At 71.2% G+C, this 57,671-nt stretch carries 45 protein-coding genes and 1 riboswitch (1 of these 46 running past the window's edge); of the genes, 14 read left to right on the plus strand and 31 right to left on the minus strand.

Annotated elements, in window-relative coordinates:
* Positions 1 to 322: 322 nt before the first annotated feature.
* The gene (locus Vau01_RS38820) at positions 323 to 994 is read right to left on the minus strand and encodes a hypothetical protein (protein WP_373320367.1); all 672 of its coding nucleotides are present in this window, start codon (positions 992 to 994) and stop codon (positions 323 to 325) included.
* Between the two features lie 535 nt (positions 995 to 1,529).
* Between Vau01_RS38820 and Vau01_RS38825 the strand changes: the two genes are divergently transcribed.
* The 3 genes from Vau01_RS38825 to Vau01_RS38835 are packed head-to-tail and all read left to right on the plus strand — an operon-like array spanning position 1,530 to position 3,570.
* Entirely contained in the window at positions 1,530 to 2,432 is a 903-nt protein-coding gene (locus Vau01_RS38825; protein WP_204004320.1) for a magnesium transporter CorA family protein, read from the plus strand.
* A complete protein-coding gene (locus tag Vau01_RS65780; protein WP_506019668.1) occupies positions 2,392 to 2,526 on the plus strand; it encodes a hypothetical protein in 135 nt (44 codons plus the stop codon). Before Vau01_RS38825 ends, Vau01_RS65780 begins: the two co-directional genes overlap by 41 nt.
* Before the next feature lie 18 nt (positions 2,527 to 2,544).
* Positions 2,545 to 3,570, plus strand: a complete 1,026-nt coding sequence (locus Vau01_RS38835) for an Acg family FMN-binding oxidoreductase (protein ID WP_239152200.1) — start codon at positions 2,545 to 2,547, stop codon at positions 3,568 to 3,570.
* An 81-nt stretch (positions 3,571 to 3,651) separates the two neighbouring features.
* On the opposite strand, the gene Vau01_RS63860 is transcribed toward Vau01_RS38835, so the two are convergent.
* From Vau01_RS63860 to Vau01_RS38865, 6 genes are all read right to left on the minus strand, one after another.
* The gene (locus Vau01_RS63860; RefSeq protein ID WP_239152201.1) at positions 3,652 to 4,428 is read right to left on the minus strand and encodes a cupin domain-containing protein; all 777 of its coding nucleotides are present in this window, start codon (positions 4,426 to 4,428) and stop codon (positions 3,652 to 3,654) included.
* A 626-nt stretch (positions 4,429 to 5,054) separates the two neighbouring features.
* Positions 5,055 to 6,299, minus strand: a complete 1,245-nt coding sequence (locus tag Vau01_RS38845) for an ABC transporter permease (RefSeq protein WP_204004322.1) — start codon at positions 6,297 to 6,299, stop codon at positions 5,055 to 5,057.
* Positions 6,283 to 6,960, minus strand: a complete 678-nt coding sequence (locus Vau01_RS38850; RefSeq protein ID WP_204004324.1) for an ABC transporter ATP-binding protein — start codon at positions 6,958 to 6,960, stop codon at positions 6,283 to 6,285. Before Vau01_RS38850 ends, Vau01_RS38845 begins: the two co-directional genes overlap by 17 nt.
* Positions 6,957 to 8,303, minus strand: coding sequence for a peptidoglycan-binding protein (locus tag Vau01_RS38855; RefSeq protein WP_204004326.1), 1,347 nt, complete (start codon positions 8,301 to 8,303; stop codon positions 6,957 to 6,959). The genes Vau01_RS38850 and Vau01_RS38855 overlap by 4 nt, the downstream gene beginning before the upstream one ends.
* Before the next feature lie 78 nt (positions 8,304 to 8,381).
* A complete protein-coding gene (locus Vau01_RS38860; protein WP_204004328.1) occupies positions 8,382 to 8,741 on the minus strand; it encodes a hypothetical protein in 360 nt (119 codons plus the stop codon).
* Between the two features lie 49 nt (positions 8,742 to 8,790).
* A complete protein-coding gene (locus Vau01_RS38865) occupies positions 8,791 to 9,669 on the minus strand; it encodes a hypothetical protein (protein ID WP_204004330.1) in 879 nt (292 codons plus the stop codon).
* 174 nt (positions 9,670 to 9,843) lie between these two features.
* On the opposite strand from Vau01_RS38865, the gene Vau01_RS38870 reads away from it, so the two are divergent.
* From Vau01_RS38870 to Vau01_RS38885, 4 genes are all read left to right on the plus strand, one after another.
* Positions 9,844 to 10,575, plus strand: coding sequence for an AfsR/SARP family transcriptional regulator (locus Vau01_RS38870; RefSeq protein ID WP_204004332.1), 732 nt, complete (start codon positions 9,844 to 9,846; stop codon positions 10,573 to 10,575).
* A 70-nt stretch (positions 10,576 to 10,645) separates the two neighbouring features.
* A complete protein-coding gene (locus tag Vau01_RS38875) occupies positions 10,646 to 11,770 on the plus strand; it encodes an NAD(P)/FAD-dependent oxidoreductase (RefSeq protein ID WP_204004334.1) in 1,125 nt (374 codons plus the stop codon).
* A gap of 10 nt (positions 11,771 to 11,780) precedes the next feature.
* Complete coding sequence (locus Vau01_RS38880; RefSeq protein ID WP_204004337.1) at positions 11,781 to 13,148, plus strand: amidohydrolase family protein; 1,368 nt, start codon at positions 11,781 to 11,783, stop codon at positions 13,146 to 13,148.
* Positions 13,149 to 13,169: 21 nt separating this feature from the next.
* A complete protein-coding gene (locus Vau01_RS38885; protein ID WP_204004340.1) occupies positions 13,170 to 14,192 on the plus strand; it encodes a LacI family DNA-binding transcriptional regulator in 1,023 nt (340 codons plus the stop codon).
* Between the two features lie 28 nt (positions 14,193 to 14,220).
* Here the strand turns inward: Vau01_RS38885 and Vau01_RS38890 are convergent, their stop codons facing one another.
* The 4 genes from Vau01_RS38890 to Vau01_RS38905 are packed head-to-tail and all read right to left on the minus strand — an operon-like array spanning position 14,221 to position 17,963.
* The gene (locus Vau01_RS38890; protein WP_204004343.1) at positions 14,221 to 15,288 is read right to left on the minus strand and encodes an alpha-hydroxy acid oxidase; all 1,068 of its coding nucleotides are present in this window, start codon (positions 15,286 to 15,288) and stop codon (positions 14,221 to 14,223) included.
* Complete coding sequence (locus Vau01_RS38895) at positions 15,288 to 16,082, minus strand: ABC transporter ATP-binding protein (protein WP_204004346.1); 795 nt, start codon at positions 16,080 to 16,082, stop codon at positions 15,288 to 15,290. The genes Vau01_RS38890 and Vau01_RS38895 overlap by 1 nt, the downstream gene beginning before the upstream one ends.
* Positions 16,075 to 17,004, minus strand: a complete 930-nt coding sequence (locus Vau01_RS38900) for an ABC transporter permease (protein ID WP_204004348.1) — start codon at positions 17,002 to 17,004, stop codon at positions 16,075 to 16,077. The genes Vau01_RS38895 and Vau01_RS38900 overlap by 8 nt, the downstream gene beginning before the upstream one ends.
* On the minus strand, positions 17,004 to 17,963 hold the full coding sequence (locus Vau01_RS38905; protein WP_204004350.1) for an ABC transporter substrate-binding protein: 960 nt from the start codon (positions 17,961 to 17,963) through the stop codon (positions 17,004 to 17,006). The genes Vau01_RS38900 and Vau01_RS38905 overlap by 1 nt, the downstream gene beginning before the upstream one ends.
* Positions 17,964 to 18,113: 150 nt before the next feature.
* Here Vau01_RS38905 and Vau01_RS38910 point away from each other — a divergent pair, with 150 nt between their 5' ends.
* Positions 18,114 to 21,083, plus strand: a complete 2,970-nt coding sequence (locus Vau01_RS38910; RefSeq protein ID WP_204004352.1) for a helix-turn-helix transcriptional regulator — start codon at positions 18,114 to 18,116, stop codon at positions 21,081 to 21,083.
* 43 nt (positions 21,084 to 21,126) lie between these two features.
* Here Vau01_RS38910 and Vau01_RS38915 read toward each other — a convergent pair whose 3' ends face one another.
* Positions 21,127 to 24,141 (minus strand): AfsR/SARP family transcriptional regulator, encoded by a 3,015-nt coding sequence (locus Vau01_RS38915; RefSeq protein WP_204004354.1) that lies wholly within the window; start codon positions 24,139 to 24,141, stop codon positions 21,127 to 21,129.
* A 124-nt stretch (positions 24,142 to 24,265) separates the two neighbouring features.
* Between Vau01_RS38915 and Vau01_RS38920 the strand changes: the two genes are divergently transcribed.
* From Vau01_RS38920 to Vau01_RS38935, 4 genes are all read left to right on the plus strand, one after another.
* Positions 24,266 to 26,080 carry a serine/threonine-protein kinase gene (locus Vau01_RS38920; RefSeq protein WP_204004356.1) on the plus strand — a complete coding sequence of 605 codons (1,815 nt, stop codon included), beginning with the start codon at positions 24,266 to 24,268 and terminating at the stop codon, positions 26,078 to 26,080.
* A complete protein-coding gene (locus tag Vau01_RS38925; RefSeq protein ID WP_204004358.1) occupies positions 26,077 to 28,410 on the plus strand; it encodes an FHA domain-containing protein in 2,334 nt (777 codons plus the stop codon). The genes Vau01_RS38920 and Vau01_RS38925 overlap by 4 nt, the downstream gene beginning before the upstream one ends.
* A gap of 12 nt (positions 28,411 to 28,422) precedes the next feature.
* Positions 28,423 to 29,097 carry a hypothetical protein gene (locus tag Vau01_RS38930; protein WP_204004360.1) on the plus strand — a complete coding sequence of 225 codons (675 nt, stop codon included), beginning with the start codon at positions 28,423 to 28,425 and terminating at the stop codon, positions 29,095 to 29,097.
* Between the two features lie 105 nt (positions 29,098 to 29,202).
* Entirely contained in the window at positions 29,203 to 29,706 is a 504-nt protein-coding gene (locus tag Vau01_RS38935) for a hypothetical protein (protein ID WP_204004362.1), read from the plus strand.
* Here the strand turns inward: Vau01_RS38935 and Vau01_RS38940 are convergent.
* The 3 genes from Vau01_RS38940 to Vau01_RS38950 all read right to left on the minus strand — a co-directional run bounded on the left by Vau01_RS38940 (position 29,679) and on the right by Vau01_RS38950 (position 32,696).
* A complete protein-coding gene (locus Vau01_RS38940; protein WP_204004366.1) occupies positions 29,679 to 31,082 on the minus strand; it encodes a sensor histidine kinase in 1,404 nt (467 codons plus the stop codon). The two genes, Vau01_RS38935 and Vau01_RS38940, sit on opposite strands and share 28 nt — an antisense overlap.
* On the minus strand, positions 31,075 to 31,755 hold the full coding sequence (locus tag Vau01_RS38945; protein ID WP_204004369.1) for a response regulator transcription factor: 681 nt from the start codon (positions 31,753 to 31,755) through the stop codon (positions 31,075 to 31,077). The genes Vau01_RS38940 and Vau01_RS38945 overlap by 8 nt, the downstream gene beginning before the upstream one ends.
* 194 nt (positions 31,756 to 31,949) lie before the next feature.
* A complete protein-coding gene (locus Vau01_RS38950; RefSeq protein ID WP_204004481.1) occupies positions 31,950 to 32,696 on the minus strand; it encodes an aminoglycoside phosphotransferase family protein in 747 nt (248 codons plus the stop codon).
* A 261-nt stretch (positions 32,697 to 32,957) separates the two neighbouring features.
* Between Vau01_RS38950 and Vau01_RS38955 the strand changes: the two genes are divergently transcribed.
* On the plus strand, positions 32,958 to 35,918 hold the full coding sequence (locus tag Vau01_RS38955) for a glycoside hydrolase family 9 protein (protein WP_275424001.1): 2,961 nt from the start codon (positions 32,958 to 32,960) through the stop codon (positions 35,916 to 35,918).
* 368 nt (positions 35,919 to 36,286) lie between these two features.
* Positions 36,287 to 36,418: riboswitch (cyclic di-AMP (ydaO/yuaA leader) on the plus strand.
* Between the two features lie 11 nt (positions 36,419 to 36,429).
* Complete coding sequence (locus tag Vau01_RS38960) at positions 36,430 to 37,416, plus strand: coiled-coil domain-containing protein (protein ID WP_239152202.1); 987 nt, start codon at positions 36,430 to 36,432, stop codon at positions 37,414 to 37,416.
* Positions 37,417 to 37,505: 89 nt separating this feature from the next.
* Here the strand turns inward: Vau01_RS38960 and Vau01_RS38965 are convergent, their stop codons facing one another.
* The 16 genes from Vau01_RS38965 to Vau01_RS39040 all read right to left on the minus strand — a co-directional run.
* Positions 37,506 to 38,081, minus strand: a complete 576-nt coding sequence (locus Vau01_RS38965) for a TetR/AcrR family transcriptional regulator (protein ID WP_204004377.1) — start codon at positions 38,079 to 38,081, stop codon at positions 37,506 to 37,508.
* Positions 38,078 to 38,644 carry a TetR/AcrR family transcriptional regulator gene (locus Vau01_RS38970; protein WP_239152205.1) on the minus strand — a complete coding sequence of 189 codons (567 nt, stop codon included), beginning with the start codon at positions 38,642 to 38,644 and terminating at the stop codon, positions 38,078 to 38,080. Before Vau01_RS38970 ends, Vau01_RS38965 begins: the two co-directional genes overlap by 4 nt.
* Positions 38,644 to 40,320: a purine-cytosine permease family protein gene (locus Vau01_RS38975; protein WP_204004383.1), complete on the minus strand. Its 1,677-nt coding sequence runs from the start codon at positions 40,318 to 40,320 to the stop codon at positions 38,644 to 38,646. The genes Vau01_RS38970 and Vau01_RS38975 overlap by 1 nt, the downstream gene beginning before the upstream one ends.
* An 81-nt stretch (positions 40,321 to 40,401) precedes the next feature.
* Complete coding sequence (locus Vau01_RS38980) at positions 40,402 to 41,085, minus strand: ATP-binding cassette domain-containing protein (RefSeq protein WP_204004385.1); 684 nt, start codon at positions 41,083 to 41,085, stop codon at positions 40,402 to 40,404.
* A 1-nt stretch (position 41,086) separates the two neighbouring features.
* Positions 41,087 to 41,866, minus strand: coding sequence for an urea ABC transporter ATP-binding protein UrtD (gene urtD, locus Vau01_RS38985; RefSeq protein WP_204004387.1), 780 nt, complete (start codon positions 41,864 to 41,866; stop codon positions 41,087 to 41,089).
* Positions 41,866 to 42,966 carry an urea ABC transporter permease subunit UrtC gene (gene urtC, locus Vau01_RS38990; RefSeq protein ID WP_204004388.1) on the minus strand — a complete coding sequence of 367 codons (1,101 nt, stop codon included), beginning with the start codon at positions 42,964 to 42,966 and terminating at the stop codon, positions 41,866 to 41,868. Before urtC ends, urtD begins: the two co-directional genes overlap by 1 nt.
* Positions 42,963 to 43,847, minus strand: a complete 885-nt coding sequence (gene urtB, locus Vau01_RS38995; RefSeq protein WP_204004390.1) for an urea ABC transporter permease subunit UrtB — start codon at positions 43,845 to 43,847, stop codon at positions 42,963 to 42,965. The genes urtC and urtB overlap by 4 nt, the downstream gene beginning before the upstream one ends.
* Before the next feature lie 66 nt (positions 43,848 to 43,913).
* Positions 43,914 to 45,209, minus strand: a complete 1,296-nt coding sequence (urtA, locus tag Vau01_RS39000; protein WP_204004392.1) for an urea ABC transporter substrate-binding protein — start codon at positions 45,207 to 45,209, stop codon at positions 43,914 to 43,916.
* Positions 45,210 to 46,449: 1,240 nt separating this feature from the next.
* Positions 46,450 to 47,646 carry a tetratricopeptide repeat protein gene (locus Vau01_RS39005; protein ID WP_204004394.1) on the minus strand — a complete coding sequence of 399 codons (1,197 nt, stop codon included), beginning with the start codon at positions 47,644 to 47,646 and terminating at the stop codon, positions 46,450 to 46,452.
* Between the two features lie 7 nt (positions 47,647 to 47,653).
* On the minus strand, positions 47,654 to 47,881 hold the full coding sequence (locus tag Vau01_RS39010; protein ID WP_204004396.1) for a hypothetical protein: 228 nt from the start codon (positions 47,879 to 47,881) through the stop codon (positions 47,654 to 47,656).
* A gap of 5 nt (positions 47,882 to 47,886) precedes the next feature.
* Positions 47,887 to 49,734, minus strand: a complete 1,848-nt coding sequence (locus Vau01_RS39015) for a tetratricopeptide repeat protein (protein WP_204004398.1) — start codon at positions 49,732 to 49,734, stop codon at positions 47,887 to 47,889.
* Entirely contained in the window at positions 49,731 to 51,161 is a 1,431-nt protein-coding gene (locus Vau01_RS39020; RefSeq protein ID WP_204004400.1) for a tetratricopeptide repeat protein, read from the minus strand. The genes Vau01_RS39015 and Vau01_RS39020 overlap by 4 nt, the downstream gene beginning before the upstream one ends.
* A 2-nt stretch (positions 51,162 to 51,163) precedes the next feature.
* Positions 51,164 to 53,023, minus strand: coding sequence for an Hsp70 family protein (locus Vau01_RS39025; protein ID WP_204004402.1), 1,860 nt, complete (start codon positions 53,021 to 53,023; stop codon positions 51,164 to 51,166).
* The gene (locus Vau01_RS39030) at positions 53,005 to 53,481 is read right to left on the minus strand and encodes a hypothetical protein (RefSeq protein ID WP_204004405.1); all 477 of its coding nucleotides are present in this window, start codon (positions 53,479 to 53,481) and stop codon (positions 53,005 to 53,007) included. The genes Vau01_RS39025 and Vau01_RS39030 overlap by 19 nt, the downstream gene beginning before the upstream one ends.
* Before the next feature lie 6 nt (positions 53,482 to 53,487).
* The gene (locus Vau01_RS39035; RefSeq protein WP_204004408.1) at positions 53,488 to 55,863 is read right to left on the minus strand and encodes a tetratricopeptide repeat protein; all 2,376 of its coding nucleotides are present in this window, start codon (positions 55,861 to 55,863) and stop codon (positions 53,488 to 53,490) included.
* On the minus strand, positions 55,860 to 57,671 hold the 3' portion of the coding sequence (locus Vau01_RS39040) for a TIR domain-containing protein (protein WP_204004411.1). It continues 804 nt past the right edge of the window; the window shows 1,812 of its 2,616 coding nt (coding positions 805-2,616); its start codon lies off the right edge, out of view; it ends in the stop codon at positions 55,860 to 55,862. Before Vau01_RS39040 ends, Vau01_RS39035 begins: the two co-directional genes overlap by 4 nt.

Genomic DNA, 57,671 nt, shown 5'->3' on the forward strand with positions numbered 1-57,671 from the left:
CAACGCCGGGAGCCGTAATCGTCAAGTGACGCGGCTGGGTTCTCGTGTTACGGCCAGTCCACGGCGACTGGACCGCCCGACTGACCGATGTTGACCCCGGAGGCGGGTCGGTGGGCCTGGTCGACGGTATTCTCCGGGCCCGTTACCGAAACGGAGGAGCGGCAACGCCGCTCGTTCCGGGTGGGAGTCGTACCAGTTGCCGCTTCCACCTCCTGACCCACCCGACCGAAGCCCAGGGCCTGGGCCACGCCCTCACAGAACGGCCTCAACGGGTAGGTCCCCACCGGCCGCCGGCGTCATCTCCGGCGGCCGGGGATACGGTCTACTTGAGCCAGGGTGCGCGTTGGACGAGCGGGGTTGCTGCCCATTGGCGGCCGAGTCCGAGGGTGTTGCCGGCGCCGAGCAGGGCCAGCACGATCAGGATGGCGGCGTAGACCAGGTGGTCGTCCATGAACGGGTTGGTGGTCGGGGGTAGCACGGCGGTCCACATCATGATGGTCAGCAGTGCTCCGGCGCCGGCGGCGATGCGCATTCCGATGCCCAGCAGCAGTGCCAGGCCGACACCGAGCAGGGCGGTCATGAACAGTGCATCGGCGATCCCGGTCCCGGCGATGTTGTGGTAGAAGCCGTTGAACGGTCCCTTGGCCGAGCTGAGGAAGCCGTTGGTGGGGCTGCCGCCGTTGAACCAGGACCGCTCCGACGGGGTGGCGAAGCCGAGGCCGAATGCCTTGTCCAGGAATGCCCACAGGAAGACCCAGCCGAGGGCGATTCGGATACCGGCCAGCAGGTAGCGGGCCGCCGTGGCCTCTCGCGGGCTCGGGTCGATGCTCGGGTGCCGCGTCGGGGCGCGGTCCTCCGGCCGGACGCGGCCGGTCGGGGCGTTATGTCCCGCGTCGGCGGGCTGAGGGCCGGCCGGCATCGGACCGGTCAGCGGTGGTGCCAGCGTGCCGACGGGGGTTTCGGTGGATCGGTGGTTCCGGGCGATGTCGACCATCGCACTCACATTCCTTCAAGGTGCTCATTGAGCAGATACCCACGTCGCATAAACGCTCGCAGGTTGGATGACACATCGGACGGAGTGCGGAACGGCGCTGTTGCGCGGCTCCTGGCGCATCGATGGTGGAGAGGTTGACACGACCACCGGGATCCCGAACGACAACCTCACCATACGCCTATGGACAGGCTTCGGTGCGGGCGCGCAGCGGCCGGGAGCAATCGCGCCGGGCCGCCCGGTCCGGCACTGGTCGGCGTACAGTGAGGTTGTCGCTCCAGACCCCGGTGGCCGCAGCACGCCGCCGGTGGACGCCTCCACCGATCAGGGCCGAGACGGCCGGATCGAGTATCGAGCGCTCTCCTTGTCGCTGATGGCGACGGACCCCGCAGGCACTACCCGGTCCCCGGTCCACTGTGGACCAATACGCCGACCGCTCGCCCTGAGCTGGCCCGGGAGAGGATCTTCATGACAATCGTGTGGATCGCTGTCAAACACATGGTGGCCAACCGCATCGGCGCCGAGGAGGAACACCAATATGAAGGATCGGGGCCAGCGGACGGCTGTTGCGGATCCGGCCGCCACCGCCGCCCCGAACCAGGTGACCGTCGATCCGGGCGCCATCGACCGCGATGAGCCCGAGCAGCGGCCAGGATCCAACGCTCGGGCCCGGACCCGGCTGTACCGCAACGGGGCATGCGTATCGCACGATGTTCCCGTCGCTGCCATCGCCGGGCACCTGACCGATCCGACCACGGTGGTATGGCTGGACCTGTGCCGGCCGACACCCGCCGACTTCGCCATGGTCGACACCCAGTTCGGGTTGCACGAACTGGCCATCGAGGACGCCCTGCAGCAGTCCCAGCGACCCAAGCTCGACCACTACCCGACCCACCTGTTTCTCAGCGCCTACGCCGTCACCCTGGACGCCGACGCCACCAGGGTGGACACCAGCGAGATCGCCGCGTTCATCACCGGCCAAGCGCTGATCACGGTCCGCCACGACGACCGGTCCGACATGGCTTCGGTGCTTGCCCGCTGGGATGCCGCACCCGACCTGACCCGGCACGGCGTCGCGTTCCTGCTCCACGGCCTACTCGATCACCTCGTCGACGGCCACCTCGCCGCCGTACAACAGCTTGACGACGGCATCGAACAGCTCGACGATCTGCTCTTCGAGGAGCATCGGTCGCAAATCCAAGCAGTACAGCGCCGCTCGTTCCAGCTCCGCAAGAACCTCGTTGTAGTCCGCCGCGTGGTGCTGCCGATGCGGGACGTGCTCAGCACCCTGCTACGCCGTGACCTGACCACCGTCGGCGAGGCGATGGCGCCCTACTTCCAGGACGCCTACGACCACGTCCTCCACCAGCTGGGCCGCGATCATCGCCGTCCCCACCGCGATCACCGGCTTCTACGGCCAGAACCTCCCCTACCCCGGTAGCGGCACCCACTGGGGTGTCCTGCTGTCCACCGCCCTGATCGCCGCCATGTCCGCCGCGCTCTACGCCACCTTCAAGCACAAGGACTGGCTCTGACAACCAGAAGGGACCACCATGACCCCCGACTCAGCTCCCCATCCGACCGACGTCCGGGCCGGCTCCCCGGCAGTGGCCGCTGCGCTGGCCGCTGCACTGTCCGCTGCGGTCGCCTCGGCGGGCCTCGCCCCGTCGATCCACAACACCCAGCCGTGGCAGTGGCGCATGACCGGCGACAGCCTCGACCTCCACCTCGAACCCAGCCGCCTCCTCGACGTCGCCGACCCCGACGCACGCCTGGCGACGCTGAGCTGTGGCGCCGCCCTGCACCACGCCCGGGTCAGCCTGGCCGCGCAGGGTTGGCGCGCCACCGTGACCCGCATACCCGACCCCGCACACCCCGAACACCTCGCACACCTGCAGGCGGACGGCCCAGCGCGGGTCGATCCGCCGACAGTGCGCCGCGCGCAGGCCATCCGTCTGCGCCACACCGACCGGCGGCCGCTGTCCGGTCCCCGGATCGGACCTGACGAGCTACGCGCGATCACCAGAGCCGTCCAGGCCGAAGGCACATCGCTCCACGTCCTGAGCCGGGACCAGGTCATCGACCTCGCGACAGCGGCCGACCACGCCCACCACACCGAGCTCCACGAGGCCCGGTGGCAGGCGGAACTCGCGTACTGGACCGGCGGCACCCGCCCGACCGGCACCGGCATCCCCGACACCGCCATCCCCGCGCGACCACCACAGACCACCGTCCCCGGCCGCGACTTCGGCCACCACGGCGACCTGCCGATCGGCGACGGACACGACCGGACGGCGACATTCGCCATCCTCTACGGCCACGCCGACCAACCCCTGGACTGGCTCCACGCCGGAGAGGCATTATCCGCCGCCTGGCTCACCGCCACCGAAATCGGCGCCTCCCTACTACCCCTCAGCGCCACCATCGAAATGATCAGCACCCGACAGGCGATGCGCGTCCTGCTGTCCAGCGTCGGATACCCACACCTCGTCCTACGCCTCGGCACCGTCAACCCGAACGACGCCCGACCGGACCACGCTCCCCGACTACCGACCGACCAGATCATCGACAGCTCCTGACATCGGCCCGTGAGAAGGGAGCCGTGACCGTCGACAAGCACTCGCCCCCGCACAACCAAGGACACGGTGGTGGTGCGGTCGTTACAGGTCCTTGGTGACGGTGAGGAGTACCGCGGCTTCGTCGAGGGCCTCGAGGCTGTGCCGGGAGTCCGGGACGATCAGCAGATCTCCGGCGCTGCCGTCCCACGACGTGTCACCGGCCACGAGGCGGACCCGCCCGTGCAGAACCTGGACGGTGGAACTGCTGCGACCGCTGGAGGCCGCCGATCGTGAGGTGATTGCCCATCTGCTCGATCGGATGCGCGTCGTAGTAGACGCCGGAATCCGGTCCGTCGCCGAGGGAGTAGAACACCACCCAGTTGGCCCCGGGGTGCTGTGCCGGGTCCAGTACAGCCGCAGATGATCGGACAGGATCTGCAGCCCCGACCGCATGATGAACAGCAGCAGGAACAGATTGAGAAAATGCTGCACACCGACCCACAGCGGAGTCCCGGTACCCGACGCCCGACCGGTCGGCTCGACCGTGCCGGGATACCGCGAGATGAACTCCCGCACCACCGGCATCCCGCGCAGGCCCTTCGCCACCGCCACCGCCACGAGGAGAACCACGAACCCGATCGGCAGCAACCAGAGCAGGTTGAACCACCGGCTACGCCCGACCCGCACCCGCGGCGCGATCCCCCGCGCGACCGGAACCGAACCAGACCAGGTAGCCGGATCCACGACCTGCCCGCCCCGGGTCAACTCCGACCGGAAACTGTCGATGACCGCCGCCCCTGCCTCGGGTGGACGCACCGAGACCGGCGTCGCCGACTCACTCATCATCTGCCGCCGAACCGCCGAGGATGCTGCCGTCACCAGCGAAATACTGGATCGGCCACCGGGGTCCCGAGCGACAATGCCGACTCTACGCCGCTTCGCCCGTCCCGGCCCGACGACCAGCTGCCGGGATGACCAGCGCCAAGACTGCGCCGACAGTGAAACGGCGTACAGTTGACCGGGCGAGTGGGCTCACCCGCCAACACCCAGGTCAGCGTCCGCGCTGGCAAATGTTCGCCGCCGCCCAGACCCCAGCGGTCGTATGACTACGTCCAGAGTCCCGTCGGGCCTGGCCGACGTGATTCGCTGGACACTGACCCGCGACCGACGGACCCGGCCCAGCGCACGCGAACTGGCTACGGTGGCCGAACGCCCAACGACAATCCGGCCGGCGCCAGCGGACCCTGGGCGGCGACGAGCCACCTGATGAACCCGACAAGCACCCGAGGGCCGCAACTCGCGACCTGACACCCGCACCGGCGCCCAGGCTGCCCAGTTTCGACAGATGGAGACACGACATGGCCGAGCCGGAGCCGTCGCCTTCCGGTCGGTCTTCGTCGTGGACCAGGAGGCGGTCGACCAGGACACGGGGGCCGGGGGCGAGGCGGTGCAGATGGCAACTCGGCCGGTCGTTGCCGCGGTCGGAGGACGTCGGGCGCGGCGCGCTACCGGCGTAGTGCCTCGGCCGGCTCGATCCGGGCGGCGCGTAGCGCCGGATAGAGACCGGCGACCAGGCCGACCACCGTGCCCGCCAGCGGTGCCGGCAGCACGGTCGCCGGTTCCAGCGTCGCCGTCCAGTGCCGGGCCAGCGCCACCAGAACGACCGTCACCACGCCGACGCTCGTGCCGATCAGGCCGCCGAGCGTGCCGAGCACCGTCGACTCGGTGAGGAACTGGGCCGCCACGTGTCGCCGCCGCGCGCCGAGCGAGCGGCGCAGGCCGATCTCACCGGTCCGTTCGAGCACCGCCACGAGGGTCGTGTTGGCGATGCCGATCGCGCCGACGGCGAGGGAGATACCGGCCAGCAACAGGAACAGCGCGTTGAGGTCGCCGGCGACCGTGTTGCGCAACGACTTCGGGTCCGGTGGCGCGGTCACCTTGAACCGGCCCGGCGCGTCCGGACGCAGCGCGACCGCCGCCTGTGCGGCGACCACCTGCGCGGCGCCGAGCCGGGTCTCGATGAGCATGCGGGCCCGCGGCTCGACCGGCGGCCCGTAGTCGGCCAGCGCGGTGGTGCTCGGAATGACGATCGACAGCAACGCCTCCGGTTGCCGGCGGAGGTCGTCGATGATTCCGATGACGGTGAACGGCGTGCCGTCGACGAACACCGCCGGTGCGGCGTCGAGACGGGTCAGGCCGAGGCGGGTGGCGGCGGCCCGGCCGAGCACCGCGACCCGCTCCGCGCGGGACTGGTGGAAGCCGTCGAAGAGCCGCCCGGTGCGCATCCGCGGTCGCATCGCGACGAGCGCGCCCGGGTCGGCCGCCATCAGCGTCAGGCCGGCGCCGTCGTCGGTCGGACCGGACGCCGGGCCGGCCGGACCGGTCGTCACCCGGACGCCGCGGGTGGGTACCGGCCACCAGACGCCCGCGGCGACCACGCCGGTCACCGCGTGGATCCGGGTACCCGCGTCGGGCGGGAACGAGATCGCGGTGTCGAGGTGGTCGCCGGTGCCGACGTCGTCGACCGTCACCTCGGTGGCGGCCAGCACGGTGAACCGGCGGTCGATCTGGCCGCCCGCCGTCGCGGTGAGGCCGAGAACCGCGACGAACGAGCCGATGCCGAGGATCGCGCCGAGCATCGTGAGCACGGACCGCGCCGGCCGTTGCAGGATCCCGGCGAGCGCCTCGGCCACCAGGTCGGCGCCGCGCAGTCGCGACGGTTCGACGACGCGGTCACACCGGCGCGGCATCGAGGACCCCGTCCCGGATGGTCACGACCCGGGAAGCGCGGCGCGCGACGTCCGGGTCGTGCGTGATCATGACGATCGTGATGCCGTCGTCGCGCAACCCGGCGAACAGCGCCAGCACATCGCGGGCGGTGGCCGTGTCGAGGTTTCCGGTCGGCTCGTCGCAGAGCAGGACGCGGGGCCGGTGGACGAGCGCGCGGGCGATCGCCACCCGCTGGCGCTCGCCGCCGGACATGGTGGCAGGCACCGCCGTACGTCGGTGGGCCAGGCCGACCCGGTCGAGCGCCTCGGCGGCCGCGCGCAGTCGGGCCGACCGGCGCACCCCGCTGTACAACTGCCCGAGCGCCACGTTCTCCACTGCGCTGCGCAACGGCAGCAGGTGGAAGGACTGGAAGACGAACCCGATCCGGTGACCGCGCAACGAGGTCCGGTCACGGTCGCCGAGTGCGCCGACGTCGGTGCCGTCGAGCCGGTACCGGCCGACCGTCGGCCGGTCGAGCAGCCCCAGCACGTTGAGGATCGTGGACTTTCCCGACCCCGACGGGCCGACCACCGCGAGGTGCTCGCCGGCGGCGACGGTGAGGTCGCAGGGACGCAACGCGTGGACCGGTGGCGGCCCGGGATACGTCACCCCGATCCCGGTCAGCTCGATCGCCGCGGTCACCGGCCGACCACCACCCGGTCACCGGGTTCGAGCCCGCCCTCGCGCGGTACCACCTCGACGAACCCGTCGCCGGACAGGCCCGGGGTCACCGGGATCCGCGCTCCGTCCACTGTGGACACCGAGGTGGTGCCGTCGGCGGCCGACGACACGGCCGACAGCGGCACGACGAGAACCTCGCCCGCGGTCTGCGCGGCGACGATGACGAGCCGGACGTCCCGGCCCGCCCACTGTGCGTCGAGCGGACCCGCCGGCGTCACGACGACGGGCAGGTACGGCGTCGCCGGCGCCGCCTGCCCCTGCGATTCGGCCGGTGCATCGGTGGTGACCCCGCCGACCGCGGTGACGGTACCGGTGGCCGCCGCCGCGATCCCCTCGCCGGCGATCTCGACCCGCAGGCCGGGTTTCAGTACCGGCGCCTGGTCGGGCCGCAGGCGCGCGGTGACCCGCAACGCGCCGGCGCTGAGCGTGATGAGCGGCGCCTTGACCTGATCGCCGACGGCGGCCGAGAACTGGCTCACCCGGGCCGGGAACGACGGCAGGAACACCAACTCCGCGAGCGGCATCATGGGGCCGGTCCGCGCGACGAGGTCGGCGTAGGCCTGCTGCGCCCGCGTGAGTGTCTTGCGGAGGTAGGCGAGCTGGACGGAAAGCGGTTCCTCCCCCGCCCCCGCGGTGGACGGTTCCGGGTGGCCCTCGGCGATTCTCCGGACCATCGTGTCGACCGCGCGCTGCGCGACGTCGACGGCGTCCTGCGCCGCGAACAGCGCCTCCTGGTCGGCGACGCCACCCGGCCCGCCGGTGTCGGCGGCCTCGTGTCCCACCGCCGCGTACAGCTTCCGGACCGCCGCCTTGGTGGCCGGTCCGAACCGGCCCGCCCGGTCGCCGCCGGCGTAGTGGCCCAGCGTCCGCAGCGCTTCCTGAAGCTGCCGGACGTCGTCGCCCGCGGCGCCCGGACGCAGGTCGCGGTAGGCGGGAACCGTGCCGGGCAGAGCGATCAACGGCCGGCCCGACACTTCGAGCAGGACGTCGCCGGGCTCCACCGTCGCACCGCGCGCGACCCGCACCGCGGTCACCACCTGGGCCCCGGTGCCGGCCGCGGCCGCGACCGGGGTGACCTCGACCGTGGCCGACGCCGCGACCGTTCCCCGCGCGGTCACGGTCTGCGTGAGCACCCGCCGCTCCACCGGCGCGGTGAGCACCGACGGGTCCGGCGGCCGGGTCTCGGCGGCGATCTGGGCCGGTGACTTGACGGCCGTGGATCCGATGAGTCCCGCGGTCGACAGCAGCGTGCTGCCCAGCACGGCCGCGACGACGGCCCGGCGCCGCCCGCGCACGTCCGGCATCACTGTCCCTTCGACGGTACGGTGGGGACCTGCGTCCGTGTCGGTTCAGGCGGCACGGACGCAGGCGTCACCTACGGGTCAGACCAGGTAGCGGAACGAGCTGTACTGTTCGTCGTAGCGCACCTGGTTCACGGTGGCCCACGACGCGATGTCCTCGTAGTTCCCCCGCCACAGCGAGGCGGTGTAGAAGCGCGCCGACGAGCTCGTCCAGCTGTCGATCGAGCTGATGTTGTCGTTCGTGTTCACGCCGTTGCTGAAATGGTTGCCGTTGTTGAAGTTCGTGTCGGCGACGTTGAACCCCTCCACCGGACCCGTCACGTTCGGGTTCTGAAAGACGCAGAGCGCGTCGCCGCAGTAGTCCGCGAGGGCCGGCGTCGACACGCCGACCGTGGCCGCCCCGCCGAGCAGTACGGCGGCGACGATTCCCTTGATATTCACGACATCCTCCTATGACATGACCGGCGCTCGATCGAGGCCGGGCTGGTGCCTACGCACGGGCGAGTACCTCGGTGGCGGTCCGCACCCGCGTCTCCAGTTCGGTCTTGACCGCGCGCAGCCGCTCGACCCGCTCGTCGATGGCGCGGTTCTGGTAGGCCGCTTCCACTGCCGCCCAGGTGTCGATCACCTTCGCCTCCTGCTTGCACCGCACGTCGGCGACGGCGGTCGCGATCTCCCGTGGCGTCACCTCGGCGCTCGACCACGCCGGATCGTCGTTGGCGTCCTGCGGCGTGCGGTACCGGTAACCCTGCGCGCCCATGCACCGGCTCCAGGCCGCGAACGTCGCCACCACGCGGCCGTCCTGCTGCGACCGGCTCCAGCTCCAGGCGCGGATCTCGCTGACGACCTTCCCGCCGTCCGGTTCCCCGCCGCCGTTGAGCTGGCGCGCCGCTTCGCCGGCGCAGCCACCTTTCGGCACCGGCTTGCCGTTCACGGTCGACTGGCCCTTGCCGCTGGCGGCGTTGAGAAACTCCGCCGACCGGGCCGACACCGGCGCCGCCGGCCGCGTGTCCGGCGTCTCGGTGGGGTGGTATCCGTAGGTGCTCGCGGCTTTCGGATCTCCGAGCATGTACCGGTCGCGATTGCGCTCGTCGTCCACTTCGGACGGAAGCGGATCGTCGACCGGGAACCCGCGCTCGGCCATGCACCGTGCGAACAGCACCGCCTGCGCCTGCCGGATCTTCAGGTCCTGCTGCGGGTCCGGCCGGTAGGCGTCGATCGGCAGCGCCAGGGTGGCGAGATCCACCGCGGTCGGCGTGCCGATCGACGGCTCGCCCTGTTCTGCCGCCGGTCCGGATCCGCAGCCGGCGAGCGCCGCACACACCAGCAGCGGCAGGACCCACCGGCCCACCGGCCTTTTGCGACACACCAGGTTGCTCCTTTCTGCACGATCGCGACCATCGATTGACGCGTTGCCAGGTGAGTCACGAGTGTGGGCGGAGCGCCTCTCATCGGGCCTGCAGAATGCTCAACCCGCAGGTGACCCGGCCGGGGCGCGCATGGGGGAACTGCATGCATGGGGGGCAGTGTGAGAATCGGTCTGTTGGGACCGGTCGAAGTGTGGTGCGGCGACGATCAGCCGGTCGACGCCGGCGGCCCGCGGCAGCGGACCGTCCTGGCGGCACTGGCCGTCGACGTCGGCCGGCTCGTTCCGGTGACCACACTCATCGACCGGGTGTGGGGTGCCGAGGCACCCGCTCAGGGTCGACACGCGGTACACGTCTACGCGTCACGCATCCGCAAGGTCATCGACCGGGCGTCGTCCGGTCCGCGCGACGGCGCGCTGCTGAGCCGGGCCGGTAGTTACGTACTGGACCTACCGCCCGACCGGGTCGATCTCGCCCGGTTCCGTTCGTTGGTCACCGGCGCGGCGACGGCCGGGAACCCACCGGCGCGGCTGCGGCAGGCACTCGACCTCTGGCGCGGCGAGCCGCTGGCGGGCCTGCCCGGCGAGTGGGCGGCGCGCTGCCGCGACGCGTGGCAACGGCAACGCGCCGACGCCGTGCTCGGCTGGGCGGAGGCCGAACTGGTCCGCGGCAACGCCCGCGCGATCGTCAACGACCTCACCGACCTCGCGGTCGAGTACCCGCTCGACGAACCGATCCTGGCGATGCTGATCCGGGCGCTGCACACGGCCGGACGCGGCGCCGAGGCCGTCGACCGTTACGGCCGGCTGCGCCGACGGTTCGCCGAGGAACTGGGTGTCGATCCCGGACGCGAACTCCAGTGCCTGCACCGCAGAATCCTGGGGAGCGACCCGCTCCCCGTCAGGTGACGGATGCCGGTTCTTGACTTCACCAATGCGCGCATGGTCTCTTGTAACTAGTTACATCGAAGGGGGCGGGATGCCTCAACATGTGGTTGTCGTCGGGGCCGGCGTCTACGGCGCGGCCGTTACCGCCTCGCTGACGCGGCGCGGTGCCCGCGTCACGGTAGTGGACGCCGGTGCGCCGGCGGGCGGCACGTCCGGTGCGACGTTCTCGTGGATCAACTCCTGCGGTAAGAAACCGCGGGCGTACCACGATCTCAGTGTCATGAGCATGCACGCGCACCAGAGACTGGCGGCCGAGGTGGCCGACAGCGACTGGTACCACGAGGGCGGCAACGTGGAGTGGGCCGCCGGTGCGGCCGAACGCGAGGCGCTGCGGGTGAAGGTCGCGGGAGTGTCGGACATCGGGTACGAGGCGCGTTGGCTCACCCGGGCGGAGGCGTTGCGCCTCGAACCGGACATGGATCCCGCCGCGCTGCCGGCGGACGAGATCGCCTACTTTCCGCGCGAGGGCTGGATCGAGCCGACGCGCCTGGTCGGCCACCTGCTCTCACGCGCGATGGCCCGCGGTGCCGATCTGGTACGAAACGATGCGGTCACCGGCCTGGAGTTGGCCGGCGGACTGGTGCGCACCGTCCGACTCGCCTCGGGACGCCAGATCCCGGCAGACGCGGTCGTGAACTGTGCGGGGCCACGGGCTGGCGACGTCGCCGCGCTTGCCGGGCTGGTTCTGCCGATGCGCAACACCCGTGGCGTACTCGTCTACACCTCGCCGGTTGCGGTCTCGGTGTCGCGGGTCATCCATGCCCCACGTGTCCACCTGCGTCCGGACGGCGCTGGACGGCTGCTGCTGCACACCCACGATCTCGATGGGGCGGTATCCGGGTCCGACACCGGTGTGGCCGGCGTCGACCCGGCGGCGGTCGAAATGGTGCTGGAGGCGGCCCGTGCGCTGTATCCGGGAATCCAGGCCGCGGCGGTGGAGAGCGTACGGGTGGGTGAACGGCCCATTCCCCTCGACGGCCTACCGGTACTCGGCCGGGCGGTCGAGCTGCCCAACTTCCACTTCGCGGTCTCGCACAGCGGCGCGACCCTGTGCGCGCACGCCGGCGACCTCGTCGCCGCCGAGGTAATCGGCGTGGAGCCCGGTGACACCCTGGGCCCGTTCCGCTTCGAGCGGCTCCGATCAGCGAGCCGGTGACGGAGGAATCGTGCGGACGACCGTCCTGAACAACTGCGACCTGCTCGACGGCCGGGGTACCCCGCCGCAACACGGAGTCGACATCATCGTCGAGGGCAACATCGTCCGCGAGATCGTCCCCGCACGACCGGGCGACGTCTACGGAACCGTGGACGAGATCCTCGATGCGACCGGAAAGCTGGTCATCCCCGGTGTGATCAACAACCACACACACGGGACCGCGTACGGTCCGCTGTTCCCCAGCGGTCATGAAGGTCTGCCGCACCAGCGGGTGCTCGCCAATCTCGACCGGCACCTGCTGGAGGGCACGACGACGGTGCTGTGTGCGGACGGCTTCGTCACCGCCGAGGAGTTGGCGAGAACCGACGAAGCGCACCCGATCAACGTCAGGCTCGCCTCGTGCAACACGCCGGCGTGCCTGCAGGCGGCCACCGTCGCCGACGGCGGCGGTCTCACCGAGGCCAACCGCAGGTTCACCGCGCGGCAGGCGATGGATGCCGGCGCGGTCGCACTCGGCGAGATCGGTGCGGGACACACCCTTGGCGGGGGCGGGGCGAGTTATCTGTACATTCCGGCGGCGGTCGAGAAACGCACCGGCATCACGATCACACCCCGGCAGGCGAACGAGCTGAAGATCGCGGTTCTGGGTCGGCACATCTCGGCGTCGGCGTTCGATCGCGACGCTGTCGAGGAGGCGTTGGCGGCGGCGGGACTGACCGGCATGCTCTCGGTCGACGACATCCGCGCGATCGTGTCAGGCATCGTGCTGCCGGCCTTCGACATCGCCTTGCACGGGCTCGCCGAGGCCGCCGAACTGGCCCGCAAGCTGGACGTTCCCGTGTTGGTGCACAACGCGGCCGCCTCGATGACCCAGGTCGCCGCCATTGCGAAAACCGACGTGAGACTGATCGCCGGGCACTCCAACCACTCCAGCTTCGAACTGCGCGAGGCGGTCGAGCACGCCACGCGGCTCAAGGAGATGGGTTCGATCGTGGACGTGTCCACTCTGGACACCTTCGGCGCCCGGCGGCTCACCACGGGCCCGGACCTGCTCTACGCGTTGCTCTCTGCGGGACTGGTCGACACGATCTCGACAGACTACGCGGGCGGCCACCACGACCCGATCCTGCTGGCGATCGACCGAGCCACCAAGGCCGGCATGGTGAGCCTGCCGGCGGCCATCGCGATGGCAACCGCCAACGTCGCGGACGCCATCCCGGGCCTGGCACCCCGGCGCGGCCGCGTGCTGCCGGCCGCCATCGCCGACCTGACGGTAACCGACCCGGCGGCGCTCGACCGGGTGTGGACCGTCATGATCGGCGGTGAGATCGTCGTCCGGGATGGTCGACTGTCGCCGCCCGGTCGGCGTCCGGACTGAATGAACGGGCCCAGCGGAACCATGACGAAGCGAGCAACCGTCGGCGACGTCGCCGCACACGCCGGTGTGTCCACGGCCACCGTGTCCCGCGTCCTCAACGGCGGCGCCGTCACCGACGCGACAGCCGCCAAGGTGTGGGAAGCGGTCGCACGTCTCGACTACACCCCCAACGCGCTGACAAAGAGCATCTTCGCCGGCCGTTCCAGCACGATCGGAGTGGTCATCCGCGACCTGAGCAGCCCCTTCTACCTCGACCTGATCCGCGGCGTCGACGAGGTCGCGGCCGCCAACGACAGTCTGGTGCTGCTCGCCAACACGTTTCGCCAGGTCGACCGCGAGGTCGCTCAGGTACGCACGATGGACGAACAGCGGGTGCGCGGGCTTGTCGTCACGACCGGCGAGACGACCGATGGCCGCACTCGACGGATGGCCGAGAGCGGCACGCCCTGCGTCGTCGTCGCGCGCACCGTGCGGAACCCGCCGCCTCGCCTGCACTCGGTCAGCCTGAACAACCGCAAGGCCGGTAGGCTCATGGCCCGGCATCTGGCCGGGTGCGGGCGGTCTCGCGTCGGCGTGATCACGTCCGGAAGCCGGCAATCTCAGCTCGAACGCACGGCGGGGCTGCGGCGGGCGCTCGCCGAACTCGGTCTGCCCTTGCCGGCGGACGCGGTGGCCGTGGCCGAGACCGAGACCGAGGTGAGCCACGCCCTCAGCTCGTTGGTCGCCGGCGCACGGAGCCGCGGTACGCCGTTGGACGCGATCGTCTGTACCACCGGCCGCCTGACCGTCGCGGTCCACTCCGCACTGACCGCTCGCGGCGTCGCCATCCCCGACGACATGGCATTCCTGACGATGGACGACTTCCCCTGGGCCGCCGCGCTCGGGATCACCGTCGTCGCCCAACCCGCGTACGAGATGGGCCGGCGAGCGGCCGAGCTCATAGTCGAACGCCTCGCTGAGCCGGTCAAGCACGTCTTCGATCCGGCATTGGTGGCCCGCACCTCGTGCGGCGAAGCGCGCACAGGGCATTCCGCCAGGGACTGACCGTCCACTGACCGTTCTGCAGCAGGGATCAATCTGCGTCGACCCGAACGAGCGCGTCCCGGTTGAGGTCGGTAAGGCCGCCGCAGCCGAGCAGGGTGAGGGTCGTCGAGATCTCCGTGCGGAGGAGTTCGAGTACACGTACCACTCCGTCCTCGCCTCCGGCGGCGAGGCCGTAGGCGGCCAGCCGGCCGATGACGACCACGTCGGCGCCGAGCGCGATCGCCTTGACGACGTCGGTGCCCCGTCGCACGCCGCTGTCGAGCGCTATCGGGACGTCGGGGCCGACGGCGGCGCGGATCTCGGGAAGCGCGTCCAGTGAGGCGCGCTGGTCGTCGAGTTGGCGGCCACCGTGGTTGGAGACGAGCAGCGCGCTCGCGCCGGCCCCGACCGCCGCGTGCGCGTCGTCGACGGTCATGATTCCCTTCGCGATCCACGGCAGGGCGCTCCGCGCGAGCAGCGTGGCCAGCTTGTGCCACGACCACACCGGGGCCTCCGGCGCGAGGAGCTGGCCGAGCTGGCCGAGGGCCTGCTCGATGGTCGCGTAGTTCCCACCGAACAGGGCGTAGTCGGGAAGGTAGCGGTTGCGGAGGTTCCGTTCGCGCCACCCGCCGATCGGAACGTCGCACGTGACGCAGAGGCCACGGTAGCCGGCGTCCTCGTAGCGGCGCACCATGTCGAGGAAGCCGTCGTCCGTCCCCAGTGGATGGATCTGGCCGAACGCGGCCGAGCCGGGTACCGCCGTCGCGACCTTCTCCAGTGGGTGGGTGCCCGCCTCGGGCACGATGCTCGCCGTGCCGGCGGCCGCATTGGCCCGGGCGACCGCGATCTGCCCGTCCGGATGGAACAGCCCGTCCGCGCCGAAGGGTGCCGTCAGCACCGGAAGCGCGAGATCGACGCCCAGGAACCGGGTCGCGGTCGTCGGAGCCGGCAGGCCGTTCATCACCCGGGGCACGAATGCCCAGCGCTGGAAGGCCCGCCGGTTGCGCCGCAGCGTGGTCTCCGCGCCGGCGCCGCCTTCCAGGAAGTCGCGGGCGGGCACCGGGAGCCGTGCGAGAGCGGCCTCGCGGATCTCGTCGAGGGTGGCTGGCGTGTCCATCAGGCCCGCTCCGGCAGCACGCCGCGGTCGCCGTGGTGTTCCATGAGGTCGATGAGGTCCTGTGTGGACATTCCGTTCTTCCTTTCCCGTGGGAGGTCCGCGACGGTACGTCCGTCGCTCATCATCAGCAGCCGGTCGCCCGTGCGGAGGGCGTGTTCCATGTCGTGGGTGACCATGATCGTCGCGCAGTCCACCGTGGAGACCAGGTCCGTGGTGAGGTGGAGCACCCGGGCCGCGGTGGTGGGGTCCAGGGCGGCGAGATGTTCGTCGAGCAGGAGCAGTCGCGGGGCGCTGAGCCCGGCCATCACCATCGTCAGGCTCTGCCGCTGGCCGGCCGAGAGCAGGCCGACACGGTCGGTCAGCCGGTTCTCCAGCCCGAGTCCGAGCCGGGCGAGCCGGTCCCGCATCGTGCGACGGCGTGCGGCTGTGCGGCTCGGGCGCAGCCCGCGGCGGCGGCCCCGTCCCATCGCGAGCGCGAGGTTGTCTTCCACGCTGAGGTCCGGGGCGCTGCCGAGGCGTGGGTCGTCGACGACGTACGCGATCAGCGACGCACGCCGGTGGGCCGGCCACCGGGTGATGTCGCGGCCGCCGAGCCGCACGGTGCCCGCCGTCGCCCGCACCGCACCGGACAGGGCCTGCAGGAGACTGCTCTTTCCGGCGCCGTTGGAGCCGACCACGGTGACGAACTCCGCCGGCCGGACGGTCAGGTCGATCCGCCGCAGGGCAACCACCTCGTCGGCCCGGCCGGCGTTGTGGACGAGCCGCAGCCCGGCGAGTTCGAGACCGTCAGACACGGGTCGCCTCCGGTGCCAGGGATCCGACGCGGTAGCGGGCGAGGACGGGCGCCAGATGCGCCTGGGCCGCGATCGCCAGCAGGAGGGTGAGCGCGGTGACCCCCCGCAGGTCGCCCGCGGGAAGGCCGAACCGCAACGCGCAGACCAGGACGAGCCGGTAGAGCAGGCAGCCGACGAGCACCGCCACCGCCATGCGCATCACCTGCGACCCGCCCGGGTTCACCAGCAGGGCGCCGAGCAGCACCGCCCCGGCTCCGGCGACGAACAGGCCGAAGGACATGTTCACGTCGGCAAATCCTTGAACCTGCGCGACCAGGCCGCCGGAGAGGGCGCTGAGCCCGTTGGCGAGCATCAACGACAACACGAGGAGGGCGTTGTCGTTGACGCCCTGGCCGCGCGCCATCCGGGGGTTCGCGCCGCTCGCCCGCAGCGCGAGGCCGAGTTCGCTCGTCAGGAACGCGACGACGGCCGCGAACACGACGACGACGATGCCCAGCAGCACCGCCGACGTACCGAGGTCGGCCGCGCGGCCCGGCGTCGCCGCCACCCCCGCGAAGATGGTCTCCTCGCCGATCAGGCTGACCGTGGGCCGGCCGAGCGTCCGTAGCGTGACGGTGAACAGCCCCATGCTCATGATGAGGCCGGCCATCAGAACCGGAATGCGGAGCAGAAGGTTGAGCAGCGCGGTGACGAGTCCGGCGAGCGCGCCGCTCACGACTCCGGCCGCGACGGCCAGCCACGCCGGCACCCCCGCGACGAGGGTCACCGCCGTCACCGCGGCGCCCAGCGCGAAACTGCCCTCGACGGTCAGGTCGAAGTCCGCGCGGATCCGCAGCACCAGGAATATCCCCAGAAACGCCGGAGCGAACGGGAGCCCCGTGACGAGCGTGTCGATGAGCGTGTTGGCGAGCATGGATCGCATCAGGCCTTGACGACGCGGTTGGCCAGCGCGTCCGGGACGGTGATGCCGAGTTCTGCCGCGCGGGCCTGGTTCAGCACGATGGACACCGCTCCGGGTGTCGTGAACGGGGTCGACGCCACGTCGGCACCGCGCAGCACCTTCGCCGCGTTGACCCCGGCCGAGACGCCGAGTTGCGGGTAGTCCGGGCCGAGGCTGGCGACGATGCCGGGAGTCCTGGTGTCGCCGCCGACCACGTACAGAGGGAGCCGGGCGCTCGTGGTGGCGGCTCCGATCGCATCGATGCCGGCCGCTACCAGCGCGTCGGGCCCGAGCAGCACCACGTCGGCGCGTCCGTCGAGACTCCGTGCGGCCTGGGCGACCTCCGCGGTGGAGGCGATCGTCGACTCCGCCACCGTGAGGCCCGAGGCGCTGGCGGCGGCCCGCAACGCCTTCGTCCAGACCTGCATCGCCTGGTTGGACGGATCGTAGAGGGTACCGATGGTGCCGAGACCCGGGTGCAGCGCGCGCAGGTCACCGAGGATGAGCGCCGGGTCGACGAAGTCGATGCTGCCGGTCACGTTCTTTCCGGGCCTGTCCAGGCTCGTCGCCACCCCGGCGCCGACCGGATCACCCATGGCGAGCGCGAATATCGGCCGGTCGGTCACCTGTGTCGCGAGTGCGACGACGGCCGGCGTCCCGATGACGGCGAACGCGTCGTGACTGGAGCCCGCGAAGTCACGCGCGATGCTGGCGATGAGTGACTGGTCCCCGTTGGCGTTCTTCACGTCGAAGCGCACCGTGGCGACGTCCGCCCGCACGGTCTTCGTGAACGCCGCCACGATCGCGTCGATGATCTCGGCCTGGGCCATGACGAGGACGCCGAGCGAATAGCCTGACGGCTCGTCCTTGCCGGCGGAACAGCCGGAGAGAACGGCCGCGACACCGAGGGCGCCGGAAACGAGGAAGCGACGTCTGAACATGACGGCAACGGTTGCGCGGAGCCGGAGCGCACCGCATCGGAAGATCGCCCATGCGCCGCCCGCGCGGAGCCTTAGGGGGACCGGGCAGGTTCCTCAGCTCCGACGGGCAATCACCTTGACCCGATCGACCGTGGACGATTTGCTGACGGCATGGGGGTGAGGCGTCTCGTCGGGCGGGGTGACGAGCTTGAGCGGCTCGCGCTCGCCGTCCGGGAGGCGCGTCGGCTCGTTCTCGTGACGGGCGAGGTGGGCATCGGCAAGACGCGGCTCGTCGCCCGGGCGGCCACCGCGGCCCGGGAGACCGGCGCGGTCGTGGTCGAGGCACCGTGCCTGCCCCTCGGCCTGCGCCTGCCGCTCCTGCCGGTCATCGAGGCACTTCGCAGCCTCGCGACGGCTCTGGGCCGGCCGGCCTTCGCCGAACTCCCGCCCTACGCCCTGGACGAGCTGGCCCGGCTCGTGCCGGAGGTGGTCGGGCGGGCGGCCGCCCCCGACCTGCTCCCCGCGGGCGAGTGGCAACGGCAGCGGCTGTTCGCGGCGGTCGATCTCGTGCTGGCCCGCGTCGCCGGCAGCCGTCCCGTCGTGCTGGTGGTCGAAGATCTTCACTGGGTCGACGCGGCGACCCTCGATCTGTTGACGTACCTCCGCGCCTCGTCCAACGGCTCGCTCACCCTGATCGTGACCTGCCGCAGCGACGAGGCTCCCCTCGACCCGCCGGTCGAGCGATGGCTCGAACAGGCCCGCCGGCCCGAGACCGTTCGGCTGGAGTTGACCGGCCTGTCCCGTCCGGAGATGGCCGAGCTGGCGGGAATGGCCACCGGCGGCACACCGCACGAGGCCATGGTCGAGGAACTGCACCGGCGCACGGAGGGCAACCCGTACTTCGCGGAGGAGCTTCTCGCGGCCAGCGGTGGCGGCGGACTCGCCCGTCAACCGCCCCGGGCACTCGCCGAACTGCTCGTCGCGCGGTCACGCCGGGTCAGCGTTCCGGCCCGCGCGGTCCTCGCGGTGCTGGCGGTCGCGGGCCGGCCAGTCGCGGAGACGGTGGTCGCGCGGATCACCGGCATGACGCCGGCAGACGTGGCGGCGGCGATGCACGAACTGGTCGACGCCAGGCTCGCGCTCCCCGACAGTGGCCGTCCGGAGCTGGGATGCCGGGCACAGCACGCGTTGCTGGCCGAGGCGGTCGCCGTCGACCTGCTGGCCGACGAGCGCCGCGACATCCACGCCGGGATGGCCGCCGCGCTACAGGCCGTCGACGACCCGGCGCTCTCGGCGGAGATCGCCGGACACTGGGCCGCCGCCGGCCGCCCCGACGACGAACTGGCGTCGCTGCTCGCCGCCGCCGAGCACAGCCACCGCATGCGCGCGTACTCGCAGGCCGCCGACCTCTGGCAACGCGCGACCGGCATAGCGGAGAGCCGGCCCGACGCGGCGGAGAAGTCCGGCGTGGAACCGGGATGGCTGCGGATCCGGGCCATCGACGCGCTCCAGGCGTGCGGCCGCGACCTGGACGCCGGGACGGTCACCGAGCAGACGTACGCGAAACTCCGTGGCCCGGCCAGCGGCGCGCTCCTGGCGGCCGTGCTGCACCGGACCGCCTGGTACCGCGGCGTCATCGCGCCGCGGGAAGCGCCGCCCGGCACCGCATATGCCATCTTCGACGAGGCCACCCGCGCCTACGCGGAGCTGCCCCGGTCGGCCGAGTACGCACGCTTTCTCGCTGACTACGCGCGGTTCATGTGGATGGACAGTGGCGACAGGGCAAGCGAGCCCATCTTCCGGCGAGCCCTCGACGTCGCCGATGGGTGCGGAGACGTTCTCGACGGGGCCTACGCGTTCATCGGGCTCGCCGACGTCGCGTTCCTGCACGGTGATCCCGCTGACGGGTTCGCCCTGCTCGACCGTGCCCGGGTTCACTCCGGACGGTACAGCGAGCTGAGTCTCCGGGTCGACCTGCTGATCGCCGACAGCCTCAGCAACGCGCTGCTCAAGATGGGCGACCTGGCGCAGGCGGAACGGGTTGCGCTGGAGGGCCTCGAACGGGCCCACCGGGCGGGTGCGGCCGCCGGCTACTCGGGCGCGGTGCTGCACCACAACGCGGCGGAGGCGTTCCTGGAACGCGGCCTCGTCGACGCCGCGGCGGCCGTCCTCTCCGACGTCTGTGCCAGCGAGCCGCGGCTCGACGACTGGAATCTCCACCTGTGCCAGGCGCAGGTGGAGATCTGTCGCGGCGCGGTCGACGTCGCGCTGGCTCGTACCCGCGCGGTCGACCTGCTGGAGCTGACCGGTCCGCGGATGTGGGTGTACGAGCGGACGCGGCTCCTGCCGCGGGCACCGCTGTGGGCCGGCGACCCCGCCATGGCCCTCGACCGGGTCGAGAAGGCGCTGGCGCTGCTGGCCGGCTGCGCTGTGGAGCAGTTCTGCGGTGAGCTGTTCGCGCACGGCGCCCGGGCCGCGGCCGACCTGGCCGAGACCGCACGGGCGCGTCGCGACGACGAGGCGGAACGGAGCGCCCTCGACGCCGCCGACCGGCTCGTGGCCGCGCAGGAGCGGATGCCGGGCCGGCCCCTTCGCGACCACCCGTTCCTGGCGACCGTGCCGGGCGACCGGGCCGACTGGTACGCCGAGCTGACGCGGGTACGTGGCGTACCGGACCCGGACGCCTGGGCCGAGGCGGCCGAGGCCTGGGAGCGGCTCGGCCGCCCGCACCGCAGGGCGTACGCGTTGTGGCGGCAGGCGCAGGCGCTGCTGTCCACGTCCCGCAACTCGACCACCGCGGTCGACGCGCTACGCGCGGCGGCCGGTGCGGCGAACGGGATGGCGCCCCTGACCGCCGCCATCGACCGGTTGGCCCGGCGTTCCCGGATCTCCCTTGACGAGAAGCCGGCGCAGGCACCGGCCGCGTCGGCCGACCCCTACCGCCTGACCAACCGGGAGCGGCACGTCCTCCGGATGATCGCCCACGGATACACCAACGCGCAGATCGGCGCGGAGCTGTTCATGAGCCCGAAGACCGCGAGCGTGCACGTGAGCAACATCCTGCGCAAGCTCAACGTCGCCAACCGCGCCGAAGCGGCGGCCGTGGGCGAACGGGCCGGGTTGACGGACCCCGTCCCGTAGCTCGACCTGTGCGTCCACGCGGACGCGTTCCTGGAACACGGGCTCAGCGGTCGTCAGAGGGCATCGACCGTTCGGGGCCGTCGTCGGTCAGGAACGGCGGAACCCGCATCGACGCCTCGTCGAGGTTCAACGCGGCGAGGACCGACCGTCGTTCCGCGCGGTAGGTGGCGGCCGCGGCTTCGTCGCCGGCAGCGGCCGAGATCCGGTCGAGGCGGGCCAGCACCCGTACGATCTGGGGCTGCGAACCCGTGCCGCGCCAGACGTCCAGGGCCCGGCGCAACGGGATCAGCGCCTCGGCCCAGCGTCCCTCGGCCGCGGCCAGGTCGGCCAGGGCCCGCAACGTCTCGGCGAGGCCGTCGGGTCGCCCGAGCTTCTGGTGTGCCACGAGCGCCCGGTCGAGTCGGGCCGCGGCGTCGCTCCACCGACCTTGCCGGATGTCCACGTCGGCCATCGCCTGCTCGACGTACGCCGTGCCCAGGTCGTCGCGCACCTCTTGACTGGTCCGCAGCGCCGCGCCCAGTGCCCGCTCGGCGTCATCGAGCTTGCCGATGTCGGTGAGCGCCAGCCCGTAGTGGTAGCGGTGGAGCGCGGTCCGCAGCGACCTGCCCGGCGCACCGTCGAGGGCGACTGCCTCCTCCAGCAGCGGCACGGCCGTTGCGGCGTCACCCACCTCCCACAGAGCGAAGCCGAGGGTGTCGAGGCAGTCGCAGAGCAGCCCATCGGCGACCGCCGGGCCGCGGGCCTCCGTCACCGCCTGTTCCAGTCGGTCGAAAGCCTCACGCGCCCGCCCGGCGTGCAACGCGGCCAGGCCGGAGTTTCTGAGCGCGACCACGTGTCGCTCCGGGTCGCCGAGCCGGCCCGCCACGGCCAGGTGCTCAGCCGCGATCTCCGGCAGTTGGGCGTACCGGTCGCGGTGCAGGTGGGCCTTGAAGAGCCCGTCGAGCAAGCGGGCGAGGAGAGGGTCCGATCCGGACGCACGGACACACGAGATCGCTTGGTGGAGCACCTGTTCCCAGTCGTCGGCGTAGCACCGGTGCCAGAAGAAGGCCGACAGGCGCAGCGCGAGCGCGCCGGCGATGTCCGGTAGCTCCGACCGGGAGGCGTGGTCGACCGCGACGACCAGGCCGGCGCGTTCGGTTTCGAACCAGTCGAGCGGGCTGGCCCGCACCGCGTGCACCCCGCTGTCCGGTGGCGGCGCGACGCCCTCGTCACATTCGCCCGCGGGGTCTCCCAGCAGCATGTCGGCTTCACCGGCCAACGCGAGCCAGCCGGTGAGTGCCCGTTCCAGCGCCCGGGCCCACTCGACCGGTGTTTCGTCGCTCGCGTGGCGCTCCCGGGCATACTCGGCGACCAGCTCGTGCAACCGGTACCGACGCTGGCCCACGATGTCGAGACCGAGCGGTTCCACCAGATGGACGTCGGTGAGCTCGTCGACCAGCTTCCGGGTCTGCGCGGGCGTCACGTCGAGGAGCGCCTGTGCGACCCACTCCGGCCAGTCGGCCGTGGCGAACGAGCCCAGCCGCTGCAACAGCCGTCGCGCGTCAGCCGGCAGTGCGTCGCAGCTCAGCGCGATGCTGGCCCGAACATCGAGGTCGCCGACCGTCAACTCGTCCAACCGGCCCCGGTGCGCGGCCAGTCGCCGGCGGAACTCGTCCAGGGTGGCGTCCGGCCGTGGCGCGAGCCGGGCCGCCGCGATGCAGACGGCGAGCGGCAGCCCACCGCAGAGCCGCACGATCTCCCGCGCCGCCTCGGGCTCGGCGGCGACGCGTGCAGCGCCCGCGCCCTTGGCCAGCAACCGGACCGCTTCCTCGGTCGGCAGCGCCGGCACCTCGACGCGGACCGCGGTCAGCAGCGCCCCCAACTGCCGCCGCGAGGTCACCACCACGCCGCCCGCCCCGGGCAGCAGCGGCCGCACCTGCGGCTCGTCACCGGCGTCGTCGAGCACCACCAGCGTCCGGCCGTCCGCGAGATGGCTGCGGTACAACGTGACCCGCTCCTCCGGGTCTGTCGGCATCTGGCCGCTGTCGACGCCCAACGCGCGCAGAAACCGCTCGAGGATCCGGTACGGGTCCGCCGGTTGGTCGTGGCTGCCGCGCAGGTCGGCGTAGAGCTGCCCGTTCGAGAACACCGCGGTCAGCCCGTGACCCGCCGACACCGCCAGCGCGCTCTTACCCACTCCGCCCGGCCCGACCAGCAACACCACCGGTGCCGTGCCTTCCAGTTCCCGCACGACCCGGTCGAGCAGCTGACCGCGACCGGTCAGCGGCGCGGCGGGTGGAAGCTGGCGCGGCACCGGTCGCACGGCCGTCGCAATCGCGGTCCCCAACGGGTCGCCACGCAGGATCCGCCGCTGGGTGGTGCGCAGCGCCGGCCCCGGTTCCACGCCCAGGTCGTCGAAGAAACGCCGGTGCGCGCGGCGGTAGACGGTGAGCGCCTCGGCCCGGCGACCCACGCCGGCGAGGGCCAGCATCTGCCGGCTGTAGAGCCGCTCGGCGTACGGATTATCGGCGACCAGCGGCTCGACATCGCGCAGCGCCGCGTCGTAGTCACCGAGCGCCAGTGCGGCGTCCAGCTTGATCTCGGCGGCGGCGAGCCGCTCCTGGTGGAGGGTCGCGCGAACCTCCCCGGCGAGGGCGTCGGCGACGTCGGCCAACGCCGGCCCGCGCCACAGCGACAGTGCCTGGTCCAGCAGCGCCACCGCGACCGTGTGGTCGCCGGTCGCGGCCGCCGCACGCCCCCGCTCGGCGAGTCCGCGAAACGTCGCCAGGTCGAGCCGGTGCGGCCCCAGGCGTAGCGTGTATCCGGCCGGCCTGGTCTCGATCAGGGACGCGTCCGCGCCGCGGAACCGGCGCCGCAGGTTGCTGATCAGGTTGTGCAGTTGCGCCTTCGCGGAGTCCGGTGGCCGGTCCCAGAGCCGGGCGACCAGCAACTCGGTGGGGGTCAACCGCTCGGCGTTGACCAGGAGGGTGGCGAGCACCAGCCGCTCCCGCCCGCTGCCGCTCGGTAGGAGCCGTCCCCGATCGTGGACTTCGACCGGCCCCAGGATTCCGAATTCCACGGGTCATTGATACACGCCCCGGCCCGCTCACAACTCTCTAACAGCGGTTCGGTGCCGGCGCCGATGCGCCGCTACGGTGGGCGGACTTTGCCCGGCGCAAGAGAATGGTTGTGAACTGGTGTCGATGGACGGGGGCCCGGGCTTCGTCGGCCCGGCCGACGCGCTGGACCGGTACGAGCTCGTGGAACGGCGAGCGGCCGGCGGTGAGGGCGAGGTCTGGCTGGCCCGTGAACGTCACGGCGCCGAGTCGTTCTCCTATGCCGTGAAGGTGATCCGGATCGACGAGGACTCGGTCGCCGAGCGCCATCTCGACGAGCTGCGGCTCCAGGCCGCGCTCGCCACGCACCTGGAGCATCCGGCGCTGGTGAAGGTGAAGGAGGTCTTCCTCGGCCCGCCACCGCACCCCGCCGGTCAGGGAGCCGTCGGCACCGGGAAGCGGCTGTACTTCGTGATGAAGTGGATCGAAGGACGCAACCTTCAGGAAGCCCTCGAACGTGGCGAGCTCACGGGTCTCGACGTGTTGGCGCCGCTGGAGCCGATCGCCGAGGCGATCGACCACCTGCACAGCGGACGGGACACCAACGGCGCCCCGGTGATCCACCGCGACATCAAGCCCGCGAACGTCCTGCTCGCCGCCGACGGCCGGGTGTACCTGGTGGACTTCGGGCTGGTACGCCTGCGCAGCACCGACCGGACCTCGCGGATCTTCGGCACCGCACCGTTCATGGCGCCGGAGTCACTGGCCCGCGGCGAATACACCCCGGCGACCGACCGGTACACGCTGGGCGCCACCGTCTACTACGCGCTGACCGGCGAGGCGCCGGTGCCCGGCGACCTGGACGGGATGACGCAGCGACTGAGGGCGGCCCTCGGACAGGGCCGGGACCGGGAGGTGCGCGGCATCCTCGCGATGCTCGCGGTGCAACCCGACGCGCGTCCCGCCGGGGCCGCCGACTGGGTCCGGGCCCTGCGAGCGGCGCCGCTGCAGACGACGGCCGGCTTCGGGCCGTCGGGTCCGCCCACCACGGCAGCGCCTCCGTCCGGATACCCGGTGCCGCCCGGCTCCGGTGCGCCGCCACGACCGGTGAGCTATCCGATGCCGCCGGGCAGCCTCGGCGGACCGCCGACCGGCGCGCCGTCGGGCCCGGCCGGCTATCCGATGCCGCCCGGCGGTCTCGGCCCACCGCGGCTCGCCCCGACCGCCGGCGGCTACCTGGGCGCCCCACCCCCGCCGAAGAAGAACGGCGGCAAGGTGGCTCTCGTGATCGTCGGCGTGGTGCTGCTGGTCCTCACCGGCTGCTGCTTTTCCCTCTACAAGTTCGGGGCGGCCACGCAGGACGGCGGCGGCCTGTCCGGCAGCGGTCCCGGCGCCCGCCCCACCCGGTCGATCGACAAGAGCAAGCCGCCGCCGCCGGTGACGGAGCTGCGGGCGGCGCTGGTCTCGGTAGGTGACATCGCCGGGGTGATGCGCGCATCGCCCGACTCGATCAACTCGAGGTCCGACCAGGACTATCTTCAGGGTGGGCTGGCCAAGCTGACGATGTGTGCCGACGGCGCGGTGGCCGGGGACGCCATCGCCGGCGCCGAGACGAACAGCTTCAAGGTCCTGGGTGCCGAGGGCTACCCGTACGTGAGTTCGGCCGTCGCCGGCTTCTACGGCGACGAGGCGAAGGTCTTCTTCGCCTCGTTGCGCACCCAAGCGGGCCGATGCGGGTGGACGGAGATGCAGACTCCGAAGCTCGGCGACGAAGCGCTCGGGGTCTACTCCGACAGTGGGAACACCAAGCTGGCCATCGTGTTCGTCCGGAGCGGTCAGGCGGCCATCGAGGTCGTGGTGACGGGGCAGACCTTCATGGACCTTGTCCACGGCAGCTACCAGTCGGACGTGCTCCAACTCGCCACCGCGATGGCGCAGCGGCTCCCGAAGAGCGGTACATGACCGGCGCCGCACTGCTGATCGGAACGCAGGACGGGGAACGCAGGATCACGCCGGAGGAGGCGGTGCTGCGCATCGGTCGGGATCCGTTGTGCCGGATCGTCGTCGACGATCCCCGGGTGTCCCGCGAACACGTCGAGGTGGAGTACCTGCCCGATGGCTGGCGGCTGCGGGATCTGGGCAGCCGCAACGGTACCTACGCCGCGGGCGTGCGGGTGGACGAGCTCGACCTGGCGCGGCCGTGCCAGGTGCGACTCGGTGCTGCCGACGGGCCCTCGGTCACCCTTCGGCTGGAGCCGGTCGGGGCGGGCGCACTGCCGATGACGGTCGCCGCGGCGGCCGGACCGGCACGGCCCGGGTCGGCCGCCTCCGGGTCCCGGTTCGAGGCCGGCCGGATGCCCTCCGCGACCTACCGGGCCGCGCGGCGCACCCGGATCGGGCGCGCCCCGGACAACGACATCGTGCTCGACGACCTGCAGGTGTCTCGCTACCACGCGGAGCTACTGGACACCCCGGGCGGCCTGAAGCTCGTCGACCTGGGCACCCACAACGGCACGTTCGTCAACGGCCGCCGGCTCTCCGAAGCCGACCTGCGCCCGGGCGACCTGCTGTCGTTCGGGCGGCATCAGCTCGTGGTCGACGGCACGCAGCTACGGGAGTACGTCGACACCGGCCGGGTCTCGCTCGACGTGGACGGGCTGGGTGTCACCGTCTCGGGCGGCAAGCGGTTGCTCGACAATGTCAGTTTCGCGCTCGGTGAGTGCAGCCTGCTCGCCGTGGTCGGCCCGAGCGGTGCCGGCAAGTCGACCCTGTTGGGCGCGCTGACCGGGTACCGCCCGGCGAACGAGGGCGCTGTCAGCTACCAGGGCCGCGACCTGTACGCGGAATACGACGACCTGCGCCAGCGGATCGGCCTGGTGCCGCAGGACGACATCCTGCACTCGGCACTGACCGTACGCCGGGCCCTGCGGTACGCGGCCGCCCTGCGATTCGGGTCGGACGTGACGGCGGTGGAGCGGGAACGGCGCATCGAGGAGGTGATCGCCCAGCTCGGTCTGGCCGGCCAGGCCGACCAGCGGATCGACACCCTCTCCGGCGGCCAGCGCAAGCGCACGTCGGTGGCGTTGGAACTGCTCACCGAGCCCTCGCTGCTGTTCCTCGACGAACCGACCTCCGGGCTCGACCCGGCGCTCGACCGCGACGTGATGGTCAGTCTGCGGGACCTCGCCGACCGCGGCCGTACGGTCGTCGTGGTCACCCACAGCCCGCTGCACCTCAACGTCTGCGACCGGGTGCTGGTGCTCGGGCGGGGCGGCAGGGTCGCCTATTTCGGGCCGCCCGGTGACCTGCTGCGGTTCTTCGGCGCCGACGAATACGCCGACGTCTTCAAGCGGGTCTACGACGACCCCGACGACTGGGCCGCACGCCACGCGGCCACGGTGACGCCGCGACCGACCTCCGGCGAACAGGCCGTCTCTTCGGCACAGCCGACCGAGGCGCCGCCGCCCCGGCAGAGCCGGCTGCGACAGCTCGTGATCCTCACCCGGCGGATGGCCGCGGTGACCCTGGCCGACCGCATGTATGCGGTGCTGCTGCTCGGGCTGCCACTCGGCCTCGCCGCGCTGCTCCATGTGATCCCCGGCGACGACGGATTCGCCGAACCGGACAACCCGCTCGGGCGCAGCGCGGAGGCGTCGCAGCTACTCGTCGTCCTCGTCATCGGGGCGGTGTTCTTCGGGCTCGCCGGCGGCGTCCGGGAGTTGGTCCGGGAACGCCCCATCTACCGTCGGGAACGGGCCGTCGGGCTTGCGCCGGGTGCGTACCTCGGATCGAAACTTCTGGTGTTCGCCGTGGTGAACGGCGCACAGGCCGCGCTGTTCGTGGCGGTGGGACTGGCTGGGCGGACGCAGGCCGAGGACGCGCTGGCGCTGCCATGGCCGTTGCTGGAGTCGGTCGTGGTGGTCTGGGTGACCGCCCTGGTCGCGACCGTGACCGGCCTGTTGGTCAGCGCGTACGTCTCCACCGGCGAGCAGACGATGCCCATCCTGGTCGGGCTGGTGATGGCCCAACTGGTGCTCTGCGGCGGGCTGTTCGAGGTGGTCGGTCGCCAGGGTGTCGAGTACCTGTCCTGGCTGGCGCCGTCCCGGTGGGGATACGCGGCAGCGGCGGCCAGTGTCGACCTGCGCTCGCTGGCGCTCGATCCGAGCGCCGACGCGCTGTGGAACCACACCGCGGGAGCGTGGTGGTGGGCGATGGGTGTCCTCGCGCTGCAGGGAGTGGTGGTCACCGGCGCCACCAGATGGGCGCTGCGGCGCCACGAGCCGGGCCGCTGAGAGGAGTACACGATGGACGGTCAACTCGAACAGGCCCTGCGCGACGGGTGGGCCAGCGCGTGCCAGCTGTACCAGCATCTCCAGAACGGCGGTGACCTCACCGTCATGCCGCCCGGCGCGGTTCGGCTGGAGCCGGACGAGTTGCCGTACGCCGAAGCAGTGCTCGGCTATGCCCGCTACTACGGCATGTCGGTGACGTACGAGCGGAGCAGCATGTTCCTTCTGGGCTCGGCGACGTTCGTGGCCGCCGGGCTGGCCGCCAACGCGATCGCGAACTCGTCCGCGAAGTCGCGCGCGGCGGCGCAGGCCGCCACCCAGTGGCGCGATCACGCACACGTCCGGACGATCCTCACCAACAAACGCTTTCTGTGTGACTACGGCGGCCGGTGGTTGAGTTTCTGGCACGAGGGCATCGTCGAGTTCCAGGGCGACATGGCGCAGTTGCTGTTCGTGCTGCGCTATCAGGTCGGCGACCCGATGATGCTGCACGGCCCGGCCGCACCCTGGTTCGCGGTCAGTGTCGCGCACCTCGTTTACGGGCCAAGCGGTCTGCAACTTCCGGCCCTCGCCGCGCTGGCCCGCTCGGTTGCCGAGGCGAAGGCCGCCGTCCGCGACCGACGAATCATCAGCGGCGGGATCGTCCCCGGCAGCCGGTCCGACGGTCCCCCGGCGCTGCCACCGGCCTAGCAGCGTCTGCTTCGGAAGACCGGTGACGGTGCCGCGATCGGAACGGAATGGAACGCAATGGAACGCCTGTCTGGTGACCGTTGACCAGAGAAAGGTGGATCTCGTATGCGAAGAACACTTCTCGGCGCGCTCGTCGCGTTGCTGGCCGGCGTGACCGCCGGCATCGTGGTACTTCCGGGCACCTCCTACGCCGCGAGCGGCTTCACCACGACGGCGGGAAGCTTCCAGTCGTCGAACAACGTGTGGGAGGCGCCGCTGCCGAGCGACTGGCGGATCGGCGACTGCACGATGCTGGGCGGCTACACCCCGACCGGCTCACCGTTCGACATGCGGAGCAAGGCACGGATTTCGATTCCCGACGGCTCCGGCCAGACCTGGGTGTACATCTTCGAGGCGACGCGGACCGCCAACTCGCCCACCGACGTGTGGTGGACGACGCTGCGGTTCTACACCGCTTTCGGCACCCTGATCCTGACCACTCCCAACATCCCGGGAGCCCAGATGACCAGGACCAACCAGATATACCTCGCCGACGCGGGGGTACCGGTCGTCATCGACCCGCAGTTGTACCCGCTCATCTCCTACGTCACGTGGTCATCGTCCTGCTGAACGGGAAGCTGCACGGTGAGCGTCGCCGGACCGGTCACCCGAACCGTGCCGCCGAGGCGGGTCACGACGCCCCGCACGATGGCGAGGCCGAGCCCGGCGCCATGCTCGGCCGGGCCGTCGGGGCGGTCGCGGGCCGGATCGAGGCGCACGAAGCGACCGAAGACCCGCTCGCGATCCGCCTCGGGGATGCCCGGGCCGTCGTCGGTCACGGTCAGCACAGCGGTCCTGTCCGTCGTGGTCAGTTCCACGGCAACGTGACGCTGTGCGTGCCGTACGGCGTTGTCGAGCAGGTTGCGGACGACGCGGCTCAGGTCGAGCTCCGCGCCCCGGACGAACACCGGCCCGGTGTCGGGCAGGGTTATCCTCGCCGAGCCGGCGTGGGTGCGCTCGCCGACCTGTTCGGCGACGATGCCGGCGAGGTCGACCACCGGAAAGCGGTCGACGCGGCCGGCCGTCGGCGCGTCGGGGCCGAGGCGGGCGAGCAGCAACAGGTCGTCGGCGAGCTGCTGGAGCCGGCCGGTGTCGGCGAGGGCGGCGCGCACCACGGCGGGCCAGTCGCGGCGCTCCGGATGGGCCAGCGCGATCTCCAGGGAGCTGCGCAGCGTGGCCAGCGGCGTTCGCAGCTCGTGCGACGCGTCGGAGACGAACCGGCGCTGCTCGGCCAGCGCCTGCTGGAGCCGTTCGAGGGTGGCGTGCCGAAGCCCGCGTCCGGCCGCGAACCAGGCTACGGCGGTGACGAACAGCACCGCGACGGGCAGCGTCCACGCGGCAGTGCGGGTGACCGACGCGACGGCGGTGTCGGCCGCCTGCGGTGAACGCACCACGTACACGGTGAAGCGTTGCGCGGGTTGCGGCGGCTGGTCGGGAGCCGAGGCACCGGTGGGCACGAGGAACTCGCGGACGAGGTCGGCGGGCACGATCTCGGTGACACTCGTGGCCACCGACAGCGTGCGCGGGGTCATCGACAGGTCGGCGTAGTACGGGTCGGGGCCGGCGGTCCACGCGGGTAACCGGACGGGTTTCATGCGGACTTCGTAGTCCGCCTGGTCGCCGGGAGCGGCCGGCAGCGGCGCGCCGCCGAGCGGCCCGTTGCCGGAGAACATGCCGGTCCGGAACCAGACCCGGCCGTCCGCGCCGACGATGGCGTACGACGCGCCGGAGTCGAGCGAATGGGTCTGCCGGCTCACCCGCACCGCGAGCAGGTCGGCGTCCCGCTTCGCCGCCTCGACGGCGCTGCGCCCCAGGTCCCGCTCCACCGCGCCGCGGACGAGAAAGCCGCCGGCGGCGAACACGGCCAGGGTGGCAAGCGCCGCGCCGAGCGCCGCGCGGGTGCGCACGGAGAAGAGCCGGCGCCACAGACGGGACCCGTCACGCATCGGGCGCCATCCGATACCCGGCGCCGCGTACGGTCTCGATGCTGCGCCGCCCGGGCGAGCCGGTGACATCGAGCTTCCGTCGCAGCCCGCCGATGTAGACCTCGACGATGTTGACATCGCCGTCGTCGCCGCGCTCCCAGACCTCGTCCAGGATCTCGCTCTTCGCGACGACCCGGCCGGGTTGGCGGGCGAGACATTCGAGGACCGCGAACTCCTTGCTGGTCAACGGGATCTCGGTGCCGCGCAGGCGGCACCGCTTCGTCGTCACGTCGAGGTGCAGATCGCCGACCGTGACCGTCGAGGCCCGGGCGGCGCCGCCGCGGCGCAGCAGCGCGCGCAGCCGGGCGAGCAGGACCACGTACGAGAACGGCTTGGTGAGGTAGTCGTCGGCGCCGGTGTCGAGCGCCTCCGCCTCGTCGTACTCGCCGTCCTTCGCGGTGAGCATGAGGATCGGCACCGTGCTGCCGTCGCGGCGCAGGCGCGCGCAGACCTGGTAGCCGTTGAGCCGCGGCAGCAGCAGGTCGAGCACCATCGCGTCGTACGGAAATCGGCGTGCGAGCAGCAGCCCGGTCATCCCGTCGCCGGCCGTGTGAACGGTGTAGCCGTCGGCTTCCAGCCCGTCGCGGAGGTTCTCCGCAAGGCGTGCCTCGTCTTCCACCACGAGTATCCGCATGACGCAGAGCGTGCCAGAGCGACGGCGGCCAACCCTGAACGCGGTTTCAGGATTCGGTCAGCGGGTCGGGCAGATGTCGCGGGTCACCTGCCAGCGGTGCCGCCATCGAGGTGCCGCCGAGGGTGTTGGTGGCGAGGTCGCTCGTGTGCCAACTCACCGTCGCTTCACCCGCGGTTCCTTCGGGCGACGATTGGTCACATCCTGGCTCTCAACACGTCGAACTCGCAGCCCGGCGCGAACGGGTCGAAGCCGTGCTCGATCAGCCAGCGGGCCGCCCGCAGGCTCCGCAGTGACCACCACGCGTGGATCACCTCGATGTCGACGTCGGCGCCGTAGCCGGCGATGACGTCGCCGAGGTGCTCCTCGTGGCCGAGCGTCAGGCTGGCGAGATCGTTGAGGGCGTCGCCCTGAGACGCCTCGGACCAGTCGATCACCCCGGTGACCTCGTCACCGGTGACGAACACGTGGGCGATCTGCATGTCGCCGTGCGTGAACACCGGAGTCGACGGCCGTAGCGCGGCCTCGGCGACCTCGCGGTTGCGCTTGACCAGATCGGCGGGAAGGAGGCCGTTCGCGACCAGCAGTTCGCACTCGCGGTCGAGCATCTCGGCGTTCTCCTCGGGGCTGGGACTGTGCCACGGCGGCAGCGGCGCGTGGTGCAGCGTCCGTAGAGCGGCACCCGCCGCGGCCCACGCCGCCGGCGACGCGGGCGACGGCTTGCCCAGGACGCCGAGGGTCGTACCCGGGACGGCGGAGATCGCGAGGACGTTCGGCTGGCGCCACAGGACCTCCGGGGTCGGGATCGGCGCCAGCGCGATCGCCTCGACCTCGACGTCGATGCGCCGCTGATCGGAGTCGACCTTCAGGAACACATCGCCGACGCGCAACGTCGCGCGCTCGTCGTGGGCGACGACGACCTTGACCTCATCCACGTCGGGCATTGTCGCGGCGATGATCACCGACGTCACCCGATTTACATCCGTGGGCCGGAAATGCACCGTGGTCCCGGTGGCCTCATGATCCGGGGCCGGGTATCGATCGACTTGATTGACACCGATCAATCGGCTGGTGACAATCGTGCCGTGGGAGCGCTCCCACCCCCGGTTGGAAGGACCCCTGTGAATCCACATCGACGGCGACGGGTCACCGCCTCACTCGCGGTAGGCGCCGCTGCGACCCTCGCGCTGAACTTCCTGACAGCTGTGCCTGCCTCCGCCGAGCCGGTCCAGCACATCCCCAACGGCACCTTCACCTCCGGCACCACCGGCTGGTGGTCCACCGACAACGCGCCCATCTCGGTCGTCGACGGCCGGCTCTGCGCTCAGATCCCCGGCGGGACCGCCAACGCCTGGGACGTCAGTCTCGGCCACAACGGTGTGCCACTGATCGACGGGGCCGCATACGCCCTCAGCTTCCGCGCGTCGGCCAGCAGAGCGGTCACCGTACGGGCAAACGTCCAGCTCAACGAGGCGCCGTACACCACGGCACTGTCGCAGGCCGTCGCCCTCACCGCCGAAGCGCAGACCTTCGAGTACGAGTTCACCGGCGGCCTGGACTCGTCCAACGGCACGTTGACCTTCCAGCTCGGCGGCAGCGCCGACGACTTCACCTTCTGCCTCGACGACGTCAGCCTCACCAGCGACGAGGCCGCGCCGCCGGACGGCCCGGAACAGATCGAGAACGGGGACTTCGCCGAGGGAACGGCGGGCTGGTACTCGTACGGCACCACCTCCACCGGCGTGGACGACGGGCGGCTGTGCTCGGCGGTGCCGGGCGGGCTGGCCAACCCCTGGGACGCCGGGATCGGGCAGAACGGGATCCCGCTGGTCGCGGGCTCGTCGTACACGTTCGCGTTCGACGCGTCCGCCGCGCCGGGAGCCACCGTCCGCGCGAACGTGCAGCTCGGCGCCGAGCCATACACCTCGTTCCTGTCCCGTGACGTCGCGCTCACCGCGAGCCCACAGCACTTCGAGTACACCTTCACCGCCTCCGCGGACACCGACGCCGGCCAGGTCGCCTTCCAGGTGGGTGGCAACGCGGCGACGTACACGTTCTGCCTCGACAACGTCTCCCTGGTCGGCGGCGAGGAGGAGCCGCCCTACGTGCCGGAGACCGGGCCGCGGGTCCGGGTCAACCAGGTCGGCTACCTGCCCGCCGGACCGAAGAACGCGACGGTGGTCACCGACGCCACCGCTGCCCTCCCCTGGCAACTGAAGAACGCCGGTGGAAACGTGGTCGCCAGCGGCACCAGCACCCCGCGCGGTGTCGACGCCGCCTCCGGGCAGAACGTGCACAGCATCGACTTCGGCTCCTTCCGCACCGCCGGCAGCGGGTACACCCTGGTCGCCGACGGGCAGACCAGCCACCCGTTCGACATCTCCGGCACCGTCTACCAGCAGCTGCGCTCCGACGCCCTGCAGTTCTTCTACATCCAGCGCAGCGGCATCGCGATCGACGGCAACCTGGTCGGTGCGCAGTACGCGCGCCCCGCCGGTCACCTCGGCATTGCTCCCAACAAGGGTGACACCGACGTTCCGTGTCGCGCCAACGCCTGCGACTACCGGCTGGACGTCCGCGGCGGCTGGTACGACGCCGGCGACCACGGCAAGTACGTGGTCAACGGCGGCATCGCCGTGCAGCAGCTGATGAGCACCTTCGAGCGCACCAAGACCGCTGTCACCGCCGGGCACGGCGCCGCCCTGGCGGACAGCACGCTGCGGGTGCCCGAGCGCGGCAACCAGGTGCCGGACATCCTCGACGAGGCCCGCTGGGAACTGGAGTTCCTGATGCGGATGCAGGTCCCGGCCGGCAAGCCGTTCGCCGGGATGGCCCACCACAAGATGCACGACGCCAACTGGACCGGCATCCCGATGCAACCCGAGGACGACCCCGAGCAGCGCGAACTGCAACCGGTGTCGACCGCAGCCACGCTCAACCTGGCGGCCACCACGGCGCAGTGCGCGCGGCTGTTCGCCCCCTACGACGCGACCTTCGCCGGCCGGTGCCTGAGCGTGGCCCGCACGGCATACGCCGCGGCGAAGGCGAACCCCGCCAAGATCGCCCAGGACCTCGGCGGCGGTGGCGGCGGGTACGGCGACAACGACGTCAGCGACGAGTTCTACTGGGCCGCCGCCGAGCTGTACCTGAGCACCGCCGAGCCGGCGTACCTGGCCGATGTACAGGCCAGCCCGCACCACACCGGCGACGTCTTCGCCGCCACCGGCTTCGGCTGGGGCAGCACCGCCGCTCTCGGCCGGCTCGACCTCGCCACGGTGTCCAACCTGCTCCCGCAGAACGACCGGCAGCGCGTTCGGCAGTCGGTCGCGGACGCCGCCGACCGCTACCTGGCGACCCTGAAGGCGCAGGCGTACGGGCTGCCCATGCCGGGCAACGCGGGCAGCTACTTCTGGGGCGGGAACAGCAACATCCTCAACAACGTCCAGGTGCTGGCGACCGCGTTCGACCTGACCGGCGACGCGAAGTACCGGGACGGGGCGCTGCAGGGCGTCGACTATATTTTCGGCCGCAACGCGCTGAACCAGTCGTACGTCACCGGTTGGGGCGAGAAGTCCTCGCAGAACCAGCACAGCCGAATCTTCGCCAACCAGGCCGACGCCAGCCTGCCGCACCCGCCCGCGGGTTCGATCGCCGGCGGCGCCAACGCGGGCCTCGACGATCCCTTCGCCAGGGACCTGTTGGAGGGCTGCAAGCCGATGTTCTGCTACGTCGACCACATCGAGTCGTACGCGACGAACGAGGTGGCCATCAACTGGAACTCGGCACTCGCCTGGGTGTCGTCGTTCCTCGCCGATCAGGGCACCGGCCAGCCGGCCGCCGGCGTTTCGTGCGGCGCGACCTACACGAACTACGGTCCATGGCAGGGCGGCGGCGGCTTCACCGCCCAGATCACCCTGACCAACACCGGCACCACGACGATCGACGGGTGGACCACCCGGTTCGCGTTCCTCGGCGGCCAGCGGGTGCGCGAGGCATGGTCGGCGACGGCAACCCAGGACGGCGCGACGGTGACCGTCAGGAACACCACCACCAACCTGCGGATCCAGCCGGGGCAGACGGTGTACTTCGGGTTCAACGCCACCACTCCCGGCGGCCCCAACCCCTCGCCGGAGCTGATCACCCTCAACGGATCTGCCTGCCGCTGAGATGGGACACCGGCCCGGTCGGCATCCGCCGGCCGGGCCGGTATCGCACGGCGAGGAGTTGCACCCCCCTCGGCTCGGACCGCCGGTGGTAGGCCAGCAGCCTGGGCCGGTGCCCCCGCCAGGAGCAGATGCCAGCCACCAGCCCCGCCGGTACGACTTTTCGATCCCTACCGCGGTGAGCACCGGCGCCGCCGAGGACTCGGCGCCCGTGCTCGGGGTGGCGACATCCACCTCGCTGCGGGATAGCGGCTCGTGTCGACTGGCTGGCGTTGCGTAGCGGTTGGGCACCGGGAGTGCACCGTCGGCCCGACGTCCGTTAACCTGGCCCACGGCTACGCCTTCGGTGGCGCCCCCGCCCCCGGTGCCGGTGGTAGCTGCCGCCCAATCGCCCGCGGGCGAGCCGGGGACCCGAGCACATCGGGGTGAATCCGCGCAAGCGGTAGGGACACCTTCCGTCCCGAACCCGTCAGCTAACCCGGTCGGCGGCCGAGGGAAGGAACAGTTGTACCGAATGGTGACCGACAAACGCAGTCGGCGATGGTGGCTGGTCGCGGTGCTTCCCGCGATTCTGGCGGTGTTCTTCGCGACTCCCGCCGCCGCCGAACCGGATGAGAACGGCGGTACCCCGGACGCGCTGAGGGCGGCCCTTGACTCCGCCAACCGCGGCTACGTCGACGCGCGAAACGCCCTCGACGCATCCCGGGCGCGGCAGGCGGAGCTCACCGCGAAGATCGCCGAGACCCAACAGCGTGTGGACGCGCTATCAGTAACCACGCGCGAACTGTTCGTGGCGGCCTACCGCAACAACGGCTTGGCGACCACCGCGCAGCTGCTGTCCAGCGTCTCGACCGATCAGTTCATCGACCGGGCCACCGCCGCCAACTCCATGGCGCTACAGAACTCGAAGAGAATTCGGGCCTACAACCAGCTGAACCGGGAGTTGAACGAGCAGAAGAAGTCGCTCGACGCCGAGGTCGCCGTACAGGAGCAGCAGCTGGCCCTGATGGAGAAGAAGAAAAAGGAGGCGGAGGCGGCGGTCGGCGGTGCCGGTCAGGCGTCCGCGGGATCCGGGCCGAAGGTTCCGGCGGGTCCCGGCGGGAAGTCCGGCGGATGCAACACCAAGGACCCGTCCGGAACAGGCGGCTGCGTCACCAACGTGCTGCTCTACGCCTACAACCAGACGAAGGCGGCCGGCTTCGACCATTACGTGTCGTGCTACCGCAGCCAGCAGGACGGCGGTGAGCACCCGAAGGGTCGCGCCTGCGACTGGGCCGCCAACGCGAAGGGCTTCGCCGGCGTCGCCTCAGGGGCGGACAAGGACTACGGCGAGAGGCTTGCGAACTTCTACATCGCCAATGCGAAGGCGCTCAACGTCCTGTACGTCATCTGGTTCAAGCGGATCTGGCAGACCGCGACGGGAAGCTGGAAGACGTACGGTGGCCAGTGCGGTAGTCCGAGCTGCGACCACACCAATCACGTGCATCTATCAGTGAACTGACCAGGTTCGCGAAGCGGTGGGGTGTGCCCCCTGGGGATGCCCCACCGCTTCGCCACGTGCGTGATCGTCCCCGCCAACCAGTGTGGCGCCTACGGGGCGACGCGATCGCGGATACTGTCGAGCACCGCCTCCGCCGCCCACGCGGCCGCGTCGGCGATGTCACGCCGGTCCATGCCGAACTCGCGGCGAAACGTCACCCAGGTCGCGGCGGAGTCGAGGTGGGAAAGCGCCACGATGACCGCTCTGCGTTGCGCCGCGTCGAGAGACGGCACCTCGGCATCCAGCAGCCGCTCGAGGTGCGCCCGGCCGAGCGACGGCGCCGCGCCGCTGACGCCGCGCATTGCCGTCTCGGCGACGACGTGCGCGAGCTCCGGCCGCGCGTCGTACCGCTGCATCGCGTCGCGGATCGCGAGGGGGATGTCGAAGATCGAGTGCGACTCCTCCCGGACGAACACCGTCGCCTCGATCCACGTTGCGGTCGCCAGCAGCAGCTCGACCCGCGTGGGATAGTTGCGGAACACCGTGCGCTCGGCGATCCCGGCCCGGCGCGCGACGAGCCGGAACGACACGTCGTCGCTGCCGACCTCCTCGATCAGCTCGGCGTAGGCGGCGAGGATCGCCGCCTGTGTGCCGGTCAACGCCGGGACGGCCGTCGATCCGCTCACGGCTGCGCCCACGTCGCGTCGGGCAGCCTCGCGAGCATGGTGCCCACGGCGCGATCGAACGCGTCGCAGATTTCGCCGGCGTCGAGGTCGAACCCCGTACGCAGCCGCGCCCAGAACATCGCCGACGAGAAGTAGCGCAGGGATGCCGCGACCCGCCGCCGATCCCGTCGGTTGAGCGTCGGCGCCGTCACGTCGAGCATCGCTTCGATCGCACGCGTGATGTAGGCCGGCTCGGCGTCGAGCGTCGGCGAGATCGCGGACGCCCGTGCGCCGACGTACGCGTACGCGGGCGACGCGTCGTAGGCGCGGAAGCGCTCGTGCACGGCGGCGCGGAAATCGGACACGGTCACGAACGGCGGGAGCGGGAAGCAGGTCTGCTCGATCCAGTTCGAAAGTGCGGCGAGCAGGTGCGCGCGCGTGGGGTACTGGCGGTAGATCGTGCGCTCCGAGATGCCGACCTCGTCGGCGAGGGCACGATAGGAGATGTCGTCGAACGTGTGCTCGCGCAGCAGCACCGCGGCGCTCGCGAGAATGGCGGTCGCGGTGTCGACCGACTCCTCCATCACGTCCCCCTCCCCCGCGCGGTCGCCCAGTGCGGGGGCCTGGCGGCTTCCGGCGGGAGCACGTAGCGATCGGAATCGTCGAGCGTGAGCGCCAGCGACGAGACGTACTGCACCTCGCCGTGCGGTCCCCGCTCGGCCGAGGCCAGCATATCCGGCCGCTCGAACGTATACCCGGTGACATGGCAGCGGAGCCGCTCGCCCGAGGGGTTGCCGTCGTCGTCGAACAGCGGGGAGTCGATGCCGTCGGAGCGGCGGCGCAGGTAGTAACGCCCCCGCGTGGCGAGGGCCATGACCGGCGTGGCGACGAACGCGACACCGATCGCGATGAGCACCGAGAACGGCTTGACGGCGGTGCCGAGCAGCCCGGCGAACGCGAGCAGCGACAGCACCGACGCGAGGCCCACCGACACGAGCCCCACCGGGTTCCAGTCGTGCAGCATGCCGCGGCGGAACTCGGGGAAGCGCGGCGAGATGCGCAGCACCCACTTGTTGACCGCGATGTCGGTGGCGATCGTCACAAGCCACGCCATGACGACGTTCGCATAGAGGCTCAGCACGAAGGAAATGAGCGTGAAGACGTCCAGCATCATGAGCGCGTATGCGATCACGAGGTTGAACAGGACGAAGATCGTGCGACCCGGGTAGTGCTTCGCCATTCGGGTGAAGACGTTCGACCACGCGAGCGAGCCCGAGTACGCGTTCGTCACGTTGATCTTCACCTGCGCGACCACGATGAGCACGAGGGCGAGGACGATCGCGAGCCAGTCGGGGATGAGGGCCTGGTACATCCCGACGAACTGCTTGACCGGTTCGGTCGCCTGGTGCCCGAGGGTGGGTTCGACCTTCACGAGGAGGTAGACGGCGAGAAACACCCCGATCACCTGTTTGGTGCCGCTGAAGATGACCCAGCCCGGGCCGGCGAACACGAACGAGGTCCACCACGAGCGGGCGTTCGACGGCGTGCGCGGCGGCATGGCGCGGATGTAGTCGATCTGCTCGGCCAGCTGCGGGGTGAGGGCGAAGCACACGGCCGCACTCGAGACGACGGCGCCGAAACTGACCGAGCCGTCGGAGTTGCCGGTGAACGACGTGAAGGCGCGCACCGCCTCGGGGTCGGAGATGAGGATCCACAGCAGCGGCAGTAGGGCGAGGGCGAGCCACAGTGGCGTGGTCCAGAACTGCAGGCGCTCCAGCGCACGCATGCCGTAGATGACGATCGGGATCACGACGACCGTCGAGATGAGATAGCCGAGCCACAGCGGCATCTTCGTCGCCACCTGCAGCCCCTGCGCCATGATGGCGCCCTCCAGGGCGAAGAAGATGCACGTGAAGCCCGCGAAGACCACGGTCGTGATCATCGAGCCGTAGTAGCCGAATCCCGAGCCACGGGCGATGAGGTCGAGGTCGAGGTTGTAGCGGGCGGCGTAGTAGGCGACGGGCACGCCCACGATGACGATGATGACCGACGCCAACAGGATGCCGAGCGCGGCGTTGGCGGTGCCGTGGTCGATGCCGATGCTCGCGCCGATCGAGAAATCGGCGAGGAACGCGATGGACCCGAGGGCGGTCGCGCCGACGGAGGCCGCGCTCCAGCGCCGGAAGGTACGCGGCACATAGCGGAAGGCGTAGTCCTCGAGGCTGTCCTCCGCGGCCGCGCGCGCGTTGTCCGTCGACACAATGGCACCCCTTACGCGTGGGGCATCCTCCCGGTCCGGTGTTACGTCCGCGTTGCGGTCCGGAAAGCCGGTCGTGTCGGCTCAGATCGCCATGGCGGCTCGCACGGTGGAGACGGCGGCCGAGCCCCCCTGGTCGGTCTGTGTGACGAAGCCCGAGGCGAGCACGACGTAACGCTCGGCGGCTTCGAGGGCGAAGCCGATGTGCTGCTCGACGAGCAGCACGTTGATGCCCTCGCCGGCCAGCTGCACGATGGTGTGCTCGATCTCGGCGACGATCGTGGGCTGGATGCCCTCGGTCGGCTCGTCAAGGATGAGCAACTTCGGCTCGGTGATGAGGGCGCGGGCGATCGCGAGCTGCTGGCGCTGCCCGCCCGAGAGCAGTCCTGCCTTCCGGGCCGCGAACTGCTCCAGTGCGGGGAAGCGGGCCAGCTGCGCGTCGATGAGGGCCTTGCCGCGCCGGCGCCCGTCGGCGACGAGCTGCAAATTCTCAAGCGTCGTGAGCTGGCCGAACGCCTGCTGACCCTGCGGCACGTACGCCATGCCGCGAGCGACGCGCTTGTTGGGGGCGAGCGACGCGATGTCTTCGCCGTCGAAGAACACGCGGCCCTTCGTCGGCTTGATGAGCCCGATCGCGACCCGCAGCAGCGTCGTCTTGCCGGCGCCGTTGTGGCCGAGCACGGCCACGACCTTCCCGGCCGGCACCGTGACGCCGTGCAGTACCCGCGTGCGCCCGTAGCCGGCCTCGATGTCGGTGAGCTCGAGCATGTCAGTCTTCCTCCAGTTGCACGGCCGCCATGGCGGCCGTGGTCGCGGCTCCCGCGGTGCCGAGGTAGACCTCCTGCACCGTGGGATCGGCCTGCACCTCGGCCACCGTGCCGTGCGAGAGCACCTTGCCCTGGTGCAGCACCGTCACGCGCGTGGCGAAGCGGCGCATGAAGTCCATGTCGTGCTCGACCACCAGCACGATGCGCTTCGCCGCGACGCGCTGCAGGAGCTCGCCGGTCGCGGTGCGTTCGTCCTGGCTCATGCCGGCGACGGGTTCGTCGAGCAGCAGCACCCGCGCGTCCTGCACGAGCAGCATCGCGATCTCCAGCCACTGCTTCTGGCCGTGCGACAGGATGCCGGCTGGCGTGGCGAGTTCGCCGTCGAGTCCGGTCTCCTCGAGCGCCTGCACGATCGACGGGTCGACGCCACGCCGGGTCCGCAGCAGCGAGGCCGAATGGCGGTGGCGTCCGGCGGCGATGTCGAGGTTCTGCAGCACCGAGAGCTCGTCGAAGACGCTCGCGGTCTGGAACGTGCGGCCGACCCCGAGTCGGACGATCTTGTGCACCGGCCGGCCGAGCAGTTCCTGCTCGCCGAGCCGCGCCGACCCGGTGGCCGGAGAGAGCCCCGTGATGGCGTCGATGCAGGTCGTCTTGCCGGCGCCGTTGGGGCCGATGAGGAACCGGACCTCGCCGGGGTGCGCGTCGAAGGAGACGCCGCCGACTGCGACGAAGCCCGAGAACTCGACGTGGAGGTCCGTGACGACGAGCGAGGCGCCGGTCATTACCTGGCCTCCTCGAGTTGCAGGGCGGGGGTCGCCGCGGCCGGCGGTTCGCCCTGTTTGCCGGGGCTGCGGCGCGCCGTCGTGAACCTGGCGAGCACCGACGACAGTCCTTTCGGCAGGAAGAGGATGACGACGACGAACAAGAGGCCGAGGATGTAGGTCCAGCCGTCGGGCCAGGTGGAGCCGAGGCTCGACTGCCCCCACCCGACCGCCATCGCGCCGATCGCGGGGCCGAAGAGCGAGGCGCGGCCGCCGAAGGCAACGCCCGCGATCATGAGGATCGAGGCGGCAGCACCGATCTCGGCCGGAGTGATGATGCCGACGATGGGCACGAACATCGCTCCGCCGATGCTTGCCATCAGCGCGGCGACGACGAAGGCGACGAGCTTGACGTTGGCCGGGTCGTAGCCGAGGAAGCGCACGCGCTCCTCGGCGTCGCGGGTGGCGACGAGGAGCTCACCGAAGCGGCTGCGGTAGAGCTGCCACACCACGAGTAGGCACACGACGAGCAGCGCGGCCGTGATGAGGTACACCAGGGTCCTGTTCGCCGGGTCGTCCAGCACGAAACCGAAGAAGTACTTGAAGTCGCTGAGCCCGGTGTCGCCGCCGGTCTCGCGGATGGTGGAGCTGATCAGGGTGGCGAGCGCGACGGCGAGCGCCTGCGTCAGGATCGCGAAGTACGCGCCCTTCACGCGGCGCTTGAACAGCGCGTAGCCGAGGGTGCCGGCCACGATCACCGGGAGCAGCACGATCGCCAGCAGGGTGAACGCCGCGCTGCGGAAGGGTTCCCAGAACGCCGGGAGCGGCGCGAGCGGGTCGTAGAGCACCATGAACCCCGGGACCCCGTCACCGGCGGTCTCCAGCGTGAGGTGCATGGCCATCGAGTAGGCACCGAGGGCGAAGAACACCCCCTGCCCCATCACGAGCATCCCGCCCCGGCCCCACGCCAGGCCGATGCCGACGGCGGCCATCGCCCAGCAGCAGTACTTGCCGAGGTTGCCGAGCCAGTGATCGGTGAGCACGAGCGGAGCGACCGCGAGGAGCAGGACGGCGAACACCCCGATGCCGACGAGGGAGAGCCGTGACTTCAGTTTGGTCATGCGAGACTCCTGGTTCGCACCGTGAACAGGCCCTGCGGGCGCAGCTGCAGGAAGACGATCACGAGGATGAAGGCGAGCACCTGCGCGAGGCTGCCGGTCGTCCAGTAGGCGAAGCACGAGAGGACGACGCCCACCGCCCACGCGGCGACGACGGTGCCCTTGAGCTGGCCGATGCCGCCGGCGGCGACGACGAGGAAGGCCGGGATGATGTACTGCACGCCCATCTGGGAGTTGGTGCCGCCGATGAGCGATGCGGCCACTCCGGCGACCCCGGCCAGCCCCGACCCGACGAAGAAGGTCAGGCGGTCGACGGTGCGGGTGGAGATCCCGGCGGTCTCGGCGAGGTCCCGGTTCTGCACGGTCGCCCGGATGCGGCGGCCGAACGAGGTGTACTTGAGCCAGGCCGACAACGCGGCGACGCAGACGGCCGCGAGCACGATGGTGAACACCTGCCGCAGCGGCCAGTCGTAGCCGAGGACGGTCAACTGCCCGTCGAGCCAGCCCGGCTTCTCCACCGGGACGCCCTGCGACGGGAAGATCTGCAGTGCCGCCTGCTGCAGGATCAGGCTGACACCGACCGTGACGAGCAGGGTGTCGAGCGGCCGGCGGTACATCCATTGGATGATGCCGACCTCCAGCAGGAGGCCGAACAGTCCGGCGACGACGAACGCGACCGGCAGCGCGACCGGGATCGACACGTCGCTGGAGTCGATGACCTGCTGCACGAGGTAGGCGGTGAAGGCACCGATCATGAGGAACTCGCCGTGGGCCATGTTGATCACGCCCATCTGACCGAACGTGAGCGAGAGGCCGAGCGCGGCGAGCAGGAGCAGCGCACCCTGTGCGCTGCCGTTCAGCAGCGGTGAGATTAATGCGTCCACATGCTCTCACTCTCTATGTCGTGGAAGCCGGGGTTGCCCGCCGCGGGCAGGCAACCCCGGAGGCGATCAGCCCGCGGCTTTCACGAGCTGGTCGCGGATGTTCGCCGGGAACCAGTCGTAGCCGTTGAGGAACGGGTCGGGTTCGATGAACTTGTCGGAGGACCAGACGATGTCGAACTGGTTGCTGGCGTTGATCCGGCCGATGTGGCCCGGCTTTGAGATGTGGTGGTTGTCGCCGTCGAGCGTGACGGTGCCCTCCGGTGCGGCGAACGTGATGGTGTTCTTCTTCGCCGCGGCGTTCACCGCGTCGACGTCGAACGAGCCGGCCGCCTCGACGAGAGCCTTGTACAGGTACAGCGAGATGTAGGCGGCCTCCATCGGGTCGGAGGTGACGCCGCTGCTCTTGGGGTAGGCCTTCCAGCTCTCGATGAACTTCGGGTTGGTGTCGGTCTTGAGCGACTGGAAGTAGTTCCAGGACGCGTAGTGGCCGGTGACCTCGTGGCCCATCGCCGGCGCCTCCTCCTCGGCGATCGAGACCGAGATGATCGGCGTCGTCGCCGCGGTGAGGCCGGCGTCGTAGTAGGCCTTGACGAAGCCGACGTTCGACGAGCCGTTGATGGTGTTGAAGATGAAGTCGGGCTTGGCCGCCTTGATCTTCGCCACCTGGGTGGTCCAGTCGTCCTTGTCGAGGGGCACGTACTCCTCGCCGACGATCTGGATGCCGAGCTTGGCCGCGTAGAGCTTGATGATCGCGTTCGCGGTGCGCGGGAAGACGTAGTCGCTGCCGGCGAGGAACAGCTTCTTCACCCCCTTGGAGGCGAGGAAGTCCATCGCCGGGATGATCTGCTGGTTGGTGGTCGCACCGGTGTAGTAGATGTTCGGCGAAGCCTCGAGGCCCTCGTACTGCACCGGGTAGAAGAACAGGCCGTTGTTCTTCTCGACGACCGGCTTGACGGCCTTGCGGGACGACGAGGTCCAGCCGCCGAAGATCGCGCCGACGCAGTCCTGGGTGAGCAACTTCTCGGTCTTCTCCGCGAAGGTGGGCCAATCGGTGGCGCCGTCTTCCTGGACGTACTGGATCTTTTTTCCGAGGATGCCGCCGCCGGCGTTGATCTCGTCGGCGGCCATGTGCAGCACGTTGGAGACGGTCTTCTCCGAGATCGCCATGCCGCCGGTGAGGGAGTTGAGGAAGCCGAGCTTGATGGTGTTGCCGGAGGTGTCGACGCAGCTGGCTGCGGCCGGCTTGTCGCCGGACGTGTCGTCGCCGGCGCGGGCGCCACAGCCGGCGAGCACGAGGGCGACGGTCGTCGCGAAGGCGCCCGTGGCCACGAGCGTGCGCAGCCGCTTGCTGGTGGTGGACATATGTAGGAACTCCGTTCCTGGTAAAGGAGGCGTGACGCCGGGGTCGCGGCACAGCGGATCGTGCGGATGTTCATGTCCCGGGCCGAGCCGCGGCGTTGCGAGCGCCCATCCCGGTGTCGCCAGCGAGGTGCAGCCGGCTGCTGCAGGTGAGAGCAGATTGGTCGCGCGTCATTACTCTGACATTTCTCGACCGTTCCAACTATGTAACCGCCGCCCGGCAGAGGTACGCGAGTCCTGGATATACGCCGAAACTCGCCGGAGGGTGATGTCAGAGTTCTGCCGCGCCCCAGCGGAGGGCGATGAACGTGGCACACTTTTGACATCCGTGGGGATCGATGCACTCCTCCCCCAAGACCGAGAAGGTGTTGCGCACCGGTCGCGCGCGATCGGCTGGTCCGCCGCGGATGTCGAACCGTGGTGCGCGCTCTGCGGCGTTCCGGAACAGTCCGTCGAACTCATCCACCAGTCGCAGGCCGCCGATTCACAGTGGCTCGACTGGCGACGGATGGAGCGGCCGGGCTCAGGCCCGCGCAGGAGTCCGTACGGGAGCGCCACCGCCGGACCGGATCCATCGGCGCGCTGATACTGGCCGGAACACCGCCCTCGCGTAGCACGCCGGCGGAACCTCGCATGTGCCGATCAGTGGACGTTCGCGTCCCTCGTGCGCAAGGAGGCCCGTGACCGCCTCGTCGAGGGCCTGACCATCGATCATCGACCTCGCCCAGCGAGCCGAGGGAGCACGGCTCGACCTTCCACAGTGGTCCGTCGCATCTGGGACCATTCCTGCATGCGCAGGGAGCACGGGCGCGCCGCTTCGATGTCCAGGCGACCCTTGGGGACCATCCCTGCGCAGGGAGCACAACGCCTTCGGCTCCGGTGCCCGTGCGGTCGGGACCATCCCCTCGTGCGCGGGGAGCAGGAATACTCCTCGCGGAGCCAGGGCCGTCACTGCGGACCATCCCCGCGCATGCGGGGGTGGTCCCCAGAAGATGGCGGCGCTGTCCCCGATGGGGCGGTGCTACCCGTCAACGGTCATCGGGTGATCCGGGTGGGCGGACAGTCGGCCGCCGGGTCCGCGGACACGGGTTTTCCGGGTCCGCGGTCACATGTGCTCCGGTGGTTGGTTAGCTCAGGGGGATCACTCCTCCCCGGCGAGCGCCTCGGCGAGGCGGTGGCTGTCCCAGCACCAACAGAGGCCGGACGTTCGTGCGGGTGCGGGCGAATCGGGTGGTGCTCGGTGTCAGATGACATCGTTCAATTGGCGCAGCAGTTCGGCGGTCGCTTTTGCGAGATCGGCCAGCGTTCGCGCCTCCTGCGAGCGCGAGTCGTAGTTGGGGCGGAGCCGGGCCACGTCCGTGGCGAGCGATGCGAGGGTCCGTTTCAGGTTGCTCGCCTGCTGGTAGGGGATGGTCCGGCCGAGGTTGATATCGGCGATCGCGTTGAAACGCCGGACGCACTCGTTGACGGGCCGGGCCCTGGCCCGCTTCGCGCGGAAGTCGGCCACCATCCTGGCCAGCCGGTCGACGTTCTCGCGGACGGCGACGCAGTCCTCGCGATACAGCGGATCCGCTGCCACGAACTCCACCATCTCCACCGCGCGGCGCAGGTTGGCCTCGGCGGCGGCCAGGTCGGGTGGCCGTTGGTCGTCGAAGGCGGATTCGAGGTCGGCCGCGACGTGCTGGTAGATCGCGATCGCCCCGAGGAAAGCGACCCGCACGCCCCGGGGATCGATCCGGCTGGCGCGGTCGAGGACGGTGACGGCCTCGGCGTACAGCTTCCGGGTCAGCGCGTCATCGGCCTGGTCGAGTTCGTCGCTGGTCAACCAGGACAGCACCCGCTGCAGCTCGTCGTGGACCAGCTTCTGGCGCGGGCCGCCGTTGCGGCGCTCGTCGGGTGGCAGGCTACGCCGCAACCGGTCGTGCGCGTAGGCGCGGATCTCGACGAACGTCGGATCGTCGGCGCGCACGCCGGATATGTGTTCGACGAGGTCCACCGCCCGCTGGAACTGCCGGCTGCGCAACGCCTGCCGGGCCGCTTCCAGATGGCGGTCGGACAGGGCGCGTACGCACTCGTCGTGGATCGCGCGCACGGCGTCGACGAGTTCCGGCGTGTCGGCGTGGCGGGCGGCCACCCGCGCCGCGTCCAGCGCCGGCCGCAGGTTGTGCAGGCACAGGTAGCACTTCGCCTTGCCGGCGAGAGCCTGCGCATTGGTCGGCGCCAGGCCGAGTACCTCGTCGAACAGCGCGATGGCCGACTGGTACCGCTTTCCGGCGATCCGCTGTGCGGCCTGGTCGAGCAGGTGCCGGACGGCCGTCTCCGTGTTCTGCGCGGGCGAGGCGTCCGATCGGTACAGGCTCGCGCGCAGTTCCTCGGCTTGCTGACGGTCGGCGTCATCGATCGGTTCGTTGTCGTATTCGAATCCGCCCGGCCGGTCCATGGCTGATCTACACCCCTTCCTCGGCTTCCGCGGCGCGGCCGAGCCTGTCGGCCGCGGCCCGGACGATGCGGATCTCGCTACCGTGGTCGAGCTCGGCGATGGTCAGGATCGAGCGGCGCAGTTCGTAGCGGCGCACGCCTGCCGCCGCCGCGTCGTCGTCGAGGTCCAGCGCCGGCTCGGGCAGCTTGTCGAGGAGAGCCGCGCGGGTCAGCTCGCCGGGTCGTGGTCTGTCCACTGTGGTCACCGTCCGTTCTCGTCCAGGAGCAGATCACCCAGGCCGGCCAGGAGGTCGGCCTCCGCGGTCTCGACGGTGCGGACCAGGGTGGCGAGTTCCCGGACCCGCTGGTCGTGCAACCGGGCGAGCTCCTCCAGGTTGGCCCGGTCCTGTCGGTCCGGCGCGGCGGCGATCAGTTTGTCCAGCCGCGCGGCGTGCAACTCCGCCCGATCCACGAGTTCGGGCAGGGTCGCCGCCCGTTCCGGTTCCGGTTCGGCTGCCACCTCCCAGTCCGGGAACTTGCCGTACCGGGCCATCCGCGCGGCGAGGGCATGGCGGACCTGCTGGCGTATCACCGGGTCGTGGATGAACCGGTCGAGTTCCTGAAGGTAGAGGTCCACGTCGTCACGGGTGGTCGGCGCCCGCCGCTCGAGGTGCTTGAGCGCGCGGATCAGCTCGGGATCGCGCGCACCCAGCTGCCTGGCTCTCGACAGCAACGCGGCAGCCCACTCGGCCTCCGCCGGACCGGTGGTCAGGTGGTGGCCCAGCATGCCGGCCACGATGTAGACGTCGGCGAACTCCGGATCGAGTTCCCGGGCGCAGGCCAGGCGGCCGAGCGTGAGGTCCAGGTACCGGTCACGCCGGCGCACGTCGACGCCGTCCAGGTCCGCCACGTACCGCAGAATCAGCATCGCTCTCAGCAGGTGGACATCGCGTAAGGTGCGGTCGCGTTCGGCCTGCTCCGGCGCCTTCGCGCGCCTGGCCGCCAACCCGGCCAGCCGTTCGGTGAGCTGCTCGGTCGGGTCGGTCCACTCCAGCACCGTCGGCGCATCCGGTGCGAGGTTCCGGAGCACCGCGTTCAGGTGCCGGTTGATGGCGTCGGCGCGGGCGGAGCCGAACTCGATCCAGTCGGCGAGGGCCAGCCCGAGTTGCGCCGTGGCCCGGATCTCGTCGGAGTCCGCCGCTTCGGCGTCCGCGGGCACGGTGTCCAGTGCCTGGAAGTGCCGGCGAGCGGCCTCGGTCTCCTTGCTCAGCAACGCCTGCACGCCGAGGAGGGCGTGCCGGCCGCGCAGGTCGGCCGGAACCTGGCCGGGCAGGCCGCCGAGCCGGTCGACCTTCTCGAACAGGTCCGCCGCCTCGCGGACGCGTCCGTCGCGGAGGGCCTCAGCGGCCCGCTGGTACGTCACCACGCTGTACAGCCGGCGGATGCGGTCGCCGTCGAGGCGGTCGGCCCGCTCGACCGCCTCCAGCACCGCGGCCGCGCCGTCGAAGTTGCGCCGGTCGGTACGCACGTACGCGAGGAGGTAGCCCACCTCGCGGTCGTCGGGCGACTCCCGGTGCAGCGTCGCCAACAGGTGCTCGGCCGGGTCGAGGTCGCCCAGCTGGTACTGCGCGAACGCGATGAAGAACCGGGCGTCGTCGCGCAGCCGGTCCGGCAGCGTGCCCTCCAGCCGGGTCAGCTCCGGCAGGACACGGGCGTACTCACCGGCGTCGAGCATCGCCAGCAACTCGTGGTACCGCCGGGTCGAGCCGCCGGACAGGCGCAACGCGCTCGCCCCTCCCGGTGCGCCGCCGCGCCGGGCCAGGACGAACGCCGCGCCGCCGCCGGTCACCAGGAGCACGACGAGGAGCAGCCACCACGCGGACCCGTCCGGCTGCCCCGCCGGCTCGGTGGCCGCTGGCGGACCGGAGGGCACGACGATCGTGGTCGCGAGCTCGGTACCACTGCCGCGGATCAGCACCTCGTAGCTGCCCGGTGCGAGCGAGGCGGCCGGGAGCGGGACGGCAACGGTCGACGGGGCGGGCGCCGGTGCGGCCCCCGGGCCGTCGTCGGTGCACCCGACGGCTATCAGTGCCGCCGCCAGCACCGTCACGAGGCGGGAAGCTGTCCGAGCAGTTCGTCGATGCGTGCGTTCCATCGGTGTGCCGCACCCTCCATCATGCGTCCTGCCGTGACCAGGCCGGCGATCCGGCGTCGTGCCGTCTGCGCCACCCGGGTCGCCGAGTCCGGATCGCGGAGGTCGAGCAGGCAGCGCAGGTACTCCACGAGCAGGGCCACGTTCTCGGGGTCCGCCCTGCTCGCCGCGTACAGTTCCGCCGCCTCCTCGTGGTGGTCGCCGCGGCCGCGGTGCACCGCTGCGGCCCGCCCGCGCAGACCGGCGATGTCGCGGCGCTCGGCCAGGCGGGTGAGAAACTGGATGTCCTCCAGCAGCCGGTCGGCCGGCTCGAAGGCGTCGTCGGGCGCGACCGCGAACAACCGCCACAGCGCTTCGCAGCGTCCCTCCCGGAGGCTGAGCTGGTTGGGGGCGATGGCAATCGCCTCGTCCAGGTAGGCGACGGCGGCGGCCCAGTCGCCGTCCTCCTGACAGATCGCGGCGGCTTCCTCCCGGCAGCGGATCGCGGACGCGGCCGAGCTGTCGAACGAGCGGGTCAACACGTCCAGCGCGCCGTCGCTGCCGGCTGCGCGCAGCGCCCTCGCCAGCGCGACAGGGTCGGCGACCGGTTCGAGCGCCGCACGCATCGCACCGGCGTCCGGCGGCCGCGCGTCCGGCACGGAATGCCGGTACCGGGCGACCGTCTGCATGAGCTGCCGCAGCGGCGGAGTGTCCCGCAGAAAGGTGTCCACTGTGGACCGTTCCAGCGCGGCGAGGAGCAGGGCACCCCGCGCCTGTGCCTCGACGCGGCTCTCGTCGTCGATGACGGCTCCGGTCGTCGGGAATCCGAGCGCCTGCGCCACCAGGACGCCGAGCGCGTAGCAGTCCTCGGCGTACGGGTTGAGCTGGACCCGGCGGACGGTCTCCGGCGCCGTCGCCGCCAGTACCGGCGCGTCCAACCCGAACAGGTCCCGGGCGGAGGACAGGGTGACCGGCGGGCACGGGACCAGTGTCGGCGTGCCGTCGCCGGCCAACCCGATGCTGCGCACGCTCAAGCCGAGCGGCAGCATGCGGCTGCGCTGCCAGGTGGCGAGCGCGTCGCAGACCCGTACGAGCGCCGGCAGCCGCGCGTACCACCGGTGCGCCGTGGCGGCGAACGACTCCTCCATCGTCTGCCAATCCGGGGTGAGGGCGTACTCGATGTAGTAGTGCGCGCCGGACCATCCCTCACCGACGATCTCCAGAGCCGCGGCGCACGGATGCTCGCGCAGGTTCTTGAGCGCGAGGCGAAACCGTTCGTCGCAGAACCTCGGGTCCACGAACCGAATGAGCCGGGTGCCGTCGCCGTGCCGGGTGGCGCGCCAGAGAACGCCCCGATCGGTGGGCCCGATCTCGGCGGTCAGGGTGATCCCGGCCGGCCCTTCCACGGCTACCTCGGCCTCACGCGGTAGAAGACGTCGGTGAGTTCGTCGCCGAGGTCGTCGACGTCGGGCGAGTTCGCCGTCACCGCCGAGACGAACGCGGTGTACGCGGCCCCGAGTTCGGCGCGCTCCGCGGCATCCAGCTTGCCGAGCAGTTCGTGCGCCCGCGATGCGATCCTGCGATATTCGTCCGGCACGGTGTCCGGCGGCGGCTCGATCGGGGCGGCCCGCCGAGGTGGTTCCGGCAGGTCGTCGTCGCCGGCCCGCACGCTTTCCAGGTGACGGGCGCTCTGCTCGATCTGCTCGCGGCCGGCCCGCAGGTCGCATTGCAGGTCGGTCTTCCAGATCTGGCCGTCGTTGAGGCACTTGACCGCCACGTTGAGCAGTCCGTGCACGTCGAGGGCGAAGGTCACGGAGAAGCGGTAGTAGCCACGCTCACGCGCCTCGGGCAGCTTGATCGGAAGCCGGCCGATCAGGTCGTTCTCGATCGCGACCGGTCGCTCGCCCTGGTAGATCAGGACGTCGACCTCCGTGAACCGCTCGCCGTTGATGAAGTTGTCGTCGGTGACCTCGGCGGGCAACCGGCTCTCCTTGGCCAGGATGGGGATGAAGTCACCCTGATTGGCAAGGACGCCGAGCGTGTGGCTGGTGACGTCCTGCAGCACGACGTTCTCGGCGGCGCGTTCCCCGTCCGCGTCGTCCGTCGGGATGACGATCTCCGCGCCCTCGTATGCGTCCGCGGCCACGCAGTCGCGGGCCACCAGGCCGGCGCCGCGGGCGACCACCTCCTCGGGGCTGATGTCGCTGCGGATGTCACGCGGGTCCAGGTCGAGCCGTTCGGCGAGCATCGTGCGCATGCACGCGATCCGGGAGGATCCGCCGACGAGCAGCACCTGCTCGATCTCGTCCGCCGCGACACCGTTGCTGTCGTGCGCCGAACGGATCGCCTCGTCGAGACAGTCCAACGACCGGTCCAGCAGGTCGCGGATGAGTGACTCGAACGTGGCCCTGGTGATCCGGATGTCCGGGCTCAGGGTCGGCGTCAGGTAGGGCAGGGTCAGCACGGTGGAGTTGGCGACCGACAGTTCGCGCTTGCGGATCTCCGCCTCGCGCTTGATCCGTTGCCGGATCGCCCGGTCGCCGCTGAGATCGACGCCGTACTGGGCCCGGATCTCCTGCAGCGCGTGCTCGACGATGCGGTCGTCGAAGTCGCCGCCACCGAGCCGCGGATCCCCACCCGTGCCGACCACGCTGACGTTGCCCGGACTGACCTGGATGATCGACACATCGAAGGTGCCGCCGCCGAGGTCGTAGACGGCGTAGGTGTGCGTCCGGTCGTCCTCGACCTTGTCGGCGCCGAAGCAGACGGCGGCGGCGGTCGGCTCGTTGAGCAGGCGCCGGACGTTGAGCCTCGCCATCCGGGCGGCGTCCTCGGTGGCGCCGCGCTGCGGCTCCTTGAAGTACGCGGGCACGGTGATCACCGCGTCGTGCACCGGTTCGCCGATGTAGTGCTCCGCCTGGCGTTTGAGTTCCATGAGAATGAACGCCGAGATCTCCTGCGGCAGGTAGTCCCGGCCGCGGAACGGTATCCGCCGCGGCACGCCGGGGTCGCCGGACCCGCGGGGCTTGCGTTCGTACGTACCCATCTCGCGTTTGACCTCGATGATGGTGTTCTCGGGGTCCTTGACGAGCCGGTCCTGCGCCGGTGCGCCGACGATCACGTTTCGTTCGGAGTCGAGGCCGACCACGGACGGAATCGTCCGGGCGCCGAACGCGCTCTCGATGACGTGGGTGTCCTTGCCGTCCCAGACGGACACGGCGGAATAGGTCGTGCCCAGATCGATGCCGATCACCTTGTGGAAGGCCATGGGTACTCCTCCTCGTCACGCGGCGGGGTGAGGTCGTCGAGCAGGGGATCGGGGGTCAGGTCGTCGGGAAAGTCGAACCGGTCCAGATCGGTGGCCGGCCGGACCGGTGCGCCGGCCGCGTCGAGGTGCGCCTCGACCGCGCGGGCGATGGCGTCGAGCAGGCTCGCCCGGTCGACGAACATCGGCGCGGCCGCCACCCGGACGCTGAACAGCCGCAGGTGTGCGTGGGTACGGTCGTACTGCTCGCGCCGCGTCGGCCGGACCAGGTCCTCGCCGGCCGCGTTGATGGCCTTCTGCTGTTCGATCAGCTCGTCGCGGTTCGTCGGCTCGCGGCGCTGCCGCTCGCGCAGTTGCCGGATCAGGGTGTCGCGGGCGGCCCGGATGTCCGCCACCGTGGCGTCCGGGGCCACGCCGAGCAGCGCGTAGTGCGAGTCGGTCGCCAGATCCACCATGAACAAGCCAGGTCACCGCCGATCCGTGTCGCCGTCGGCCCGGGCGCGGGAAATCCGGGCGAGCTGCTCGGTGAGCCGGTCCCGAACGCCTCGCGTGAGTGCCATCTGGATGCCCTCCTCGAGGACGCTTTCCGCCTCCCGGAGCCGCGCGGTTCCACCGAGGTGGATCAGCAGCGCCGCCAGCCGCGCCCGCGGCAGGAACGCGGACGGGTAGGCGGTCATCGCGGCGCGCAGTTGCGGAACGATGCGGTCCGCGGCCATGACCCGGCCACTGAACTCGCCGGGCATCGCCCGGGCCGCGATGCGGTCGATCAGCCCGACCATCGCCTCGGCGGCCTCCTCCTCGGCATCGGGGAGACGCCCGCTCAGCGCGGCCACCGCCTCGTTGTAGGCGTCGTCGTGCCGGCCGAGACGATCGAGCAGCAGGCACCGCTGCCGCTCCACCCCGAGTCGGCGCGGCGGCAGGCTGGCGTACTGCTCCACCTCCGCCAGCCGGGCGGCGAGGTCCGCGTCACTCGCGTCGTCCGCTGACTCCCCGGCCGCCGCGCTGGCCAACACCACGAGATCGCGCTCGAAGACATCGGCGAGGCGCTCGTCCGGTCCCAGCACACCCCTGTCGACGCAGTGCGGCTGGAGCAGCGGCAGGGGAAGCGTGGACTGGCACCGGGCGATCGCCGGGCCGAGCGAGGACGGCCGCCCACCCGGCTGCCGAGCCACCAGAACGGCCAGGTTGTGCAGCGTCGTCGCCCGTCGCAACGCGTCGTCGAGCAGCGCGTCGGCATCCGCCTGCTCGCGCTCGTCGGCGGCGTCGCGATCGCCGTCGCGGCGCCGCGCGAGCCGGTCCACGGCCCCCGCCAGCAGATCCCTGGCGAGCTCGGCGAAGACCGGCAGGCCGACCCAGTCGTGCGCGCCGGACACCCGGTCCAGGTGGGCGCGGAGGGCGTCGTGGGCCTCGGCCACCGCCGTCGCGGTCGCGTCGGGTGCCACCCCGAGCAGATGCGCGGGAGACCGGAAGCGCAACCGTGCGTTGAGGTAGTACAGGTCCCATTCGCGCAACCACGTGAGCAGCACGTCGGGGTCGGCGATCCAGTGGGTGAGCTCCTGCTGGCTCGGAAGTTGGTGTTCCGGTCCGGCGCAGTGTCGACCGCGGCTCTGGCGGGCCACCGTCAGGTGCAGGGTGACGCGGTCCTCGACGTGCACGCGCACGTCTCCGATCGCGGCGCTCTGCAGGTAGAGCAACTCCGCCAACCGGTCCCATGCCGGCCGGTACTCCCCGGCCGCCTTCGTCGAGGCCGCCACGAGGGCGAGGTTCACGGCCACCGGGATCCGGCCGGGATCGAGCCCGACCGTTTCCTGCCACAGCAGTTTCGCTTCGTCGACGCGGTCGTCCGACCAGGCCCGGCGGGCGTACGCGTCGAGGATCGCGATGCGCAGTTCCCGCAACGCCGGCATGCTCCGGATCCGCTCGGGATAACTCTCCAGCATGTCGATTCCGGCCGGCGCCGGCAGCCGGTCCGGCCCGAACGCGCGGAAGTGCAGCCAGGCCAGAAGTTCGCCGGGCACCAGACCGGCCTCGACGGCGACCACGGCCGACTCGACGAAGCGGGCCGGGTCATCCGTCTCCGCCAGGTCGAGTGCCGTGCGCAACAGCGTCACCGCGGGATGGTTCGCCCCGTCGACGTGGGCCAGCAGACGTCGCACGTCGCCGACCGGCTCGCCGCTGACCAGCAGCAGCAGGCCGGCCAGCGCGTATTCGGGCAGTCCACGGCCCGTGTCGCCGTCGGGCCGGCCGGCCTCGATCGCAGCCCGCACCTGCGCCTGGACCGGCTTTGGCCGGGACAGCTGCGCCACCAGCGCCGGCCGCCAGACGTCCGCCGCGACCGGGCGGCGGCGGTCCCGGAGCCGCGGCCGGCGGGCCCGGCCCCGGTCCGCCCCCGGCCGCGGGCCGGACGTCGGCTCGACGAGCAGCTCGTCGATGGCGGCGCCGAGCGCCGCGAGCTCGTCCGGCGCGCCACCGGCGAGCGTCTCCAGGATCTGCTGACCCAGCTCCCGCTCGGCCCGGCCGAGATCGAGCAGCACGGACGCCAGCAGGAGATGCACCCGCCGGCTGGACGGCGCCAGGCGTAACGCCCGGCGGTAGGCGGCCACCGCGGCGCGCCGCCGGCCCGAGCGGTGCAGCACCCGGCCGAGGTGCAGATGCAGCTTCGGCTGGTACGGGTCGTAGTCGCGCGCCCGGTTGAGCCGCTCGACCGCTTCGGACGGTGGTGTGCCGGGTGCGATCGCCACGCGGAACTCGGCCTCGGCCAGCGCCAGGCGCACCGGCGCGCGGCGGGGCCGGCGTTCCAGTTCGGCGATGCGGTCGAGCAGCACCGTCACGTCGCGGATCATGCCGCGTCCTCGTACAACTCGACGCGGCCGGGACGGCACACCGCGATGCGGCGCCCGTCCTCGCTCACCGTCGCGCTCACGGCGTCGGGCCAGGCGACCAGTTCGGCGCCGCCGCGCCAGTACGCGCATCCGCCGGACGACCGGTTCACGGTGTAGCGCTTGGCGGCGGTGCTCAGCGACAGCAGCGTGTCGCCCGGTGCCAGCGCGAAGTAGGGCAGCAGCCGCTCCTCCTCGTCGACGAGCCAGCCCCGCGCCGTCACCGACCCGTCCGGTGTGCCGGTCAGCGACACCAGCACGCAGCAGCCCGGCACCGGCGCCGGGAGCAACTGGAACGCGCCCGGATGGGCGACCGGCGCGCCGCGCGAGCCGTCGACGCGGATGCCGGTCAGCGCCTCGTCGGTGATGACCACCAGCCGGGTGCCCGCGTACGCGATGTCGCGCACGGGCTCCCGGGCCGGTTCCGTCGAGACCCGCCGCGTGCCCACGTAGGTCGCGAGGGACCCGGAGTGGTCCACGACGGTGAATCGCTCGGAGCGGCCGGCCACGGCGATCCGGTGCACCCCCCGCTCGCCGGTGACCAGGTCCTCGGTCGTCCCGTCGGTCCTCAGGTAGCGCAGCGAGCGCTTCCACGACCCGGCGACCAGGCCGGTGTCCGTGAACCGCAGGTCGCCGACGGCACCGTCGAGCCGGGTCGAGGTGACGCCGTCGCCGCCGGCGAACAGGCGCACCTCGCCCTCCCATCCGCCGACCGCGAGCCGCTGGTCGACGCCGTGCGCGACCCTGCGGACCGCGATCGGCGTGGTGTCGCGCCAGTGCAACGTGGTTCCGGTCACGACGCTGAGCGTGTCGCTGCCGCGCTCCCAGACCAGGACCCGCTCGCCGGTCAGCGGCCAGGCCCGGTGCGCGTCGATGGGGCAGCTGTCCACCAGGTCGAGAGCACCACCGGCCGGTGTCGCCGGTTCGGGCCGACCGTACCGGTGCCGGTAGCCGTGGACCACCGACGCGAGCCCCTGGCCGTTGCCGTTGGCCGCCGCCGCGCGCAGCACCTTGAGCGCGTCCAGGGCGGTGTGGCAGCCGGCGAGTTGGGTGAGAACCCCGGCCACCTCCTCCCCCGCCGGCTCCGACGCGGTCGGGTACCGGCCGGTCAGCAGGTACCGCAGAACCGAGTGCAGGGCGTGCAGGTCGGTCTGCGGTGTGAGCGGCCGGCCCGAGCGCTTGTCCCGGTCGGCGAAGAAGTAGGAGTCGATCCGGCCGCCGACGTTCTGCGTGGCCACCGACGCCACCTGCCGCCCGACGCACAGCACGGCCGCCCGACCGAACCGGTCGACCATGATGTTGGCCGGCTTGACGTCACCGTGGACCAACGGCGGCACCGCCTGATGGAATCCGACCAGGGCGCGGGCGACGTCGGCGCACAACTCGTAGGCCGCCCGCTCGGGCAACGGGCCGAGGTGTTCGAGCAGATCGCGGGCGCTCGTCCCCTCCAGCGACGGAAGGATCATGTACAGCGCCCGCCGCTCGTCGTGCACCATGATCCGGCCCGCCGCCAGCGGGGCGACGATGCCCACCGCCCGCAGCCGCGTGAACCGCGAGACCTCCTCGAAGAACCGGTCGTCGGCGGACTCGGGCAGCAGCACGAGATTGACCGTGAGCTCGTTCTGGTCGGCGTCGCGTCCGGCGTACAGCGGGCCGAGGCTGTTCTGGCTCAACGGCGGCTCCCGCAGGTGGTACGCCGTGCCGGGGATGCGACGCTCGGTGGTGTGGTCGCCGTGCGGCAGAACCGCCCACAGGTCCTCGCCCGTCGAGTG

This window comes from Virgisporangium aurantiacum (assembly GCF_016863635.1).
GTDB lineage: Bacteria > Actinomycetota > Actinomycetes > Mycobacteriales > Micromonosporaceae > Virgisporangium > Virgisporangium aurantiacum.

Bases quoted from the DNA above. Each gene is read 5' to 3' on its own strand.
- Vau01_RS38945 (WP_204004369.1), bottom strand. From the start codon at position 31,755: ATGCGGATACTCGTGGTGGAAGACGAGGCACGCCTTGCGGAGAACCTC.
- urtD (WP_204004387.1), bottom strand. From the start codon at position 41,866: ATGACCGGCGCCTCGCTCGTCGTCACGGACCTCCACGTCGAGTTCTCG.
- Vau01_RS38835 (WP_239152200.1), top strand. From the start codon at position 2,545: ATGACCCCCGACTCAGCTCCCCATCCGACCGACGTCCGGGCCGGCTCC.
- Vau01_RS38890 (WP_204004343.1), bottom strand. From the start codon at position 15,288: ATGGACACGCCAGCCACCCTCGACGAGATCCGCGAGGCCGCTCTCGCA.
- Vau01_RS38940 (WP_204004366.1), bottom strand. From the start codon at position 31,082: ATGCGTGACGGGTCCCGTCTGTGGCGCCGGCTCTTCTCCGTGCGCACC.
- Vau01_RS38950 (WP_204004481.1), bottom strand. From the start codon at position 32,696: ATGCCCGACGTGGATGAGGTCAAGGTCGTCGTCGCCCACGACGAGCGC.
- Vau01_RS38845 (WP_204004322.1), bottom strand. From the start codon at position 6,299: ATGCCGCGCCGGTGTGACCGCGTCGTCGAACCGTCGCGACTGCGCGGC.
- Vau01_RS38970 (WP_239152205.1), bottom strand. From the start codon at position 38,644: ATGGAGGAGTCGGTCGACACCGCGACCGCCATTCTCGCGAGCGCCGCG.
- Vau01_RS38820 (WP_373320367.1), bottom strand. From the start codon at position 994: ATGGTCGACATCGCCCGGAACCACCGATCCACCGAAACCCCCGTCGGC.
- urtA (WP_204004392.1), bottom strand. From the start codon at position 45,209: ATGTCCACCACCAGCAAGCGGCTGCGCACGCTCGTGGCCACGGGCGCC.
- Vau01_RS38935 (WP_204004362.1), top strand. From the start codon at position 29,203: ATGCGAAGAACACTTCTCGGCGCGCTCGTCGCGTTGCTGGCCGGCGTG.
- Vau01_RS38980 (WP_204004385.1), bottom strand. From the start codon at position 41,085: ATGCTCGAGCTCACCGACATCGAGGCCGGCTACGGGCGCACGCGGGTA.
- Vau01_RS38900 (WP_204004348.1), bottom strand. From the start codon at position 17,004: ATGCGATCCATGCTCGCCAACACGCTCATCGACACGCTCGTCACGGGG.
- Vau01_RS38825 (WP_204004320.1), top strand. From the start codon at position 1,530: ATGAAGGATCGGGGCCAGCGGACGGCTGTTGCGGATCCGGCCGCCACC.
- Vau01_RS39025 (WP_204004402.1), bottom strand. From the start codon at position 53,023: ATGGCCTTCCACAAGGTGATCGGCATCGATCTGGGCACGACCTATTCC.
- Vau01_RS38905 (WP_204004350.1), bottom strand. From the start codon at position 17,963: ATGTTCAGACGTCGCTTCCTCGTTTCCGGCGCCCTCGGTGTCGCGGCC.
- Vau01_RS38960 (WP_239152202.1), top strand. From the start codon at position 36,430: ATGGTGACCGACAAACGCAGTCGGCGATGGTGGCTGGTCGCGGTGCTT.
- Vau01_RS39005 (WP_204004394.1), bottom strand. From the start codon at position 47,646: ATGGACCGGCCGGGCGGATTCGAATACGACAACGAACCGATCGATGAC.
- Vau01_RS38910 (WP_204004352.1), top strand. From the start codon at position 18,114: ATGGGGGTGAGGCGTCTCGTCGGGCGGGGTGACGAGCTTGAGCGGCTC.
- Vau01_RS38930 (WP_204004360.1), top strand. From the start codon at position 28,423: ATGGACGGTCAACTCGAACAGGCCCTGCGCGACGGGTGGGCCAGCGCG.
- Vau01_RS38875 (WP_204004334.1), top strand. From the start codon at position 10,646: ATGCCTCAACATGTGGTTGTCGTCGGGGCCGGCGTCTACGGCGCGGCC.
- Vau01_RS38855 (WP_204004326.1), bottom strand. From the start codon at position 8,303: ATGCCGGACGTGCGCGGGCGGCGCCGGGCCGTCGTCGCGGCCGTGCTG.
- urtC (WP_204004388.1), bottom strand. From the start codon at position 42,966: ATGACCAAACTGAAGTCACGGCTCTCCCTCGTCGGCATCGGGGTGTTC.
- Vau01_RS38885 (WP_204004340.1), top strand. From the start codon at position 13,170: ATGACGAAGCGAGCAACCGTCGGCGACGTCGCCGCACACGCCGGTGTG.
- Vau01_RS39035 (WP_204004408.1), bottom strand. From the start codon at position 55,863: ATGATCCGCGACGTGACGGTGCTGCTCGACCGCATCGCCGAACTGGAA.
- Vau01_RS38925 (WP_204004358.1), top strand. From the start codon at position 26,077: ATGACCGGCGCCGCACTGCTGATCGGAACGCAGGACGGGGAACGCAGG.
- Vau01_RS38920 (WP_204004356.1), top strand. From the start codon at position 24,266: ATGGACGGGGGCCCGGGCTTCGTCGGCCCGGCCGACGCGCTGGACCGG.